Source organism: Neisseria sp. HMSC058F07, from assembly GCF_001810035.1.
Taxonomy (GTDB): Bacteria; Pseudomonadota; Gammaproteobacteria; order Burkholderiales; family Neisseriaceae; genus Neisseria; species Neisseria perflava.
On sequence record NZ_KV799706.1, the window covers coordinates 571,997 to 629,667 of the forward strand.

General features: G+C 49.8%; 49 protein-coding genes (1 of these 49 cut by a window edge). 22 read left to right on the forward strand and 27 right to left on the reverse strand.

The window, feature by feature from the left end:
• Positions 1-36: 36 nt before the first annotated feature.
• The 3 genes from HMPREF2696_RS10750 to pdxH all read right to left on the reverse strand — a co-directional run bounded on the left by HMPREF2696_RS10750 (position 37) and on the right by pdxH (position 3,734).
• On the reverse strand, positions 37-1,629 hold the full coding sequence (locus HMPREF2696_RS10750) for a vWA domain-containing protein (protein ID WP_070588467.1): 1,593 nt from the start codon (positions 1,627-1,629) through the stop codon (positions 37-39).
• Positions 1,630-1,883: 254 nt separating this feature from the next.
• Positions 1,884-2,942: a pseudouridine synthase gene (locus HMPREF2696_RS10755; protein ID WP_070588468.1), complete on the reverse strand. Its 1,059-nt coding sequence runs from the start codon at positions 2,940-2,942 to the stop codon at positions 1,884-1,886.
• A 159-nt stretch (positions 2,943-3,101) separates the two neighbouring features.
• A complete protein-coding gene (pdxH, locus tag HMPREF2696_RS10760) occupies positions 3,102-3,734 on the reverse strand; it encodes a pyridoxamine 5'-phosphate oxidase (RefSeq protein WP_049335246.1) in 633 nt (210 codons plus the stop codon).
• 110 nt (positions 3,735-3,844) lie between these two features.
• On the opposite strand from pdxH, the gene dut reads away from it, so the two are divergent.
• The 3 genes from dut (at position 3,845) to guaA (ending at position 6,524) form a co-directional block, all read left to right on the forward strand.
• The gene (gene dut / locus HMPREF2696_RS10765) at positions 3,845-4,297 is read left to right on the forward strand and encodes a dUTP diphosphatase (protein WP_070588469.1); all 453 of its coding nucleotides are present in this window, start codon (positions 3,845-3,847) and stop codon (positions 4,295-4,297) included.
• A 186-nt stretch (positions 4,298-4,483) separates the two neighbouring features.
• Positions 4,484-4,810, forward strand: a complete 327-nt coding sequence (locus HMPREF2696_RS10770) for a hypothetical protein (protein ID WP_070588471.1) — start codon at positions 4,484-4,486, stop codon at positions 4,808-4,810.
• 148 nt (positions 4,811-4,958) lie between these two features.
• A complete protein-coding gene (gene guaA, locus HMPREF2696_RS10775) occupies positions 4,959-6,524 on the forward strand; it encodes a glutamine-hydrolyzing GMP synthase (RefSeq protein WP_070588472.1) in 1,566 nt (521 codons plus the stop codon).
• Positions 6,525-6,595: 71 nt separating this feature from the next.
• On the opposite strand, the gene gloB is transcribed toward guaA, so the two are convergent.
• The 10 genes from gloB to HMPREF2696_RS11895 form a co-directional block, all read right to left on the reverse strand.
• Positions 6,596-7,345: a hydroxyacylglutathione hydrolase gene (gene gloB, locus HMPREF2696_RS10780; RefSeq protein WP_049335243.1), complete on the reverse strand. Its 750-nt coding sequence runs from the start codon at positions 7,343-7,345 to the stop codon at positions 6,596-6,598.
• A 23-nt stretch (positions 7,346-7,368) separates the two neighbouring features.
• On the reverse strand, positions 7,369-8,454 hold the full coding sequence (locus HMPREF2696_RS10785; RefSeq protein ID WP_049343597.1) for a hypothetical protein: 1,086 nt from the start codon (positions 8,452-8,454) through the stop codon (positions 7,369-7,371).
• Between the two features lie 184 nt (positions 8,455-8,638).
• Positions 8,639-9,442 (reverse strand): HNH endonuclease, encoded by an 804-nt coding sequence (locus tag HMPREF2696_RS10790; protein WP_070588473.1) that lies wholly within the window; start codon positions 9,440-9,442, stop codon positions 8,639-8,641.
• Between the two features lie 225 nt (positions 9,443-9,667).
• On the reverse strand, positions 9,668-13,594 hold the full coding sequence (purL, locus tag HMPREF2696_RS10795) for a phosphoribosylformylglycinamidine synthase (protein WP_070588475.1): 3,927 nt from the start codon (positions 13,592-13,594) through the stop codon (positions 9,668-9,670).
• A gap of 307 nt (positions 13,595-13,901) precedes the next feature.
• On the reverse strand, positions 13,902-15,902 hold the full coding sequence (gene rep, locus HMPREF2696_RS10800) for a DNA helicase Rep (protein ID WP_070588476.1): 2,001 nt from the start codon (positions 15,900-15,902) through the stop codon (positions 13,902-13,904).
• 90 nt (positions 15,903-15,992) lie between these two features.
• Positions 15,993-16,928: a dihydroorotate oxidase gene (locus HMPREF2696_RS10805; RefSeq protein ID WP_070588477.1), complete on the reverse strand. Its 936-nt coding sequence runs from the start codon at positions 16,926-16,928 to the stop codon at positions 15,993-15,995.
• Positions 16,929-17,155: 227 nt separating this feature from the next.
• Entirely contained in the window at positions 17,156-18,337 is a 1,182-nt protein-coding gene (locus tag HMPREF2696_RS10810; RefSeq protein WP_070504572.1) for an aspartate aminotransferase family protein, read from the reverse strand.
• A 112-nt stretch (positions 18,338-18,449) separates the two neighbouring features.
• Positions 18,450-19,394, reverse strand: coding sequence for a class I SAM-dependent methyltransferase (locus HMPREF2696_RS10815; RefSeq protein ID WP_004520340.1), 945 nt, complete (start codon positions 19,392-19,394; stop codon positions 18,450-18,452).
• A 15-nt stretch (positions 19,395-19,409) separates the two neighbouring features.
• Complete coding sequence (locus HMPREF2696_RS10820) at positions 19,410-19,802, reverse strand: hypothetical protein (RefSeq protein ID WP_004520341.1); 393 nt, start codon at positions 19,800-19,802, stop codon at positions 19,410-19,412.
• A 21-nt stretch (positions 19,803-19,823) separates the two neighbouring features.
• Entirely contained in the window at positions 19,824-20,027 is a 204-nt protein-coding gene (locus HMPREF2696_RS11895) for a hypothetical protein (RefSeq protein ID WP_004520342.1), read from the reverse strand.
• 115 nt (positions 20,028-20,142) lie between these two features.
• Between HMPREF2696_RS11895 and HMPREF2696_RS10825 the strand changes: the two genes are divergently transcribed.
• Entirely contained in the window at positions 20,143-21,552 is a 1,410-nt protein-coding gene (locus tag HMPREF2696_RS10825; RefSeq protein WP_004520343.1) for a DEAD/DEAH box helicase, read from the forward strand.
• A gap of 128 nt (positions 21,553-21,680) precedes the next feature.
• Here HMPREF2696_RS10825 and leuB read toward each other — a convergent pair whose 3' ends face one another.
• The 8 genes from leuB to leuC all read right to left on the reverse strand — a co-directional run bounded on the left by leuB (position 21,681) and on the right by leuC (position 27,968).
• On the reverse strand, positions 21,681-22,751 hold the full coding sequence (gene leuB / locus HMPREF2696_RS10830) for a 3-isopropylmalate dehydrogenase (RefSeq protein WP_004520344.1): 1,071 nt from the start codon (positions 22,749-22,751) through the stop codon (positions 21,681-21,683).
• A gap of 66 nt (positions 22,752-22,817) precedes the next feature.
• Positions 22,818-23,681 carry a DUF1444 family protein gene (locus HMPREF2696_RS10835; protein ID WP_070588479.1) on the reverse strand — a complete coding sequence of 288 codons (864 nt, stop codon included), beginning with the start codon at positions 23,679-23,681 and terminating at the stop codon, positions 22,818-22,820.
• A gap of 38 nt (positions 23,682-23,719) precedes the next feature.
• The gene (locus HMPREF2696_RS10840; protein ID WP_049335225.1) at positions 23,720-24,181 is read right to left on the reverse strand and encodes a NanQ anomerase/TabA/YiaL family protein; all 462 of its coding nucleotides are present in this window, start codon (positions 24,179-24,181) and stop codon (positions 23,720-23,722) included.
• 97 nt (positions 24,182-24,278) lie between these two features.
• A complete protein-coding gene (locus HMPREF2696_RS10845) occupies positions 24,279-24,947 on the reverse strand; it encodes a DUF2625 domain-containing protein (RefSeq protein WP_049335224.1) in 669 nt (222 codons plus the stop codon).
• A gap of 68 nt (positions 24,948-25,015) precedes the next feature.
• Positions 25,016-25,657 (reverse strand): 3-isopropylmalate dehydratase small subunit, encoded by a 642-nt coding sequence (gene leuD, locus HMPREF2696_RS10850; RefSeq protein WP_063067850.1) that lies wholly within the window; start codon positions 25,655-25,657, stop codon positions 25,016-25,018.
• Between the two features lie 48 nt (positions 25,658-25,705).
• A complete protein-coding gene (locus HMPREF2696_RS10855; RefSeq protein WP_049335221.1) occupies positions 25,706-26,071 on the reverse strand; it encodes a VOC family protein in 366 nt (121 codons plus the stop codon).
• 103 nt (positions 26,072-26,174) lie between these two features.
• Positions 26,175-26,429, reverse strand: coding sequence for a hypothetical protein (locus HMPREF2696_RS10860; RefSeq protein WP_049335219.1), 255 nt, complete (start codon positions 26,427-26,429; stop codon positions 26,175-26,177).
• Positions 26,430-26,558: 129 nt separating this feature from the next.
• The gene (leuC, locus tag HMPREF2696_RS10865) at positions 26,559-27,968 is read right to left on the reverse strand and encodes a 3-isopropylmalate dehydratase large subunit (RefSeq protein WP_049335217.1); all 1,410 of its coding nucleotides are present in this window, start codon (positions 27,966-27,968) and stop codon (positions 26,559-26,561) included.
• 264 nt (positions 27,969-28,232) lie between these two features.
• On the opposite strand from leuC, the gene gshA reads away from it, so the two are divergent.
• The 7 genes from gshA (at position 28,233) to HMPREF2696_RS10900 (ending at position 37,653) form a co-directional block, all read left to right on the forward strand.
• Positions 28,233-29,591, forward strand: coding sequence for a glutamate--cysteine ligase (gene gshA, locus HMPREF2696_RS10870; protein WP_004520351.1), 1,359 nt, complete (start codon positions 28,233-28,235; stop codon positions 29,589-29,591).
• 108 nt (positions 29,592-29,699) lie between these two features.
• The gene (gene corA, locus HMPREF2696_RS10875; RefSeq protein ID WP_004520352.1) at positions 29,700-30,770 is read left to right on the forward strand and encodes a magnesium/cobalt transporter CorA; all 1,071 of its coding nucleotides are present in this window, start codon (positions 29,700-29,702) and stop codon (positions 30,768-30,770) included.
• A gap of 114 nt (positions 30,771-30,884) precedes the next feature.
• Entirely contained in the window at positions 30,885-31,367 is a 483-nt protein-coding gene (locus tag HMPREF2696_RS10880) for an acyl-CoA thioesterase (RefSeq protein WP_003686444.1), read from the forward strand.
• Positions 31,368-31,494: 127 nt separating this feature from the next.
• The gene (gyrA, locus tag HMPREF2696_RS10885) at positions 31,495-34,266 is read left to right on the forward strand and encodes a DNA gyrase subunit A (protein ID WP_049335215.1); all 2,772 of its coding nucleotides are present in this window, start codon (positions 31,495-31,497) and stop codon (positions 34,264-34,266) included.
• 64 nt (positions 34,267-34,330) lie between these two features.
• Positions 34,331-36,172, forward strand: coding sequence for an excinuclease ABC subunit UvrC (gene uvrC, locus HMPREF2696_RS10890; RefSeq protein WP_070588481.1), 1,842 nt, complete (start codon positions 34,331-34,333; stop codon positions 36,170-36,172).
• 27 nt (positions 36,173-36,199) lie between these two features.
• On the forward strand, positions 36,200-36,949 hold the full coding sequence (aroD, locus tag HMPREF2696_RS10895) for a type I 3-dehydroquinate dehydratase (RefSeq protein WP_004520356.1): 750 nt from the start codon (positions 36,200-36,202) through the stop codon (positions 36,947-36,949).
• A 134-nt stretch (positions 36,950-37,083) separates the two neighbouring features.
• Complete coding sequence (locus HMPREF2696_RS10900) at positions 37,084-37,653, forward strand: acetate uptake transporter (protein ID WP_004520357.1); 570 nt, start codon at positions 37,084-37,086, stop codon at positions 37,651-37,653.
• A 77-nt stretch (positions 37,654-37,730) separates the two neighbouring features.
• Here the strand turns inward: HMPREF2696_RS10900 and yfaE are convergent, their stop codons facing one another.
• From yfaE to nrdA, 3 genes are all read right to left on the reverse strand, one after another.
• Positions 37,731-38,030, reverse strand: coding sequence for a class I ribonucleotide reductase maintenance protein YfaE (gene yfaE / locus HMPREF2696_RS10905; protein ID WP_003686421.1), 300 nt, complete (start codon positions 38,028-38,030; stop codon positions 37,731-37,733).
• 105 nt (positions 38,031-38,135) lie between these two features.
• Positions 38,136-39,269, reverse strand: a complete 1,134-nt coding sequence (nrdB, locus tag HMPREF2696_RS10910; protein WP_070588482.1) for a class Ia ribonucleoside-diphosphate reductase subunit beta — start codon at positions 39,267-39,269, stop codon at positions 38,136-38,138.
• A gap of 526 nt (positions 39,270-39,795) precedes the next feature.
• The gene (gene nrdA, locus HMPREF2696_RS10915) at positions 39,796-42,075 is read right to left on the reverse strand and encodes a class 1a ribonucleoside-diphosphate reductase subunit alpha (RefSeq protein ID WP_070588484.1); all 2,280 of its coding nucleotides are present in this window, start codon (positions 42,073-42,075) and stop codon (positions 39,796-39,798) included.
• Between the two features lie 391 nt (positions 42,076-42,466).
• On the opposite strand from nrdA, the gene HMPREF2696_RS10920 reads away from it, so the two are divergent.
• A complete protein-coding gene (locus HMPREF2696_RS10920; RefSeq protein WP_070588486.1) occupies positions 42,467-42,799 on the forward strand; it encodes a stress response protein in 333 nt (110 codons plus the stop codon).
• Positions 42,800-42,850: 51 nt separating this feature from the next.
• On the opposite strand, the gene HMPREF2696_RS10925 is transcribed toward HMPREF2696_RS10920, so the two are convergent.
• Complete coding sequence (locus HMPREF2696_RS10925) at positions 42,851-43,585, reverse strand: epoxyqueuosine reductase QueH (RefSeq protein ID WP_070588487.1); 735 nt, start codon at positions 43,583-43,585, stop codon at positions 42,851-42,853.
• 99 nt (positions 43,586-43,684) lie between these two features.
• Complete coding sequence (locus tag HMPREF2696_RS10930; protein ID WP_070588489.1) at positions 43,685-45,142, reverse strand: patatin-like phospholipase family protein; 1,458 nt, start codon at positions 45,140-45,142, stop codon at positions 43,685-43,687.
• Positions 45,143-45,281: 139 nt separating this feature from the next.
• Between HMPREF2696_RS10930 and recO the strand changes: the two genes are divergently transcribed.
• From recO to HMPREF2696_RS10980, 10 genes are all read left to right on the forward strand, one after another.
• On the forward strand, positions 45,282-46,025 hold the full coding sequence (gene recO / locus HMPREF2696_RS10935) for a DNA repair protein RecO (protein ID WP_070588490.1): 744 nt from the start codon (positions 45,282-45,284) through the stop codon (positions 46,023-46,025).
• A 69-nt stretch (positions 46,026-46,094) separates the two neighbouring features.
• On the forward strand, positions 46,095-46,823 hold the full coding sequence (gene pdxJ, locus HMPREF2696_RS10940) for a pyridoxine 5'-phosphate synthase (RefSeq protein ID WP_070588492.1): 729 nt from the start codon (positions 46,095-46,097) through the stop codon (positions 46,821-46,823).
• Positions 46,824-46,903: 80 nt separating this feature from the next.
• The gene (gene acpS, locus HMPREF2696_RS10945; protein ID WP_070588493.1) at positions 46,904-47,281 is read left to right on the forward strand and encodes a holo-ACP synthase; all 378 of its coding nucleotides are present in this window, start codon (positions 46,904-46,906) and stop codon (positions 47,279-47,281) included.
• 153 nt (positions 47,282-47,434) lie between these two features.
• Complete coding sequence (locus HMPREF2696_RS10950; protein ID WP_249967846.1) at positions 47,435-48,238, forward strand: NUDIX domain-containing protein; 804 nt, start codon at positions 47,435-47,437, stop codon at positions 48,236-48,238.
• Between the two features lies 1 nt (position 48,239).
• A complete protein-coding gene (locus HMPREF2696_RS10955) occupies positions 48,240-48,662 on the forward strand; it encodes a hypothetical protein (RefSeq protein ID WP_070588496.1) in 423 nt (140 codons plus the stop codon).
• 763 nt (positions 48,663-49,425) lie between these two features.
• The gene (gene prpB, locus HMPREF2696_RS10960) at positions 49,426-50,301 is read left to right on the forward strand and encodes a methylisocitrate lyase (RefSeq protein WP_070588498.1); all 876 of its coding nucleotides are present in this window, start codon (positions 49,426-49,428) and stop codon (positions 50,299-50,301) included.
• A gap of 84 nt (positions 50,302-50,385) precedes the next feature.
• A complete protein-coding gene (gene prpC, locus HMPREF2696_RS10965) occupies positions 50,386-51,540 on the forward strand; it encodes a bifunctional 2-methylcitrate synthase/citrate synthase (protein ID WP_070588500.1) in 1,155 nt (384 codons plus the stop codon).
• Between the two features lie 402 nt (positions 51,541-51,942).
• On the forward strand, positions 51,943-54,549 hold the full coding sequence (gene acnD / locus HMPREF2696_RS10970) for a Fe/S-dependent 2-methylisocitrate dehydratase AcnD (RefSeq protein WP_070588502.1): 2,607 nt from the start codon (positions 51,943-51,945) through the stop codon (positions 54,547-54,549).
• 118 nt (positions 54,550-54,667) lie between these two features.
• Positions 54,668-55,837: a 2-methylaconitate cis-trans isomerase PrpF gene (prpF, locus tag HMPREF2696_RS10975; RefSeq protein WP_070588504.1), complete on the forward strand. Its 1,170-nt coding sequence runs from the start codon at positions 54,668-54,670 to the stop codon at positions 55,835-55,837.
• Between the two features lie 212 nt (positions 55,838-56,049).
• A complete protein-coding gene (locus HMPREF2696_RS10980; RefSeq protein WP_070588506.1) occupies positions 56,050-57,261 on the forward strand; it encodes an acetate kinase in 1,212 nt (403 codons plus the stop codon).
• A 74-nt stretch (positions 57,262-57,335) separates the two neighbouring features.
• Here HMPREF2696_RS10980 and purM read toward each other — a convergent pair whose 3' ends face one another.
• A protein-coding gene (gene purM, locus HMPREF2696_RS10985) for a phosphoribosylformylglycinamidine cyclo-ligase (protein ID WP_070588507.1) crosses the window boundary here: on the reverse strand, positions 57,336-57,671 show its end. It continues 699 nt past the right edge of the window; 336 of the gene's 1,035 nt are visible here — the last part of the coding sequence; its start codon lies off the right edge, out of view — the gene reads right to left on this strand; the stop codon is at positions 57,336-57,338.

Here is a 57,671-nt window from a genome sequence, read left to right on the forward strand (position 1 = left end):
GCCGTCTGAATGTTTTTCAGACGGCCTTTTTCAGGTTTATTCTTTAACCAAAGGACCTGATTGCTTTTCGCTACCGGCGGCAATGCGAACCAATTGGAGAAATTCCGATTTCAGTTCAAACGGATCGTCGCCTTGGACTTGCTGTGCCATGTTTTCGATGTCTCTCCAACTGAGTTTGCCGTTGTATTCGCCGCCGCGCAGGGCTTGGGCATAGGAAGCTGCGGCAAGGGCGAGCAGGGTGTCTTTATCGGCTTGCTCCAGCGGTTTGCTACCAACGGGAATTGCTTGTTCCATCAGCTTGCTGTCTTTTTCCCCAGGCAGTTTGTAGCGTACTTTGACAAAGGCGTATTCGTTTTTACTGCCTTTGGCGGCCGGGGCTTTTTGATAGCGTGATTCGTTCAGCCAACCGTTTTTGCCTGCCGGAATGATTTCATAAATGGCGGTCACGCTGTGGCCTGAGCCGATATCACCCGCATCTACTTTGTCATTATTGAAGTCTTCATTGCGCAGGGTGCGGTTGGTGTAGCCGACCAAGCGGTATTCTTTGACGGTGGCAGGATTGAATTCAACTTGGATTTTGACATCCTGCGCAACGGTGGCGAGTGTGGAGGTCAGCTGCTGTTGCAGGACTTTTTTCGCTTCTTTTTCGTTGTCGATGTAGCTGTAATTGCCGTCGCCTGCATCGGCAATTTGTTCCATCATGTCTTCGTTGTAATTGTCCGTACCGAAGCCTAGCGTACTGAGTGAAACGCCGGTTTTACGTTTTTCGGCAACCATGGATTTGAGCGTTTCGGTATCAGATACGCCAACGTTAAAGTCGCCATCGGTCGCCAGCAGGATACGGTTGATGCCGTTGGGTACAAAGGCTTTTTGCGCTTGCTCGTAGGCCATGCGTAAAGCGGATTCGCCCGAAGTCGAGCCTTCGGCTTTCAGCTTGTCGATGGCCTTCAGGATGGTTTCTTTATCTGAACCTGATGTGGGCGTAAGCACCAGCTCTTCGCCTGATGAATAGGTAATCAGGGTAACTTTGTCCTGCGGGCGTAATTGTTGGGTCAAGATACGCAGCGTTTTTTGAACCAATGGAAGTTTATTTTCTGCATCCATACTGCCGGATACGTCCACGAGAAAAACAAGATTGGCGGGCGGCAGGTCTTTCTTTGCCGTGTCTTGTGCTTGAATGCCGATTTTGATCAGTTTGGCTTCCGGTTGCCATGGAGAATCAATGGTTTCAGTGTGAACGGCAAAGGGACGACCGTCAGTAGGCAGTGGATAGTTATAAGGGAAGTAATTGACGATTTCCTCAATCCGTACAGCATCTTTAGGCGGCTGTTTGCCGCTGTTCAGAAATCGGCGGACGTTGGCGTAGCTGCCGGTATCGACATCGATGCTGAATGTGGAAACAGGTTCTTGAGCAACGGATTTGACCGGTTGGTCGGGTTGGTCTTGGTAGCGTTCGGTGTTTTGAGCATTGACAGCAGGTGTTTTAACCTTCTGTATGGCAACAATTTGGCTTTCCTTGAATCCTAGAGAGGGACCAAAAGAGGGATTCGAGTATTCTTTTGAGTCAGAACATGCTGTCAAGGCTGTCAAAGTGAGTATGGAAACGGTTTTTAGGAAGAAACGGGGCATGATTTAAGCTCCAGGAAAATATCACATGCTGATTATTATAAAGTGTTGATGGCAGTGTATTGGCAGATTCAACGAGAGCGCAGAGTCACTTTTTATTTAGATTTTAATGCGTAAATAGTGGGTTAAGTTTAAATCAGGACAAGGCGGAGCAACGCGGTACTGGTCTAAACTTAACCCACTATTTTTATGACTTGGGCAAGATTTTGTCGGACTGAGACAATTTTGTAAAGGCCTCAGCCCCGATTTATCTTACATTAACTTTTCTTCCGGCGACGTTCGCCCGGCAGCAGCATGTCCGCCCATTTGATGATGTTGGCGACTTCTGCCGGATTGAGTTCGTAGAACTGGCCGCGTTTGAGGCGGTTTGGCAGGCCGATAGGGCCGAAGCCTACGCGCACGAGGCGGCTGACGGTGAGGCCTTGGCTTTCAAAAATGCGGCGTACTTCGCGGTTGCGGCCTTCTTTGATGACGACGTTGTACCATTTGTTTGCGCCTTCGCCGCCTTGTTCGTAGATTCGTTCGACTTTTGCCAAACCGTCTTCGAGCATCACTCCTTCTTCGGTCAGGACGCGCATTTGTTCGGTGGTCAACTCGCCCAATACGCGCACGGCGTATTCGCGTTCGACTTCAAAGCTGGGGTGGGCAAAGCGTTGAACGAGTTCGCCTGAAGTGGTCAGGATCAAAAGGCCACTGGTATTGATGTCCAAGCGTCCGATGGCCACCCAGCGGCTGCTGGCTGCTTGCGGCAGGCGGTCGAAAATGCTGACGCGGCCTTGCGGGTCGTCGCGGGAAACGATTTCGCCTTCTTGTTTGTAGTAGAGGATGATACGCGGCAGGCGATCGGCCCATTTGAGTTTGATGATGCTGCCTTTGACGGTAACGTGGTCATCGGGGGTGACTTTGTCACCCAGTTGGGCGACGTGGCCGTTGACCGTTACCCAGCCGTTGCTGATCCATTCTTCCATTTCGCGGCGTGAGCCGACGCCGGAAGCGGCCAGGACTTTTTGCAGGCGCTCGGGTTCGAAGCGAGAAAGGTCGCTGCGGCGTTCTTTCAAATCGCGGGCGTGCTCCATGATTTTTTGGTTGGGGTTGCGGACAACCAGTTTTTTGGCTTTGGCAGCACGTTGTTTGGGCGCAGTATTTTGAGCTTTAGGGCCGTCTGAAACTTTTGGGCCGTAAGGTTTGCCTGATGTTTTGCGTTCGTTGTCTGGACGTTTTTTATTGGCAAAGGATTTGGCCGGTTTGGAAGGTTTTTTGGCGGTAGATGATACGCCGTCGCGCCATTGGCGTTTGCTGGAAGGCTGTTTGGACATGATTTTTCCTAACTCGCTTGAAAAAGCGGTTCTTCTGCGGCGGTTGCGGCAGGGGTTGGATTGGGGGAAAAGGCCGTCTGAAAATCAGATTCAGACGGCCTGCCGATGAAAGGCTGTATTGTAACTCAACCAGTAATTTTTTGTTTGAAAATCCGAAAATTATGGCGAAAGGCGTTCGCGTATCCAGTTGCCGTCAACCAGGCGGTATTGGATGCGGTCGTGCAGACGGCTGGGGCGGCCTTGCCAGAATTCGATGCGGTCGGGAATAACGAGGTATCCGCCCCAATGCGGCGGGCGGGGAACATGCAGGGGATGTTTGACGCCGACGGCTGCGGCTTTGGCTACCAAAACGGCTTTGCTGGAAATCACTTCGCTTTGTTCGCTTGCCCATGCGCCGATACGGCTGGTGTAGGGGCGGCTTTCAAAATATTCGTCCGAAGCGGCGGCGTCGAGTTTTTCGATGCGCCCTTCAATGCGCACTTGACGCTCGAGTTCCGGCCAGAAAAAGGTCATGGCGGCAAAGGGGTGTGCCGTATAGGAGCGGCCTTTACGGCTGTGGTAATTAGTAAAGAAAACAAAGCCTTTGGGGTTGACTTCTTTTAGCAGCACCATGCGACTGTTGGGTCTGCCGTCTTCGCCCACGGCGGCAACGTTGACTGCGGTCGGCTCGTTGACTTCGGCGTGAATCGCTTCGTTCAGCCATTGCTCGAATTGGACAATCGGGTCGGCGTGGCATTCGGCTTCCGATAGCTCGCGTTTGCTGTAATCTTCGCGGATATTGTGTAAATCCATGATTTTTCTCCTTAGGTCTGACTGAATCATACTCCGTTTTTTCAGACGGCCTCAAGGGCATTGTGTATAATCGTAGCCCTTTCCAATATAGAACAATACGGAGTCCTGTCATGCAAACCGAAGTCGAACTGAAAATCTTAAATCCGAAAATGGCCGATTCCCTGCCTGCTTATGCAACGCCCGGTTCTGCCGGTTTGGACTTGCGTGCCTGCTTGGATGAAGCTGTTGTATTGCAGCCGGGCGATGTGTATCTCGTGCCGACCGGTTTGGCGGTGCATTTGGCCAACCCTACGTATGCAGCCGTTTTGCTGCCGCGTTCCGGTTTGGGTCATAAACACGGTATTGTTTTGGGCAATTTGGTCGGTTTGATTGACTCGGATTATCAAGGCGAATTGAAGGTTTCTCTGTGGAACCGTGGTAAAGAAGCGTTTACCATCGAGCCTATGGAGCGTATCGCGCAAATGGTGATTGTGCCGGTTGTCCAAGCTGCGTTTAAGGTTGTGGACGAGTTTGCCGCCAGCGAGCGCGGTGAAGGCGGATTCGGCAGCACGGGCAAAGCCTGATGATTTGAAAGGCCGTCTGGAACAAGATAAATTGAAATATTTGATTTCGGTTTGCCGTTGTTCAGACGGCCTTTTTGTTGGGTTAACCTTTGCATAATTACACACAAGATTGCATTTTTATATCTTGTCTGTATGACCGACGCACCCAATAATACAGGCCGTCTGAAACCTTTACGGAGCGTTGTTATGTCCCGTCCTTCACTTTTTCTGCCTTTATTTTTGATTATCTTTGGCGCAGTTTGGTTTTTACGCGCCACGGATATTTTGCCTGCAACATCGACCATGATTGCCGGCGCATTAATTATTTTGGGTCTTGCCGTGTTGATTATGGACGGCATCAACAAACAGTCCATCGTTTCCGGCCCGATGTTGGTTTATATCGGTACAGCCATTTATCTGCACATAAGCTACTGGATTTACCTCTCGCCATTATTAGCCATCGGCATGGTTGTGTTGGGTTGTCTGCTGCTGCTCTCGCGCAGCGATATGATTCCTGAGAAACACGCAAAATAGAAAGATGAGAGATTTGGGTTTTGCCCTATAAAGGCCGTCTGAACAATGGTATAATCCGCCGATTCAGACGGCCTTTTTTATTGTGGTTTAAATTTGAAATTTACCCTCCCGGCCGCACCGTTTTCTTACATTTTGCAAAGTTTCCGCCATGACCCAAGACAAAATCCTTATTCTCGACTTCGGCTCGCAAGTTACCCAGCTGATCGCCCGCCGCGTGCGCGAAGCCCACGTTTACTGCGAACTGCATTCTTTCGACATTCCTCTGGACGAAATCAAAGCCTTCAATCCGAAAGGCATCATCCTCTCCGGCGGTCCCAATTCCGTTTACGAATCCGATTATCAAGCCGATACCGGTATTTTTGATTTGGGCATTCCGGTTTTGGGCATCTGCTACGGCATGCAATTTATGGCGCACCACTTGGGCGGCGAAGTGCAGCCCGGCAACCAACGTGAATTCGGTTATGCGCAAGTGAAAACCATCGACAGCGAGCTGACACGCGGCATTCAAGACGATGCGCCAAACACGCTCGACGTTTGGATGAGCCATGGCGATAAAGTTTCCAAACTGCCTACCGGTTTTTCTGTTATTGGCGACACCCCGTCTTGCCCGATTGCCATGATGGAAAACGCTGAGAAACAATTCTACGGCATCCAATTCCACCCTGAAGTGACCCACACCAAACAAGGCCGCACCCTGTTGAACCGCTTTGTCTTGGACATCTGCGGCGCACAACCAAGCTGGACGATGCCGAACTACATCGAAGAAGCCGTTGCCAAAATCCGCGAACAAGTCGGCAGCGACGAAGTGATTTTGGGTTTGTCCGGCGGCGTGGATTCTTCCGTAGCAGCCGCGTTGATTCACCGCGCTATCGGCGACCAACTGACCTGCGTGTTTGTTGACCACGGTTTGTTGCGTTTGAACGAAGGCAAAATGGTAATGGACATGTTTGCCCGCAACTTGGGCGTACGTGTGATTCACGTTGATGCCGAAGAGCAATTTTTGGCGAAACTTGCCGGCGTGACCGATCCGGAGAAAAAACGCAAAATCATCGGTGCGGAATTTATCGAAGTCTTTGACGCTGAAGAGAAAAAACTCACTAACGCCAAATGGTTGGCGCAAGGTACGATTTACCCTGACGTAATCGAATCCGCAGGCGCGAAAACCAAAAAAGCCCACGCCATCAAATCCCACCACAACGTCGGCGGCCTGCCTGAAAACATGAAGCTCAAATTGCTTGAGCCTTTGCGTGATTTGTTCAAAGACGAAGTGCGCGAACTGGGCGTCGCTTTGGGCCTGCCGCGCGAAATGGTGTACCGTCATCCGTTCCCGGGCCCGGGTTTGGGCGTGCGTATCTTGGGCGAAGTGAAAAAAGAATATGCTGACTTGCTCCGTCAAGCAGACGATATTTTTATTCAAGAATTGCGCAATACTACCGATGAAAACGGCACATCTTGGTACGACCTGACCAGCCAAGCATTTGCCGTATTCCTGCCTGTGAAATCCGTCGGCGTGATGGGCGACGGCCGTACTTACGATTACGTCGTAGCCTTGCGTGCCGTGATTACCAGCGACTTTATGACTGCCCACTGGGCTGAGCTGCCTTACTCGCTGCTTGGCCGCGTGTCCAACCGCATCATCAACGAAGTCAAAGGCATCAACCGCGTGGTTTATGATGTCAGCGGCAAACCGCCTGCCACGATTGAGTGGGAATAATCCCTCAATAATAAAGGCCGTCTGAACAGATATTGTTCAGACGGCCTTATTTATTAGGGACCTAAGCCCAATTAAAATTGATTTTTCAATTCACGCAAAGCGGCGAAGACTTCGAGTTCGCTGTTTAATTTTCGTCCGCTCAATTCTTCGGCGCGTGCCTGAACTTGGGGCAGGTGTACGCGGAAAAACGGATTGACTTTGCGCTCGTGCGCCAGGCTGACAGGCAGTGTCGGCGTGTGTTCGGCTGCGGCCAAGGCCGTCTGAATGTCGATGTTGTCCGGCTCGATGTGCTGGGCAAAGCGTAGATTGGAGGCGGTGTATTCGTGCGCTGGATAAAACAGTGTTTCTTCGGGCAGCTGGTTGAATCGGTGGAAGCTGTCGTAAAGCTGCTCGATTGTGCCGGTAAATACGCGGCCGCAACCGGCGGAAAACAAGGTATCGCCGCAGAAAACGTGCAGGCCGTCTGAATTTTCCAACAGATAGCTGATGTGGCGGTCGGTATGGCCGGGGGTTGCCCAAACGGTAACCAAGCCTTCGCCAAACGGGAACTGCGTACCTGCGGTGACGGTATGCGTCGCCACGTCGATGTCGCTTTCGCCATAGATTGGGGATTCTAAAAAGCCATGGAACAAGCTTTTTGCGCCGCCGGTATGGTCGGGGTGCGGATGGGTAATCCATGTTTGCGCCAGCATCAGGCGGTTGTGGACGAGGAATTTCAAAACGGGCGTGGCATCGGATGGATCGACGCAGGCAGCATGGTTGCCTTCTTGAATCATCCAGATGTAGTTGTCGTTTAGGGCTTTAATTGGCGTGATTTTCATATGCTTTCTTCTGGTTTGGGGTTTCAGACGGCCTCTAAATAATCTTTGATATTCGGGCTTTGGCCGAACACGGCTTCATGGGCTTGATGGATGCACAGTCGGTTGAACAGCAATCTTTGGGTTTGGTCGCTGTCGATAATCCGCACTTGGCCTTGCAGTTTGGGCGCGTCGTGATGAAAGGTATTCTTAAACGCGTGCCAACGGTCGGTTTGCAGATGGACGACGGCAAACATATCGTGCGAGATATTAACGCCGACACTGAATAGCTTGGCCGAGGCTTGCAGGCAGAAACTGCTGTCGCCAAACAGGCATAGCCCCGTGTTTTCCGGATAGCGGAACAATTCGATTTTCACGGCTTCGGGTTTGGCAAAGATATTACAAAACAGCCGTTCAAACAACGACGGCTGTGCCACGCCTTCGCTCAACATACCGTAAAGTCCGCCCAGCCAATCGACATAGCCGAGAAAAGTGAAACGGTAGTCCTGTATAATGGCTTCGATGCGCTTGGGGTCGCGTTTGCTGATCAAGCGGACAAATTCAAAACCGACTTCCGGCAGCCGCGCCCGAAGTGTTTGATGTAGGCGGTGGGCAAACAGGTTTTTATGGTTGTGCGGATTGCGCAGGATACCGAGGAATTTCAGCCGTAATATCCGCCACAACGCATCCGGTACTTTGACGGTATCGGTATTTGCCGTAGTTGTTTTCAGACGGTCTGCAGGCAGGGTGCGCAGGTGGTTGCAGGCTTCTTCGTAGCCGCTTTCATGACGGTTGAACCAGCTTTCCAGATTATATTGGTTGGTGGAGTCTTCGACAAAGGTCAGCGTATAGAGGTTTTTCGCCGCCAAGTTGCCGATGATGTTGACGCTTATCGCTTCGCTGCGGTTTTGTTCTTTGCTACGGGTTTTTTCACCAGTATGGAATATTGACAAAGGCAGCTTGTAAACATTCTGATTCTGAGGGCTGACCTGCGGATTATGCGCGTGCTGCCGCTGCTCGGTTTGGGCGATGAAGTGGTGTTCCTTCGTCGGATTCGCGGTCAACAGGGCGTAAGGCTTTTCGCCGCATTCGGAAAATTCGCAATCGCTGAGGATAAAGGCTTGTCGAGTCATAATGTCAGGAAAGGCCGTCTGAATATGTCGATTATAGTTTAAAAGTGGCAATTATACAGAATGACGGCGACGAGTTTGGTCTTTATACGCAAAAGGACGCAAAAAGGTCATCTGAAAACGGATATAGCGAGGTTCGCTAAATCGTTTTCAGACAACCTTAAATCAACGGACTGTTCAACACTATTTATTCTTCTTTTTGGAAAACATGGTTGCGGTGATACTCGAAATATTTTTCGCTTTCAGGTTCGATTTTTAATTTCATATCGGGAGAAATTCCAAGCCGCTTTTGATTTTCCAGATCGATTTTCGGACTGATTTTTATCGTACCGTCGGCATCAAACGTAATCAGTCCGCTATCGAATAATGCGTCAATATTGGGTGCGAGCATCAGTCCATTGAAGGGATCTAACCTCTCTTCATTATTGCATTTGCTCCAAGGTTTGATATGGCTGGCAATAAGTAAAGACCGAACATCTAGACCTGTTAGCGGGCAGTTCGGATACAGTTCGAGTAGTTTTTGCCGGAATCTGCCTTGCCCTTGACGGGCTTTTATCAAAGTTTCAATTTCGGTTCGCTTTTCTGGATTAGTCTCGGAGGCTAAACATTCTTCGAGTTCGTCTATATTAGATTTTAAGGACAGGGTAGAAGCTACCTGAAAATTTGGTATTCCCATGAGCCGTCCTACCGGTAATCCGTTTTTCTTACAGGTTCCGCATGGAGTTAGTTCTCTCCTGTATTCATCCAGGCTCCATTTTTCAAGTTCTTCAATTGAGTTTGAGCAAACTTTGAAATATTTTCCAGTTGTGCGCCCCGGCCTTTTATTTAGTTGGTTACAATTAGCAAAATGTATTTTGGGATAATCTTTCCAAATCTTAGAAGGGTCTTTAGTTTGATCTATATTTAATACAAATCCATTTGGGTTTTCATCAATCCATTTAATATAGTCATCATCATTCGGCATGTTTTTAAAAATTACTATGTTAGACATAAGCTTCTCCAAATCTTTCTATAAATTCAATTAAGTTTATTTGTATATAGGTTCGGGACAAAAAATCTAGGCCGTCATTCCCGCGCAGGCGGGAATGACGGCGGTCGGCTCGGTCTTATACGCAAAAGAACATATAAAGGTCGTCTGAAAACAGATATAGCAGAATCCGCTAAATCGTTTTCAGACGACCTTTCTCTTTAAAGCCGAATCAAATCAGCCTGCCGGTTAACCCAAAGCCTTTCTTGCTCCGGCAAAGAGGCGGTACCAGCCGGACAATTCCGTCCAGTCTTCCGGTTTCCAGCTCATTTGTGCGGCACGGTATACGCGTTCCGGATGCGGCATCATGATGGTAACGCGGCCGTCGGCGTTGGTCACACCGGCGATGCCTTGAGGCGAGCCGTTAGGGTTTAGCGGATAAGTTTGGGTCACTTGGTTTTGGCCGTCCACATATTGCAGCGCAATGCCCAAATCGGCGGAAATATTGCCGCCGTGAAGCGCGAAGTCGGCGCGGCCTTCGCCGTGGCTGACCACGACAGGCAGGCTGGAGCCTTGCATTTCGTTCAGAATCAGGGAGGCTGATTTGGGGACGTGAACCATGCTCAGGCGCGCTTCGAACTGTTCGCTCAGGTTGCGTTTGAACTTCGGCCAGCCTGCCGTGCCGGGGATGATTTCAGCGAGGTTGCTGACCATTTGGCAGCCGTTGCACACGCCCAATGTCAGCGTGTTTGGATCGGCGAAGAAGGCGGCAAATTGGTCGCGCAGAGCAGGGTGGAACAGAATCGATTTCGCCCAGCCTTCGCCTGCACCGAGTACGTCGCCGTAGCTGAAACCGCCGCACGCCGCCAGCATTTTGAAGTCGGCAAGGTGGACGCGGCCTGCCATCAGGTCGGACATATGCACGTCGTAAGCATCGAATCCGGCGCGGGTGAAGGCGGCGGCCATTTCGATTTGTCCGTTCACGCCCTGTTCGCGCAGGATGGCGATTTTGGGTTTCGCGCCGCTGTTGACGAAAGGCGCGGCGATGTCTTCGTTCACGTCGAACTTCACGTCGGCAAACAATGCGCTGCGGTCGTTGTCGTCAATCAGGGCAAACTCACTGTCGGCGCAGGCAGGGTTGTCGCGCAGACGTTGAATGGCGTGGCTGGTTTCCTGCCATGCGCGTTGCAGGTCGGTAAGGGATTGATTGAAAATTTCTTCTCCTGCATTGATGACCATATGGCCGCTGTCGGCAAACTCTCCCAAATAGTGCAGCGTGAGATTCAGTTTCTCGCACAAATTGAAAATATATTCGTGGTCGGCAGCGTGAACAGCAATAACGGCTCCTAATTCTTCGTTAAACAGGGTAGTTAGGACAAATTTTTGCCATTCTTGAGACGAGTAATACTCGTTTTGAACGTTAATATTTTTACTTACCATTGTCAGCAGGTCGAGATTCATGCCACGGCGAGAAGCAAATGCCATTTCTGCCAGAGTCACAAACAAACCGCCGTCGCTGCGGTCGTGGTAGGCCAGCAACTTATCTTCTTGAACGAGTTGCTGAATTAACTGATAAAACGCTTTCAGATGGCCTGCATCAATATCAGGTGCTTCGCCGCCGCTTCGGTTATACACTTGAGCCAGTGCAGACCCACCCATACGGCACTTGTTGTTGCCTAAGTCAATCATCAGCAGAATAGTGAATGAATTGGCATTGTCTTTTAATACGGGCGTAACGGTTTTGCGTACGTCTTGAACTGGCGCGAACGCGGAGATAATCAGGCTCAACGGCGAGACGACAGATTTTTTCTCTTCGCCGTCCTGCCACACGGTTTTCATTGACAGGCTGTCTTTGCCTACGGGGATGCTCAGATCCAATGCCTGACAGGCTTGGGAGACGGCTTCGACGGTGCGGTAAAGTTTTTCGTCTTCGCCTTCGTTGCCGCATGCCGCCATCCAGTTGGCGGAAAGTTTGATGTTGCCGATGTCGCCGATATTGACCGCCGCGATGTTGGTAATGGCTTCGCCGATGCACATTCTGCCCGAAGCAGGCGCGTCAAACAGGGCGACAGTCGGTTTTTCTCCCATAGACATCGCTTCGCCGCGATAGGTATTGAAGCCCATCATGGTAACGGCGCAGTCGGCTACGGGGGTTTGGTATTTGCCGACCATTTGGTCGCGGTGGGTCATGCCGCCGACACTGCGGTCGCCGATGGTAATCAGGAAGTTTTTGGCTGCTACGGTAGGCAGACGCAAAACGCGGTAGGCGGCTTCGGTAATGTCGATATCGCCCGCGTTAAACGGTTTTTCAGACGGCGTAACCGTTTTGTCGGTACGCGTGGTTTTGGGCGGTTTGCCGAGCAAGACGTTCAATGGCAAATCGACGGGATTGTTGGAGAATAAATCGTCGCGTACTTTCAAATGACCATCGTCGGTCGCTGTACCGACTACGGCAAATGGGCAGCGTTCGCGTTCGCAGATGGCGCGGAAGGTCTCCAAATCTTTTTCCAAGATGGACAACACATAACGTTCTTGCGATTCGTTACACCAAATTTGCAATGGGCTGAGGCCGTGTTCTTCCAGCGGCACTTCGCGCAGTTTGAATACCGCGCCACGACCGGCATCGTTAACGAGTTCGGGGAAGGCGTTGGACAAGCCGCCTGCGCCGACGTCGTGGATGGAGATAATCGGGTTTTTGTCGCCAAGCTGCCAGCAACGGTCGATGACTTCTTGCGCGCGGCGCTCGATTTCGGGGTTGCCGCGTTGTACGGAGTTGAAGTCCAAAGATGCGTCGTTTGTGCCGGTGTTCATGGAAGAGGCCGCGCCGCCACCCAAACCGATGAGCATACCCGGGCCGCCCAGTTGGATCAGCAATGCGCCTTCGGGGATTTCGTCTTTATGCGTCTGCTGCGCCTGAATGCTGCCTAAGCCGCCTGCAATCATAATTGGTTTGTGATAGCCGCGAACCTGACCGTCGAACTTCTCTTCAAAAGTGCGGAAGTAGCCCAAGAGGTTCGGACGGCCGAATTCGTTGTTGAACGCTGCGCCGCCGATCGGGCCTTCAATCATGATGTCTAAAGGAGAAGCAATATGGCCGGGTTTACCATAGGCTTGTTCCCAAGGCTGCTCCAAGCCAGGGATATTCAGGTTGGAGACGGTAAAGCCGGTCAAGCCTGCTTTCGGACGTGAGCCTTTGCCTGTCGCGCCTTCATCGCGGATTTCACCGCCTGCACCTGTTGCCGCTCCGGCAAACGGCGCGATGGCGGTCGGGTGGTTGTGTGTTTCCACTTTCATGATGATATGGGTGTCTTCTTCGTGGAAACGGTAGCCTTGGTTTTCCGCCGCATTCGGATAGAAACGCTCGACTTTGGCGCCTTCGATTACGGACGAATTGTCTTTATAGGCAACGACTGTGCCTTCGGGATGCGCATTGTGTGTGTCGCGAATCATGCCGAAAAGGGATTTCGGTTGTTTTTCGCCGTTGAGGATGAAGTCGGCGTTGAAGATTTTGTGGCGGCAGTGTTCGCTGTTTGCCTGAGCGAACATCATCAATTCAACATCGGACGGATTGCGGTTTAAAGCCTGATAGTTTTCAACCAGATAATCGATTTCGTCGGCTGAAAGCGCCAAGCCCATTTCAGTATTGGCTTTAACCAATGCCTCTTTACCGCCGCCCAATACATCTACGCTGGAGAAGGTTTCCGATTGGATGTGGTGGAACAGTTGCGCCGCTGCATCGATGTCAGTCAACACGCTTTCGGTCATGCGGTCGTGCAATAGGGCTGCCCATTGTTGTTTTTGCCCGTCGGTAAGTGCGCCTTCCAACCATACGGCCATGCCGCGTTCGATACGTTCAATGCCTTCCAAACCGCAGTTTTCGGCGATATTGGTTGCTTTGGAAGCCCAAGGCGAAATGGTGCCCAAACGGGGCGTTACCAAAAATAAATGCAAGCCTTCGCGCGCTTTGGGCGTTTGTTCAACGCTTTGCGCCGCCAGTAAGGCTTGCAGTTTTTCGACTGTCGCGGCATCAAGTGCTTTTTCGCTACCGACAAAATACCAAAATTCGCTGCTTAATTTGACTTCGGGCAGGCCGAGTGCGGCTGCTTTTTGAAAGAGTTTTTCAACACGGAAATCGGAAAGGGCGGTTACACCGCGCAAGGGCAGAACAACAGACATGGATTCAGCTCACAAAATGCAGTTGGGGAATCCGTTATTATACCTGAAAAATGCGATTTTGCTTGTGAATTTATACTTGAAATGTTGACAATTTTTACTTGTAAATTGAAGGAGAATGGGAGCAATCGTGTCGCTTGATTTTTTATTTTGTACCTGATTATTCGATTATTTTTGTTTATTTTTGAAGAATCGAGAGAAGTGGGGACGGATAGGCGTAAAGGTATAAAGTAAAAATTATTTAATTGTTGTCTTTGACATTTTGCTGACAATAAGGCCGTCTGAAAGATTGCTTTCAGACGGCCTTGCTTTATCCCTTTCTTTTGTTTCCCAGCATATCCAGCAAACCAGCCAGATTGCTTTTTCCTTCTTCCTTGCTCACAATCGGCTCGCCGCCTTTGCGGCCTAAAATCTTGATGTCTTCCTGCGGCATTTCGTCTATGAAGCGGCTCGGCTCGGGGAATTGCCATGTGCCTTGCTTTTTGCGTTTGAGGCAGTGGGTCAGCGTAAGTTGGCGTTTGGCGCGGGTAATGCCGACGTACATCAGACGGCGTTCTTCCTCGACGTTGTCTTCTTCTATGCTGTCATTGTGCGGCAAGATGCCTTCTTCGCAACCGACAAGGAAAACGTAGGGGTATTCCAAGCCTTTGGAAGCGTGCAGGGTCGAAAGTTTAACGGCATCGACTTCTTCTTCGCTTTTGCCCTCCAAAAGCGTCATCAGGGCGATGGTTTGGGCAAGCTCGATGATGTTTTTGCCGTCTTGCTCGCCTTTGCGTTCCAGCCAGCCGGTCAGGTCGGTAACGTTGCGCCATTTGATTTCGCCTGCTTTGCCTTCTTCGTTGGCCAACAGGTGGTTTTCGTAGTCGATTTCTTTCAGCAGGTTATGGATAAGCTCGCCTGCTTCGCTGGTTTCGGCTTTGGCGCGGTAGCTTTCAATCATATCCATGAAGGCTTGCAGGTGTTGGCGGTTGGTATTGTTCAACAGGGCAAGCGCTTCTTCGGTTTGCGCGGCTTCATACAGGCTGCATTCGTGTTCGTGCGCGTAGGTGTTGAGCTTGCCCAGCGTTACGTCGCCGATGCCGCGTTTGGGCGTGGTGACGGCGCGCAAGAAGGCAGGATCGTCGTTGGGGTTGGCAAGCAGGCGCAAATAGGACAAAACGTCTTTGATTTCGGCTTTGTCGAAAAAACTCTGCCCGCCGGAGAGTTGGTAGGGAACGCGCGCGCTGCGCAAGGCTTCTTCAAAAATCCGCGCCTGATGGTTGCCGCGGTATAACACGGCGAAATCGGCGTATTGGGTTTTGTCGCCGCCGACCAGCTTCTGCTTGACGATTTGGCTGACAACCCAGTCGGCTTCGTGCTGCTCGCTTTGACAGGCAACGACTTTGACGATTTCGCCTTCGCCAAACTGCGACCAAAGTTTTTTGGTAAAGAGTTTGGGGTTGTTTTCGATGACTTTGTTGGCGATTTTGAGAATCCGCGCAGTGGAGCGGTAGTTTTGCTCCAGTTTGATGACCTTCATCTGCGGATAGTCTTCCTGCATTTTGCGCAGGTTTTCCATGTTCGCGCCGCGCCATGCGTAGATGGACTGGTCGTCATCGCCGACGGCGGTAAACATCCCTTCCGCGCCGGTCAAGAGCTTCATCAGGGTGAATTGGCAGGTGTTGGTGTCTTGGCATTCATCAACCAGCAGATAACGCAGCCGCCGCTGCCATTTGTTGCGCACTTCGCTGTTTTGCTGCAACAGCACGGCGGGCAGGCGGATTAAGTCGTCGAAGTCCACCGCCTGATAGCTTTGCAGGGTTTCCTGATAACTGGCATAGACACGCGCTGTTTGCTGTTCCCACACATTAGAGGCCGTCTGAACTACCTCTTCAGGCGTTTTTAAATCGTTTTTCCAAAGGGAAATCTGGTGCTGCGCTTTGAATAAGGCTTCTTTTCCTGTACCGCCCAAAAGTTCGCCGATGATTTTCGCGCTGTCGGTAGAGTCGAGGATGGAAAAGTTTTTTTTGTAACCGATTTGGTTCGCCTCTTCGCGCAAAATCTTCATGCCCAAAGAGTGGAAGGTGCAAATCGTCAGCCCGCGCATTTGCGATTTGGGCAGCATTTTGGCAACGCGTTCCTGCATTTCCGTAGCGGCTTTATTGGTGAAGGTAATCGCGGCAACGGTATGCGGCAGATAGCCGATATTGACAATCAAATGCTTGATTTTTTGCGTAATCACGCCGGTTTTACCGCTGCCTGCGCCGGCAAGGACGAGCAGGGGGCCGCCAAGATATTGGACTGCGGCTTGCTGTTGGGGGTTGAGTTTCATTGAAGGGGAAGACGGGTAATGTGGGGAGCAATTATACAACAAGGCCGTCTGAAATTTTCAGACGGCCTTGGGCGTTTTTTAGAGTAACCCCTATGAAAAATATTTTAATTTGCCTTTGAAGTCTTCCAGTTTTTCGTAGCCTTTTTGCGCCATGATGGCTTTTAATTCAAGGGAAATCCGTTCGAAAATGCCCACGCCTTGCTGGTGTAGCGCCGTGCCGATCTGCACCATGCTTGCGCCGCACAAGATGTGTTCAAACGCATCACGGCCGCTATAAACGCCGCCTGTTCCGATGACTTGGATAGACGGATCCAGTCTTTGATAGAACGCATGGACATTGGCAAGTGCGGTCGGTTTGATGTATTGGCCACCTATGCCGCCGAAGCCGTTTTTCGGGCGGATAACAACGGATTCGTCCTCGATATACATGCCGTTGCCGATGGAGTTGACACAGTTGACAAATTTTAAGGGATGGCGGTTGAACACTTCCGCCGCTTGATCGAAATGGACGATATCGAAATATGGCGGCAGTTTGACGCCTAAAGGTTTATCGAAGTAGCTGAAGGCTTCGCTCAAAATCCGCTCGGTGGTTTCAAAATCATAGGCGATTTGCGGCTTGCCGGGGACGTTTGGGCAGGATAGGTTGAGTTCGGTAATGCCGTTGAATCCGCTGTTTTGCACCTTTTCCAGCAGGATATGTGTTTCGCCGGGCGACAGACCGACCAGTGATAGGAAAAATGTCCGTTCCGGCTGAGACTCTTGAAGGGTAAGCAGGTAATCCAGATAGTAATCAATGCCTTGATTCGGCAAACCCATCGAATTGATGCTGCCGAGAGGCACGTCCCGATAACGCGGTTCGGGGTTGCCTTGACGAGGGGTAAGCGTAGCAGTTTTGGTAATGAAAGTGCCTGCCGAAGACTGTCTGACCGCTTCCAATTCCTCAACAGTCATGCACGACACACCAGCCGCATTCATCAGGCAGTTGTCAAAAGAAAAACCGGCGATTTGTGTTTTCAACGATACCATCTCCTGCTCCTTTTCTTCGTAAAATCAAATTGTTTGACAAGCGTAACACGAAGAAGCGGTACGATTTTTAACAAACATCAAATGACAAAGCATGTAGGCGGATGTTGTTTTCAATATTGAAAAAAGGCCGTCTGAAAAACTCAAACGGTCTTTTAGACGGTCTTCGCTATATGGCATCAATTAGGGAATAAAAGCTGTCGGCTGATTTGGATATTGGGTTTTGAAAATCAGGCCAACCATTCGGCCAAGGCCGCTTCAAAACGTTTCAAGCCTTCGGCCATGTCTTCATCGTTCAGCAGCAGGCTGGGGGCGAAGCGCACGACATTGGCGCCGGCAACCAGTACCATCAGGCCGTGTTTTAAAGCGGCGGCGGTGATTTCAGATGCCTTGCCTGCGTATTTGTCTGCCAACACGCAGCCGAGCAGCAAGCCCATGCCGCGGACTTCTTTAAATACGCCGGTTTTTTCGCCTATTTCACGCAAGGCCGTCTGAAGTTTTTGGCCTTGTTGTTTAACGTGTGCCAATGTTTCGGGCGCATTGATGATGTCAAACGCACGGCTGCCGACCGCACACGCCATCGGATTGCCGCCAAAGGTCGAGCCATGTGTTCCGGGGCCGAAGGTTGGGGCGATTTTATCGGTGGTCAGAATCGCGCCAATCGGGAAGCCGCCACCCAAGGCTTTGGCGGAGCTGATGATGTCGGGTGTGATGCCGTAATACTCGTAGGCAAACAGTTTGCCCGTATGACCCATGCCGGTTTGCACTTCGTCCAAAATCAGCAAGGCGCCGTGTTTGTCGCATAAACGGCGTGCGGCTTGCAGATATTCTTGGGTGGCAGGCAGGATACCGCTTTCACCTTGAATCGGCTCGATAATCACGGCGCAGGTTTTGTCGCTGATGGCTGCTTCCAATGCGGCAACATCATTGAAGGGAACGTGGGTAATGCCGGCCGGAAGCGGCGCGTAGTCTTTGCTGTATTTGGGCTGGCCGCCGACGGATACGGTAAACAGGGTGCGGCCGTGGAAGCTGTTGAGGCAGGAGATGATTTCGGTTTTGTGTTCGCCAAAATGATCGCGGCCGTATTTGCGCGCCAGTTTCAGTGCGGCTTCATTGGCTTCCGCGCCGGAATTGCAGAAAAACACTTTGTCGGCAAAGGTGTTTTCGACCAGTTTTTTGGCCAATTCTTGCGCCGGTTGGGTGGTGTAGATATTAGAAATGTGCCAGAGCTTTTGCGACTGCTCGGCCAAGGCTGCGACCAAATCGGGATGGCAATGGCCTAGCGCGTTCACAGCAATACCGCCTGACAGGTCAATGTATTCTCGTCCTTCGGTATCCCAAACCCGGCTGCCGAGCGCGCGTTCCGGAATCATGGGGGCGAATGAGAAATTGGGCGTCAGGTAGTTTTGCATGTTCTTTTCCTTTTGATATTGTCAACAATTTCTTCAATTATGCGCCTATTGATTGAGAGATTCAATATGGTAATCAGGCCGTCTGAAAACTGGCTTTCAGACGGCCTGATGCTTATTTATGCTTGATTTCCCAGCATTGATGGATTTTTTTGTTGCGGAAATCGTCGGGAACGGACTGCTTGGAAATGTCTTTGACGGTGTATTGTTCCGCGACCGAATCGTCCAACACAAAACTGCGCAGGTTGTTGGAGAAATACAGAATGCCGTCTGAAGCGAGCAGGCTCATTGCGCCGTCAATCAGCTTTTTATGGTCGCGCTGGATGTCGAGGATGTCGAGCATCTTTTTGCTGTTGGAAAAGCTGGGCGGGTCCATGACGATCAGGTCGAACTTTTTGCCTTCGTCTGCGGCATTTTGCAGGTATTGGAACACGTCGGCGCGGACGATTTTGTGTTGCTCAAGGTCGATGCCGTTGAGTTCGAAATTGCGTTTTGCCCACTCCAGATAAGTATTCGATAAATCGACGGTTTCGCTGGATACTGCACCCCCGGTTGCGGCATAGACGGTGAAGCTGCCTGTGTAGGAAAACAGGTTGAGGAAGCGTTTGCCCGCTGCGGTGTCGCCGACCTTTTTGCGCGTATTTCGGTGGTCGAGGAAAAGGCCGGTATCGAGGTATTTGTCGAGGTTGACCCAAAACTTGCGGCCGTTTTCAGTGATGACGAAATCGTCGCCGGTTTTGCCGGTTTTTTCGTATTGCTGCAAGCCTTTTTGACGTTCTCGGCGTTTGAGGTGGATTTGTTCGGGCGCAAAACCGGTCACAAAACCAATAGCTTCCAATACATCGGCAAGCCATGCTTCGTATTCTTCGGGCTGCATCAGCCAGCCGGTATCGTATTCCTGAAGATGGATTTGGTCGCCGTAAACATCGACGGCAAAGGGAAATTGGGGAATATCGCGGTCGTAAATGCGCCAGGCTTCGATATTGTTGCGTTTGGCCCATTTCATAAGATGTTTGATGTTTTTGCCCAAGCGGTTGGCAAAGGGGGTAATGTCGGTCATGGTTTTCAGACGGCCTTATTGGGGAAGTTTCCAGAATTGATCAGTAGGGACGTAGGCGTGGCGGTCAAGCATATAGAGAATTGTATCGTCAGGCGCAACTATGGTGGCACGGTCGGTCTTGCCTTTAAACGGGAACACGATTCGTGCTTCCGAGGCGTTTTTGATGTCGATGCCGTAGCTGGTTCTGCCGCTTTCTAATTTGTATTGGTTTTGAGTGTATTCGTAAACGGTTTCTTTGCCTTTTTCGTCTTTGACAGTAAAGCTTTTTTCGGCAAAGGTGATTTCGGCTTTGCTACCGTCGGACGCAACGGCCTTCCATTCGCCGCGATAACTCTCCGAGCCACTGCACGCGCCAAGCAACAGGGCGGCAGCAAGTGCAGGTAATAAGGCGGTTTTGAAAAACTTCATGTCGGATTCATCCGTGCTGATTCAATAAAACGGCATTATAGCTTGATTTTGCACTCGCAGCCTGTTTTGCTTGACCTGGGCGGTTTTCTCCTTTATTATCCGCCCTTCGCCTTTTGATACGAAGCCATCGTCATCCAACCTAAACCGCCGTTTCGGGCGCGTTTCTTTTATTGCTTGCATATTTGCAAAGCCTTTTCTGTGCAGGTTGTCGTCGATGTTAACCACAAGCAAGATGCTTGCGACAACCCTGTAACTTCACATTTCCCGTATCGTTACTTTCCTTTGCTTCAGGTCGTCTGAAATTGTTCAGGCGTGCGCGTTGTTGTCTCTTAGGATAGATATGTCTATTAAATTTGCCGATTTGAACCTTGATAAAAACATTTTGTCTGCCGTAAGCAGCGAGGGTTATGAAAGCCCGACCCCGATTCAGGCGCAAGCGATTCCGTTTGCTTTGGACGGCCGCGACATTATGGCTTCGGCACAAACCGGTTCAGGCAAAACTGCAGCCTTCCTGCTGCCGACTTTGCAAAAACTGACCAAACGCAGCGAAAAACCGGGCAAAGGTCCGCGCGCTTTGGTATTGACCCCGACCCGCGAACTGGCGGCTCAGGTAGAAAAAAATGCACTGGCGTATGCTAAAAATATGCGTTGGTTCCGTACTGTCAGCATTGTCGGCGGTGCATCTTTCGGCTACCAAACCCGTGCCCTGAGCAAACCGGTTGACCTGATTGTCGCCACTCCGGGCCGTCTGATGGACTTGATGCAGAGCGGTAAAGTTGATTTTGAACGTTTGGAAGTGCTGATTCTGGACGAAGCCGACCGTATGTTGGACATGGGCTTTATCGACGACATCGAAACCATCGTTGAAGCAACGCCGAGCGACCGTCAGACTTTGTTGTTCTCCGCCACTTGGGACGGCGCGGTGGGCAAACTGGCGCGCAAACTGACCAAAGACCCTGAAACCATCGAAGTTGAGCGTGTGGACGATCAAGGCAAAATCGAAGAGCAGCTGTTGTACTGCGACGATATGCGCCATAAAAACCGCCTGCTCGACCACATTTTGCGCGATGCCAATATCGACCAATGCGTGATCTTTACATCCACCAAAGCCATGACCGAAGTCATTGCGGATGAGTTGTACGAAAAAGGTTTTGCCGCCAACTGCCTGCACGGCGATATGCCGCAAGGCTGGCGTAACCGCACGCTGATGGACTTGCGCAAAGGCCGCTGCAAAATTTTGGTTGCCACCGACGTTGCCGCACGCGGTATCGACGTACCAACCATTACCCACGTTATCAACTACGACTTGCCGAAACAGGCTGAAGACTACGTTCACCGTATCGGCCGTACCGGCCGCGCAGGCCGCACCGGTATTGCGATTACTTTTGCCGAAGTGAACGAATACGTCAAAGTACACAAAATTGAAAAATACATCGGCCGTAAATTGCCTGAGCTGACCATCGAAGGCATGGAGCCGACACGCAAACGCAAATCTGCCGGCGCTAAACCGAAAGGCAAAGGCGGCTGGGGCGATCGTAAATCCGGCGGCTGGCGCGGCGATAAGAAACCGGCTAAAGAAGGTTTCGGCGGTAAAGCTCGCGGCGAAGGCCATAAAAAAGACGGTTTCAAGAAAGATGGCTTTAAGAAAGATGGTTTCAAAAAAGCTGATGGTTTCAAAAAAGGCGGCGAAGGCTTTAAAGGCAAGCGTAAGTCTAACGACAGCTTTGGCGGCAAACACAAAAGAGGTTGATTTTTTCAATCTTAAGGCCGTCTGAAAAAGACATAAGGGCGTGTGAAGACACGCCCTTTTTTATGGTTTCAAGTTTTCGCATATAAAAAAGCGCGGGATTGATCCCACTCTTTTTTCAGACGGCCTTCTTACAAAGCAGCCAATACGGCATCGCCCATTTCGGAGCAGGAAACCAGTTTGGTACCTTCTTCGTAAATGTCGCCGGTACGCAAGCCTTGTTGCAGTACTTTTTGTACGGCGTTTTCAACTTGTTGCGCGCGGGCTTCGTCGTTCAGGCTGTAACGCAGCAGCATGGCAAGAGACAATACGGTCGCCAGCGGATTGGCTTTGTTTTGACCGGCAATGTCGGGAGCTGAGCCGTGAGATGGTTCGTACAGGCCTTTGCCGTTTTCGTCCAAAGAAGCAGAAGGCAGCATACCGATGGAACCGGTCAGCATGGAGGCTTCGTCGGAGAGGATGTCGCCGAAGATGTTGCCGGTGGCAATCACGTCAAATTGTTTGGGCGCGCGTACTAACTGCATGGCGGCGTTGTCGACGTACATATGGGAAAGCTCGACATCAGGGTATTCTTTGCCGATTTCTTCAAAGATTTCGCGCCACAGTTCGGTGGTTTCCAAAACGTTGGCTTTGCCTACGGAGCAGACTTTTTTGCTGCGTTTTTGGGCAGATTGGAAGGCAACGTGGGCGATGCGGCGGATTTCGCTTTCGCTGTATTTCATGGTGTTGTAGCCTTCGCGTTCGCCGTTTTCTAAAACACGGATGCCGCGCGGTTCGCCAAAATAAATATCGCCGGTCAGTTCGCGTACGATAAGGATGTCGAGGCCGGCTACGATTTCCGGTTTCAAAGTAGAAGCATTGGCCAGCTCTTTATACAAAATGGCAGGGCGCAAATTAGCAAACAGATTCAAGTCTTTACGAATGGCCAACAAGCCGCGTTCAGGGCGCAGCGGACGGTCGAGATTATCGTATTGAGGAGAACCGACTGCACCAAGCAAGACAGCATCGGCTTTACGGCAAAGGTTTTGCGTGAATTCTGGATAAGGATGGCCGTATTCGTCATAGGCTTCGCCGCCCAAAGGTGCGTATTCGTAGCTGACATCCAAACCTTGTTCGATAAGTTTGTCGAGTACACGGACGGTTTCTGCAACGATTTCAGGGCCGATGCCGTCGCCGCGCAAGATAGCGATATGTTTGGTCATTTCGGGTTTCCTTATGAGAAGGTTTTAGGTAAAGGGCAGGTCGTCTGTTTTTCAGACGGCCTTAAATCAATTTGCTCTGAAAACGCTGATTGTACCATTATGGTACTGGTAAAGCTGGGTAGAAATCGCGTAGGCAGAATCTTCAAATGCCTGCAGGGCAATATTCGCCATCGCCTGCAAAGCCTCTTCATCGGACGGGCTGCAAACGAGCAGGGCGTTGCGTGCCGGGACTGCAAAAACAGGGTTGGCCGGCAGCATAGAATCGTCTTTAAGTACTTCGTCCAAAAGCAAAATCAGGGAAGCATCATAGTCGTTATCCAAATGGATTTGAGCCAATGACCAACCTTCAGCATGATGAATTTGGACATGTCCATTCATCTGTTGGCGCAAATTATCCATGGCGGTACGATACAAGGCGTCTTCATCTTCAATACCGGCCTCTTTCATATGCTCACGATTGAGTGTATGCATGGATTCTTCCGTATCCACCATATAAAGCAACATGATATCGCCGGCAATTGGTTTGTATACCAGGTAATCGGTAGGCTCGTCTTCGTCCGTATTTGTAATCAGTCTGACGTTTTCCAGATAAATTGTATTTTTAATCGTCGGAAGAATTTGTTGTGCTGAAACACTGGCATCAGAGTCCTGAAGCTTATCGATAACCGCTAAATTGGCTGCAACAATAGCTTCCAAGGCCTCGGGATTTTGCAGATAACTTGTGTAATGGTTGCTCAAATATGTGCTGAACGATGCTTCATCGTCTTCGGAAAACTGGACAATGATGGGCGAAGACGCAATATTTTCACCCCAGTCGATTTTCGCCTCAAGATCCAATTCTTCTTGGATGCGACGGGCAAAGTATTCGACAAATTCCTGCCAAGTCATTAATTTAGGTTTGGAGCGGAACAACCTGCTGAAAAAAGACATATTGTGTCCTGAATAAGGGGATAAGGCCGTCTGAAAAATTATAGACGTTCGGTTTCAACACGGATTTTAAAAACGACTTTGCGTATGTTCGGCCTGTCGCCAACCAATGGGGCATGCGCATCATTCGGGAAGAATAGCGTAAATTCACCTGGCTCCAAGGTCAGCCAGGTTTCCGGCTCGCAGTCGAAAAATTCGATATCGCGCTTTTCGTTGTAGCCTAAACCGTTTTTCAGACGGCCTCTGTCTATCCAGCCATATGTTTCGCTGCCATCAATCGGCGTTTGAATATCAATATGTTTTAAGTGCGCTTCAGGCTGGGCTTCTCCCTTAGTCCTCATCGGCTCGCTACCGATAAAAATACGGATATTGGGATTCTCGCATGGTACTTGGCCGTCCGGCAGCTTGGCAAAATTTAGGGTCTGCAACAGATGGAAGGCTTCGGCAAAGTCGGGATGCAAGGCAGCGTAGCGGGTGGCATTGCTTATGGTGTCGGTAATCATGGTGTGGTTAGGTAGAAATTAAACTTCAGGATGTGAAGAATACGTTTTAAGGACGCTTTATTGAGATTATGACAACAAGGCCGTCTGAAAGGGCTTTTTATGGAGTTGTGTTTTGCAGATTCAAAGTGGAAGCATAATGTTCAGCAATAGGAATACGCTTGCGGCTGACTTGGTTTATATCGCTGCCTTCTTCAGCCCATAAAAACGGAAAGAACGTGTAAACGCTGTCGCCATTCAAATCATGGATTTCTTCGCGCCAATTTTCCCAACGCAGGTTTTCGTAAAACAACTGTAAATCGCCGGTCAATGCCCAATTTAAGAAGTCGCCATAACCTTTACCGCAATCTTCCCATTCCAGTGTATCCGGTGGTAGGTAGAAAACATTACCTACTTTGCCATTCAATCCTCCGCCATTAATCGCAAAATAGCCTCCAGCAACATCATCGGCAAACAGATAATAGGGAGCAGGGCCTGCTGGCTCGGATTGTGTACGGTTTAGATTCCAACTTCCCAAACCACGAGGTAGCTTCGCGCTGCTAGAACCAAGTATCCGTAACCAGCCGTCATCGATAAGGATACCGCCGGTTTCATAAACGACAGCACCCATAAACGAACGTATCGTTACTTGGGTTTTGACAAGTTCTTCCTTTGCCTTTTCAAGCGTACGTGGCAGAACTTCAACGCTGTTTACCGCTTCTGTAAGCCACTCTTGAATCAATGGCCACGCAGGGTCTTGGGTTTGGATTAATTCGTCGAATGATCTCATGGTCTATCCCAAAACATTCAGTAAAGGCCGTCTGAAACACTTAAATTTTTCAGACGGCCTTTTGTATGTCAACCGTTAAACAGCCAAGGCTGGCTTTGGCGGCGTTTTTCTTCGAAGGCGTGAATTTCGTCAGCGTGTTGCAGGGTCAGGCCGATTTCGTCCAAGCCGTTTAAGAGGCAGTGTTTGCGGTGTTCGGTAACGTCGAATGTGAATGTTTCGCCGCTAGGGGTGGTCAGGGTTTGCTCGGCAAGGTCGATGGAGAGCTGATAGCCTTCGTTGGCTTCAACTTCTTTGAAAAGCTGGTCAACCTGTTCTTCTGTCAAAACTATAGGCAAAAGGCCGTTTTTGTAGCAGTTGTTGAAGAAGATGTCGGCGAAGCTGGGGGCGATGACGGCGCGGAAGCCGTAGTCGTCCAATGCCCAAGGGGCGTGTTCGCGTGAAGAGCCGCAACCGAAGTTTTTACGCGTCAACAGGATTTGTGCGCCTTGATAGCGTGGCTGGTTCAGGGAGAAATCAGGATTCAACGGGCGTTTGCTGTTGTCCATGCCAGGTTCGCCGTGGTCGAGGTAACGCCATTCATCAAAGGCATTGGGGCCGAAGCCGCTGCGTTTGATGGATTTCAGAAATTGTTTGGGGATGATGGCATCGGTGTCGACGTTGCTGCGGTCGAGCGGGGCAACGATGGCGGTAATTTTGGTAAAGGCTTTCATGTCAGATTCTTATAGTAATAATGGGAAATTATTTTATGGCTATTCGGGTTAGCGTGTGCTGTGCAAACCGATTCGGTTGCCTTCTGTGTCTTCGATAAATGCTGCAAAGCCGTTGGCAATGCGGAATTTCTCTTGTAACAGTTTGCCGCCTGCTTCAACGGCTTTTTCTGCTGTTTCGGCGCAATTCGGGCAATTAAAGAAAATGGTTGTACCGCCGTGGCCGGGCTGGGCATTGCTGTCGTGCCAAATCATGCCGGCCGTACCGTGTTGGGTGTAATCGGCTGGGAAAATGATGAAACGGAATCCGTTGCCGCCAACGTCTTGCAGGGGCTTACCGAATACGGATTCGTAAAAGGCTTTGGCGCGATCCAAATCATGAGCATGAATACCAAACCAGCTTGACGGATTACTCATTGTTTCTTCCTTTGCTTTGAATCGTGAAAATGTCTGAAAAATTAATAATGTATCAGGCCGTCTGAAACGGAGTCAGGAGCTTCAGACGGCCTGATTTACCGAATTATTCGGTAGCGGCTTCGATTTTTTCTCCAACATGGCTCATGCCGCGGCCTACTGCATTGCCGCCTTTTTTAACGGCTTCGCCGGTTTTGTCGGCAACGTGTTCTGCCGTTTCTTTGGTTTTATCGGCTACACGCTCGGCAGTCTCTTTGGTTTTGTCCCAATTGCGGTTGGTATCGTCTTTTGCACCGGACCAAGTGCTGGAACAAGCTGACAGGATGAGGGCTGCGGCAGCTAATGCAAACAGTTTTTTCATACTAGATTCCTTTCAAGTTATCAATGATTAAGAAGGTTTTCGGACGTTTTTCGCAATACAATAGGAAAACTTACTTGAGCAAGGTATTGTTTCAGACGGCCTGATCAATAAAGGCCGTCTGAAAATACTTTAAGCCATAGTGCGGATATCGGTAAAGTAGCCGGTCACTGCGGCTGCGGCTGCCATGGCAGGGCTGACGAGGTGGGTGCGTCCGCCGTTGCCTTGACGGCCTTCAAAGTTACGGTTGGAAGTAGAGGCACAACGTTGTCCCGGGGTCAGGCGGTCGGCATTCATGGCGAGGCACATAGAGCAACCCGGCTCGCGCCATTCAAAACCGGCTTCTATAAACACTTCGTGCAAGCCTTCTTTTTCTGCCTGCTCTTTAACCAAACCGGAGCCGGGGACAATCAATACGCGTTGTACATTGTCCGCTTTTTTGCGGCCTTTGGCGATAGCGGCGGCTTCGCGCAAGTCTTCGATACGGCTGTTGGTGCAAGAACCGATAAAGACGATATCGACAGGGATTTCGTTTAATGGCGTACCGGCTTCCAAACCCATGTATTCAAGGGCGCGTTCCATGCCGCTGCGTTTGACCGGATCGGCTTCTTCGGCAGGATTAGGCACTTTGCCGCTGATGTCTAAAACCATTTCAGGCGAGGTGCCCCAAGTTACTTGAGGCTCGATGTCTTCGGCTTTGAAGTGGTATTCTTTATCAAATACGGCACCTTCGTCAGACACCAGCGTACGCCAGTACTCGACGGCTTTGTCCCACGCTTCGCCTTTAGGTGCGAAAGGTTTGCCTTTTACATAGTCGATGGTGGTTTGGTCGACGGCAACCATGCCTGAGCGCGCACCGGCTTCGATCGCCATATTGCACAAGGTCATGCGGCCTTCCATAGAAAGGCTGCGGATGGCTTCGCCGCCAAACTCGATGGCGTAGCCCGTACCGCCTGCCGTACCGATTTGGCCGATGATGTAAAGTGCCACGTCTTTGGCAGTAACACCGGGTTTCAGACGGCCTTCAACGGAAATCAGCATAGATTTGGATTTTTTTGCGGTAATGCACTGGGTCGCCATGGTGTGTTCGACTTCGGAAGTGCCGATACCGTGCGCCAATGCGCCGAATGCGCCGTGGGTAGAAGTGTGCGAGTCGCCACAAACGACGGTCATGCCGGGCAGGGTAGCGCCTTGCTCCGGGCCCATAACGTGCACGATGCCTTGGCCTTTATCCATAAACGGGAAGTAGGCGAGTGCGCCAAACTCTTTAATGTTTTTGTCCAAAGTATCGACTTGCAGTTTGGAAATCGGATCTTGGATACCTTTGTCCCAGTCGCCGGTCGGGGTGTTGTGGTCGGCTGTGGAGACCACGCTGTCGATACGCCAGAGTTTGCGGCCGGCCATTTTCAAGCCTTCAAATGCTTGCGGGCTGGTTACTTCGTGAACCAGGTGGCGGTCGATGTAAAGCAGGACAGTGCCGTCTTCTTCTTCGCGGACAACGTGGCTGTTCCAAAGTTTATCGTAAAGGGTTTGTGCGCTCATGATGAGTATTCTTTGCTATTGGTAGGTATGAATGATGGTTTGCGTTTATGGGCGGATTTTAGGCTTTTTATAGGGGCTGCGCAATAGAAATTTGTCCAATTTTTAAAATTTGTCGCAAAGTTTCAAAAACGCTTATCAAAAATTGGACAAATTGTAGAATTGTTAACAAAAAGATGCATCTTATCTGAAAGAATGCTTGTCGAAATGCACTAAAAAGTTCTATCATTCTCACTCAACATCCACACTTACCAAGAGGTATAGAGAATGAAATTACCGGTAATGGCTCCTGAGCATCTGACTCAATTACGGGAATTTGAGAAAAAAGTCCTTGCCAATCATGCCAAAATCGAAGCATGGTTCCGTTCGCATTGGAACGAACACCGTCCGCCGTTTTATGGCTCGGTTGACATCCGTAATGCCGGTTACAAAATTTCATCTATCGATATGAACCTGTTTCCGGGCGGCTTCAATAATTTGAATCCCAACTTTATCCCGCTGGCGGCGGTTGCCGCGCAAGATGCGGTACAGCGCGCATGTGAAACGGCAAAATCCGTATTGATTATTCCTGAAAACCACACGCGCAACACATTCTATCTGCAAAACGTTTACGCCCTCAGCGAGATTTTGCGTTCGGCAGGATACGAAGTGCGCTTGGGCAGCTTGAATCCTGAAGTGACTGAGCCAACCGAGTTTGAAACCGCATTAGGCAACAAAATTTTGCTTGAACCTTTATTGCGTACCCGTGAGCGTGTACATCTTGCCGACGGTTTCTCGCCTTGCGTTGTTTTGTTGAACAATGACTTGTCTGCGGGTGTTCCTGAAATCCTTAAAGGTATCAACCAAACCGTTTTGCCTCCATTGCACGGCGGCTGGACGACTCGCCGTAAAACCGAACATTTCGGCGCGTACAACCAAGTTGCTGCCGACTTTGCCAAGTTGATTGATATCGACGAATGGCAAATCAATCCTTATTTTGAAAAAATCAGCGGTTTGGATTTCCAAGAGCGTGAAGGCGAGGATGCGTTGGCAGACGCGGTAGAACGCGTATTGGCGAAAATTCAAGCCAAATACGATGAATTGGGCATTACCGACCAGCCTTTCGTTATTGTGAAAGCCGATGCAGGTACTTATGGCATGGGCGTGATGAGCGTTAAATCTGCGGATGAAGTGCGCGGCTTGAACCGTAAAAACCGCAACAAAATGGCGAAAGTCAAAGAGGGTTTAGAAGTTAGCGAAGTCATTGTCCAAGAAGGTATTTATACCTACGAAACCATGAACGGCGCCGTGTGTGAACCTGTCGTTTATATGATGGACCGTTTCGTTATCGGCGGTTTCTTCCGTGTACACGAAGGCCGTGGTGCAGACGAAAACCTCAACGCCGGCGGCATGGTATTCGTCCCGCTGTCCAACAGCATCCCCACCGGCAGCGGCGACAATTCCCAAGAAGCGCCCGAAGCCTGCAAGCGCGTATTTGAACAATGGGACTCGCTCGGCATGCCACGTTCTGAAAAAGACTGCGACGTCGACAATGAACACAACCGCCTCTACGTTTACGGCGTAATGGCGCGCCTGTCCTTGCTTGCTGCCGCATTGGAATTGGAGAAAACCGCGCCTCAAGCCTAATAAAGCATAAAGCGTTGATCGATATTGTCAGGCCGTCTGAAAATTTGTTTTCAGACGGCCTTTTCTGTCTGTACAATTCATTCTAACTAAAAAACATGATTTATTTTTATGAGCAAACCAGCCAATCCAGTTGAGACAACCGACAATCTGCAAGACCAAACCATGCAGCGCAGCAATACCGACAATGCGCCGCGTTCTGCTATCCATCAAACCTTGTATTCCGCCGATACCTTTGTTCAGCATGATTATCTTGCCGGAAAAAATTTGCCCGATATTGCCCATCCGCAAGAAGGTCAAATCAACTGGCTGCATTTTGTCGGTATTAATGATGTCGTCTTGCTCAAACACGCGCTTGAACCTTATGGTATTCATGAGCTAGTTATTGAAGATATTCTCAGCCGCAAGCAGCGTCCGAAAATCGAAGACTACGGCAACTATGTATTTACTGCCGCACAGGTATACCACTATACCTCTACGGGCAAACTCCATTCTGACCAAGTGTATGTGATTATCGGCAAAGATTTTGTGTTGTCTTTCCAACAAAAACCGTTGGGCTTGTTCAGCCATCTCCGTCGGCAGATGCACGAAAATCCGCACAATATTTTGAACAAAAATACGGCGTTTCTTGCTTATTGCCTGCTTGACCGTATTGTGGACGACTATTTCATTGTTTTGGAGTCATACAACAACCGCGTCGAAGTCATAGACAAGTCCCTGTTTAAAAATGAAAACAGCGATATTCTCAGTAAGATTCACCGCCTCAAGCGAGATGCCGTCCGTCTGCGACGCACGCTTTTACCATTGCGCGATGTGTTCTATCAACTGGCCGTGCGCGGCGATTTTGCCATTTTCAAAGGCGAGTCGACCGTCTATCTGCGCGACGTGTACGACCACAATATGCAACTTATCGAATCGCTTGATGCCTCGCGTGATATGGTGTTGAGCATGATGGACATTTACCTTTCCTTCCAATCCAACCGCATGAACCAGCAAATGCGCGTGTTGACGGTTATCACCATCATCTTTATGCCGCTGACCGTCATCACCGGCATCTACGGCATGAACTTCGACAATATGCCCGAGCTGCATTGGCATTACGGCTACTTCATGGTTTTGGGTATGATGCTGTGCATTATTATCGGACTGCTGATTTTCTTCTCACGTAGAAAATGGCTGTAAACAGGAAGGCAATGGGTTGAAATTCAACGATTAAAAACGGTAGAATGATTTTGCACACGTGCAGTCTGAAGTTTTCAGACAATTTTAAAATAAATATCAAAAGGAGAATAAACGATGAAACCGGAACGCCAACTACCTTCCCATGAACTGATTATGTCCGAACTGATGATGCCTTATACGGCAAACTTCAGCGGAAATGTTCACGGCGGCGATCTTCTGCGCCTGCTCGACCAAGTAGCATATTCCTGCGCCTGCCGTTACAGCGGTACCTATTGCGTTACTCTGTCTGTTGATAAAGTATTGTTTAAAGAGCCTATTCATGTCGGTGAGTTGGTAACCTTTTACGCCAGTATCAACTATACCGGCCGTACTTCTATGGAAGTCGGTATCCGTGTGGAGGCGCAAAACATCCACACAGGCGAAGTGCGTCATACCAACAGCTGCTACTTCACCATGGTTGCCGTTGAAGACGGTAAGCCGGTTCCTGTACCACCTTTGGAAATCAATACACAGCGCCAACGCTGCCGTTATGAAAGGGCTAAAAAGCGTAAAGAGTTGAGTTTGCAGGCTGCGAACGAAGATTCTGGCTGCAACTAAATTAAATTTATTAAATAACGAAGGCCGTCTGAAATCCTGTTTCAGACGGCCTTCACGCAAAAGCCATAAACCGCTTGTTTTGTGGTAGAATCAACAAGATTTTTGCCATACGAAATTACAGATAATCATGACCGACGCAACCATCCGCAACGACCATAAATTTGCACTTGAAACCCTGCCTGTCAGCCTTGAAGACGAAATGCGCAAGAGCTACCTCGATTACGCCATGAGCGTGATTGTGGGACGAGCCCTGCCGGATGTCCGCGACGGTCTCAAGCCGGTACACCGCCGCGTGTTGTACGCGATGCACGAGTTGAAAAACAACTGGAATTCCGCCTATAAAAAATCGGCGCGTATCGTCGGCGACGTTATCGGTAAATATCACCCCCACGGTGATACAGCCGTTTACGACACCATCGTCCGCATGGCGCAAGACTTCTCCATGCGTTATGTACTGATTGACGGTCAGGGCAACTTCGGTTCTGTCGACGGATTGGCCGCAGCAGCCATGCGTTATACCGAAATCCGCATGGAAAAAATTTCCCATGAAATGCTGGCGGATATCGAAGAAGAAACCGTCAATTTCGGTCCCAACTATGACGGCAGCGAACATGAGCCGCTGGTATTGCCGACCCGTTTCCCGGCGTTGTTAGTCAATGGTTCGTCCGGTATTGCCGTCGGTATGGCAACCAATATCCCGCCGCACAATTTGGGCGATACCATCAATGCTTGCCTGCGTTTGTTGGATGAGCCTGAAACTGAAATCGACGAGCTGATCAACATTATCCAAGCACCCGATTTCCCAACCGGCGCAACTATTTATGGCTTGAGCGGTGTGCGCGAAGGCTATAAAACCGGCCGCGGCCGTGTAGTGATGCGCGGTAAAACCCATATTGAGCCTATCGGTAAAAACGGCGAGCGCGAAGCCATCGTTATCGATGAAATCCCATATCAAGTAAACAAAGCCAAGCTGGTTGAGAAAATCGGCGAGTTGGTACGCGAAAAAACGTTGGAAGGCGTATCCGACCTGCGCGACGAGTCCGATAAATCCGGTATGCGTGTCGTGATCGAATTGAAACGCAATGAAAATGCCGAAGTCGTTTTGAACCAACTCTACAAACTGACCCAGCTGCAAGACAGCTTCGGTATCAACATGGTGGCCTTGGTTGACGGCCAGCCGCGCTTGCTGAACCTGAAACAAATCCTGTCCGAATTCCTGCGCCACCGTCGCGAAGTCGTTACCCGTCGTACTTTATTCCGCCTGAAAAAAGCGCGTCATGAAGGCCATATTGCCGAAGGTAAAGCAGTTGCCTTGTCTAATATCGACGAAATTATCCGCCTGATTAAGGAATCTGCCAATGCGCCGGAAGCCAAAGAAAAACTGCTGTCCCGCCCATGGCGCAGCAGCTTGGTTGAAGACATGCTCAGCCGTACGGATTTAGACCTGCACATGATGCGCCCTGAAGGCTTGCCAGAGAATTTGGGCCTGCATAGCCAAGGCTATTACCTGAGCGAATTGCAAGCCGATGCCATTTTGCGCATGAGCTTGCGTAACCTGACCGGTCTCGATCAGGAAGAAATTGTCGGCGAATATAAAAACCTGATGAGCAAAATCATTGATTTCGTGGATATTCTTTCCAAACCTGAGCGCGTTACCCAAATCATCCGCGAAGAATTGGCAGACATCAAAGCCAACTTTGGCGATGAGCGTCGCAGCGAAATCAATCCGTTTGGCGGCGATATCGCCGATGAAGACCTGATTCCGCAACGTGAAATGGTCGTTACCCTGACTCATGGCGGCTACATCAAAACCCAGCCGACTACCGATTATCAGGCGCAGCGTCGCGGCGGCCGCGGCAAACAGGCAGCGGCAACCAAAGACGAAGACTTTATCGAAACCCTGTTTGTTGCCAATACGCATGATTATTTGATGTGCTTTACCAATTTGGGCAAGTGCCATTGGATTAAAGTGTACAAACTGCCGGAAGGCGGCCGCAACAGCCGTGGTCGTCCGATTAACAACGTTATCCAATTGGAAGAGGGCGAAAAAGTCAGCGCGATTTTGGCCGTCCGCGAGTTCCCGGAAGACCAATACGTTTTCTTCGCCACTGCACAAGGCATGGTGAAAAAAGTCCAGTTGTCTGCGTTTAAAAACGTCCGCAGCCAAGGCATTAAAGCCATCGCGCTTAAAGAAGGCGATTACTTGGTCGGCGCAGCGCAAACCGGCGGTGCGGATGACATTATGTTGTTCTCCAACTTGGGCAAAGCCATCCGCTTTAACGAATATTGGGAAAAATCCGGTAACGATGAAGCAGAAGATGCCGATATCGAAACCGAAAACGAAGATTCAGACGGCCTGGATGATGAAAATGCCGAAAACGCATTGCCAAGCGGCAAACACGGTGTCCGTCCGTCCGGTCGCGGCAGTGGCGGTTTGCGCGGTATGCGCCTGCCGGCCGATGGCAAGATTGTCAGCCTGATTACCTTTGCCCCTGAAGCCGAACAAAGCGATTTGCAAGTATTGACCGCTACCGCCAACGGCTATGGCAAACGTACCCCGATTGCCGATTACAGCCGTAAAAACAAAGGCGGCCAAGGCAATATCGCTATCAATACCGGCGAGCGCAACGGCGATTTGGTTGCCGCAACTTTGGTCAGTGAAACCGACGACCTGATGCTGATTACCAGCGGCGGTGTCCTGATTCGTACCAAAGTTGAGCAAATCCGCGAGACCGGCCGCGCTGCCGCAGGCGTGCGTCTGATTAATTTGGATGAAGGCGAAACCTTGGTCAGCTTGGAGCGCGTGGCCGAAGAGGCTGAAGATGAAGCCGCTTTGGAAAGCGATGCAGCTGAAAACCAAGTGGTAGAAGCTGAAGATACTCCGTCTCAAGAATCTTAAACGTCAATGAAAAAGGCCGTCTGAAAAGTTTTCAGACGGCCTGCTTATTCCAAAAGAAAATCCCGTGAGCGCAACCGAACCGTTCGATTTACCTCTTTTTCTGAAAAATCTGCCCAATCTACCGGGCGTGTACCGTTTTTTTGACGAAGACAACAATGTTTTGTATGTCGGCAAAGCGGTCAATCTCAAGCGGCGCGTTTCCAGCTATTTCCAAAAAAACGACCATTCGCCGCGCATCGCATTGATGGTAAAACAGGTTCACCATATCGAAACCACCATCACGCGTTCTGAAGCCGAAGCGCTGATTCTCGAAAACAACTTCATCAAAGCCTTGTCGCCGAAATACAATATTCTTTTCCGCGATGACAAAAGCTATCCTTATTTGATGCTCAGCGGCCATCAATATCCGCAAATGGCGTATTACCGCGGCACGCTGAAGAAACCAAATCAATATTTCGGCCCATATCCTAACAGCAACGCCGTGCGCGACAGCATTCAAGTGTTGCAAAAAGTCTTTATGCTGCGTACCTGCGAAGACAGCGTATTCGAGCATCGCGACCGTCCTTGTCTGCTGTACCAAATCAAACGCTGCACCGCGCCTTGTGTCGGCCACATCAGCGAAGAAGATTACCGCGACAGCGTGCGCGAGGCCGCAACTTTCCTCAATGGCAAAACCGACGAATTGACGCGCACCTTGCAACACAAGATGCAAACTGCCGCCGCGAATCTGCAATTTGAAGAAGCTGCCCGTTACCGCGATCAAATCCAAGCACTCGGCATCATGCAGAGTAATCAGTTTATCGACAGCAAAAATCCGAACAATCCCAACGATATTGATTTGCTCGCGCTGGCGGTTTCAGACGGCCTGGTTTGCGTACACTGGGTCAGCATACGCGGCGGACGGCATGTCGGCGATAAAAGCTTTTTCCCTGACACCAAAAACGATCCCGAGCCAAACGGGCAAGATTACGCCGAAGCCTTCGTCGCTCAACACTATCTGGGCAAAAGCAAACCCGACATCATCATCAGCAACTTTCCCGTTCCCGATGTGCTGAAAGAGGCTTTGGAAGGCGAACACGGCAAGCAGATGCAATTTGTCACCAAAACCATAGGCGAACGAAAAGTCTGGTTGAAAATGGCGGAACAAAACGCACAAATGGCGATTGCACAACGCCGCCTGCAACAAAGCGGTCAGCAACACCGTATTGATGAACTGGCCAAAATCCTCGGCATGGATTCAGACGGCCTCAACCGCCTTGAATGTTTCGATATCAGCCACACGCAAGGCGAGGCCACTATTGCGTCCTGCGTTGTGTACGATGAGCAAAACATCCAGCCTTCACAATACCGCCGCTATAATATCACGACCGCCAAGCCTGGCGATGACTACGCCGCCATGCGCGAAGTGTTGACGCGCCGTTACGGCAAAATGCAGGAGGCCGAAGCCAACGGCGAAAGCGCCAAATGGCCAGATGTCGTGTTGATTGACGGCGGCAAAGGGCAAATCGGCGTAGCCGTATCAGTATGGGAAGAACTTGGGTTGCACATTCCTTTGGTCGGTATCGCCAAAGGCCCTGAGCGCAAAGCCGGTATGGAAGAACTCATACTGCCTTTTACCGGCGAAGTCTTCCGCCTGCCACCCAACAGCCCGGCCTTGCATTTATTGCAAACCGTACGCGATGAATCGCACCGCTTTGCAATTACAGGCCACCGAAAAAAACGCGACAAAGCACGCGTTACTTCATCACTCAGCGAAATCCCCGGTATCGGCAGCAAACGCCGCCAAGCATTGCTTACCCGATTCGGCGGTCTGCGCGGTGTGATTGCAGCCAGCCGCGAGGACTTGGAAAAAGTGGAAGGCATCAGCAAAGCCTTGGCGGAAACCATTTACGAGCATCTGCACTGATTGGCTTGAACAGCAAAAAGGAACAATATGAAACCTGTCATCATCAAAAATATCGAGATCGGCAAAGGCCTGCCTAAAATTGCCGTGCCGCTGGTGGCCGCCAATACGCAGGAATTGGAGCAGGCTTTGCGCGTATTGAAAGAGACGGCTTTTGACATTATTGAATTTCGTGCAGATTTTTTTCAAGAAGCGCTTGATGCCGATTTTATTACCGAACAATTAGGCATTGTCCGACAGGCTTTTCCTGACAAGCCTTTACTGTTTACGTTTAGAAGGGCGCAAGAGGGCGGCAATACACCTTGTTCGGATGACTATTATTTTGAATTATTGGAAAAAATCATCCGTTCCAAACAAGCTGATATGATCGACATTGAGCTTTTTGCCGAGGAAAATGGCGTAAAACAAACCATAGCTTTGGCACATGAACATCAAACTGCCGCCTTGCTTTGCAATCACGATTTTCAAGCCACGCCGTCTTTGGTAGATATTACAGGCCGTCTGAAAACAATGGCCGAGTGGGGCGCGAATATCTGCAAAATTGCCGTGATGCCGCAATCGTCGCAAGATGTATTGACCTTATTACAGGCAACATATGATGTTTCACAAATTATCGACCGCCCGATTATTACTATGTCTATGGGTAAAATCGGAGCTGTCAGTCGCTTGGCCGGCTCGACTTTCGGCTCGGCCGTTACCTTTGGTGCGGCACAAAAAACGTCGGCCCCCGGCCAAATTGATGCCAACGAATTAAGGAAAATCTTGGCAATTTTGGGATAGTTTAATTATTAATATTCAAGGCCGTCTGAAAAATATTTTTCAGATGGCCTGATTTTTTTAAATTTATTTCTTTTAATTTTAAATAAAATAGGTAACAATGGGTTTCCTATTTTAATAACCAGAGGAGAAATAAAATGACTACTACTAAAGAAAACCTGGCGAATCCAGGTCCAGTAGGCCTGTGTGGCTTTGCATTGACAACTTGGTTGCTCAGCCTGATTAACGGCGGCTTTTTTACTGCTCAAGAGGGTGTCGGCTTAGTTTTGGGCATGGCTCTCGCCTTTGGTGGTATCGCCCAAGTTATTGCCGGCATGTTTGAGTTCAAGAAAGGTAATACGTTTGGCTTTACCGCTTTTATCAGCTATGGCGCCTTCTGGTGGACATGGGCTTTGTTTACCATCTTTTTTAAAGGTGAAACAGCCCCGGCATTTATCGGTTGGTATCTCTGCGCATGGGGTATGTTTTCGCTAATGATGTTTGTGGCCACCTTGACCAAGCCTAAAGTATTGAGCGGTATTTTCTTTTGCTTGACACTGACTTTCTTTGCATTGGGTATTGGCGATGGCATGGAAAATCATAGCATCGTCCATATCGGCGGTTGCTTAGGCTTGGTAACTGCACTTGGTGCGTTCTACTTGGCAGCGGCAGAAGTCATCAACGAATCTTTCGGCAAGACGGTTTTGCCGGTTGGCGAACGTAAGTAAGCTTGACCATACAAAATGCCGTCTGAACGGTGGAAATGAAATCAAAGATTTCGGCCACAATGTTCAGACGGCATTTTTTATTTATCTTCAAATAAATCGACATCAAATAAGTCCGGCTCTTTGATGCGCTCCCGACAATCGAGCTTGATATCTTCAGTAACCCGACAGCAACACGGCAAAATTTCTCCGGGCGCGACAAAAGCGAGCGGAAAATTATCATAAGAGACTTTTCCATCCAAGATTTTGACCCGGCATGAACCGCAATAACCGCTGCGACATTGGTATTCAACCTCGTGACCGGTGCGCTCCAAGCCCTCCAATAAGGTTTCGCCTTGTTGGAGTTGGAAGGTTTTGTCGTGTGTGCTGATGAGTGCCATATGATTTGTTTGGATTGGAAAGGCCGTCTGAAACGGTGTAAAGACGAAATCAAAGATTTCTGCCACACCGTTCAGACGGCCTTGATCATAAAACCGAATGTTCGATTACAGCTCGAAATCGCCCAAATCGTCGGCATTGACTTCCGAATCAATCTGACCGATTAAGTAAGAAGAAATTTCCACTTCCTGCGGCGCAACCTGTACATTGTCAGAAGACAGCCATGCGTTGATCCAAGGAATCGGATTTTGGGTCGCACCTTCAAATCCGGCAGGAAGGCCAACCGCCTGCATACGCAGATTGGTAATGTATTCGACGTATTGAGCCAGAATTTCCTTGTTCAGACCGATCATTGAGCCGTCTTTAAACAGATAGGCCGCCCATTCTTTTTCCTGCTCGGCTGCTTTTTTGAAGAGATTGAAACACTCGTCCTGCAATTCATTCGCAATTTCAGCCATTTCAGGATCATCGGCACCGGCACGCATCAGGTTGAGCATATGCTGGGTGCTGGTCAAATGCAGGGCTTCATCGCGGGCTATCAGCTTGATGATTTTGGCGTTGCCTTCCATCAATTCGCGCTCGGCAAAGGCGAACGAGCAGGCGAATGAAACGTAGAAGCGGATGGCTTCCAATACGTTGACGCACATCAGGCAGAGATAGAGCTTTTTCTTTAACTCACGCAAAGATACGGTAACAAGCTTGCCGCCGACATTGTGCGAACCTTCGCCCAACAGATTGTAATACTGAGTGTATTCAATCAAATCATCGTAATAGCAGGCAATGTCCTCAGCACGAGCGATGATGTATTTGTTTTGCACGATATCATCGAACACGACTGACGGATCAGTCACGATATTGCGGATGATATGAGTGTAGCTGCGCGAGTGGATGGTTTCGCTGAAGCTCCACGTTTCAATCCACGTTTCCAGCTCGGGAATAGACACCAAAGGCAAGAACGCAACATTCGGGCTGCGGCCTTGGATCGAATCGAGCAGGGTTTGGTATTTCAGATTGCTGATGAAAATATGTTTTTCGTGTTCGGGCAGATTGGCGTAGTCGATACGGTCGCGCGACACGTCGATTTCTTCCGGCCGCCAGAAAAACGACAGCTGCTTTTCAATCAGTTTTTCAAATACTTCGTATTTCTGCTGGTCATAACGGGCAACATTCACCGGCTGACCAAAAAACATTGGCTCTTTCAGCGCGTCGTTTTTGGTTTTGGAAAAGGTGCTGTAGGACATAGTTAAATGTTCGCATGACATTGTAGAAATCCTTTAAATAAAAAAAGCCCGCAGTAAAAACTGCGAGCTGGTTATTATAACCGATTACCGTAATGGTGGTCGGCGAAAATGCTTGCGAACATGTTCAAAGTTACCATTACGGAAACGATGATAAGCTCTTACAGGAACAGTTTTCCCGCGCATTCAAGCTCCTTTCATAAAGCACAAAGTGTATTTTTTGTGTAGAAAACTAAACTCTACAAAAAATAAACACTTATATTGAGCTCATGAGATTTAGCTTGTACTAACCTTAAAATCGCAGTATCATTCGAATTCTAGCAATAAATCTAATGAAATCATACGATTGAGTTAGGTCTTTAGGTTCTCATGAATGACCTAAAGAAATTTTTAACGTACGCCAATACGTTAAAAATCTTTCAATAGCTTGATACACGCCAATGTATCAAGCTATTTTCATTTTTTAGAGAACTTCTTAATTTCAGACGGCAGTTTAGATATGTAAAAGGCCGTCTGAACTCCTTCCTTATCAAATCTTACAAGCCCCGCCTGCGCAGCCGTCATCTTGAATATCAGCCTGCGTATCGTCCGCTCCGTCGCGGGTGTTATGGTAGTACAGGGTTTTGACGCCGTATTTGTAGGCGGTCAGCAGGTCTTTCAGCATTTGTTTCATGGAAACTTTGCTGCCTTCAAATTTGTTCGGATCGTAGGCGGTATTGGCGGAAATCGATTGATCGACGAATTTTTGCATTACGCCGACAAGTTTCAGGTAGCCTTCGTTGCCGGGAAGCTGCCATAGGGTTTCGTAGGCATCTTTCAGGGTTTCAAATTCTGGTACGACTTGTTTCAAAATACCGTCTTTTGATGCTTTGACCGTTACCAATCCGCGTGGAGGCTCGATGCCGTTGGTGGCATTGGCAATTTGCGAGCTGGTTTCAGACGGCATGAGTGCGGTCAGGGTAGAGTTGCGCAGGCCGTATTTGACGATGTCGGCGCGCAGGCTTTCCCAGTCGTAGTGCAAAGGCTCGTTGCACACGGCGTCCAAGTCTTTTTTGTAGGTGTCGATGGGCAGTTTGCCTTGCGAATAAACGGTTTGGTTGAAGAGCGGACATGCGCCGTATTCTTTGGCAAGGTTTACCGATGCTTTGAGCAGGTAATACTGCATGGCTTCAAAGGTGCGGTGGGTCAGGCCAAGCGCAGAGTCGTCGCTGTAACGTACGCCGTTTTTCGCCAGATAGTAGGCGTAGTTGATGATGCCGATGCCGAGCGTGCGGCGGTTCATGGTTGCGGTGCGTGCTGCTGCAACCGGATAGTCTTGATAATCCAACAGGGCATCAAGTGCGCGTACGGTCAAATCGGCAAGCTCTTCCAGTTCGTCCAAGTTGTTCAATGCGCCCAAGTTGAAGGCGGACAGAGTACACAAGGCAATTTCTCCGTTCGGATCGTTGATGTTGTCCAAAGGTTTGGTCGGCAGGGCGATTTCCATGCATAAGTTGGACTGATGAACAGGCGCAACGCGCGGGTCAAACGGGCTGTGCGTGTTGCAGTGGTCAACGTTTTGGATGTAGATGCGACCGGTACCGGCGCGCTCCTGCATCAGGGTGGAGAACAATTCTGTTGCCGGCAAAGTACGTTTGCGGATGTTTGGATCTTGCTCGTATTGAGTGTAGAGGCGCTCGAATTCGTCTTGATCGGCGAAGAAGGCATCATACAAACCCGGAACTTCATTCGGCGAGAACAGGGTAATGTTGCCGCCTTTAATCAAGCGGGTGTACAGCAGGCGGTTGATTTGCACGCCGTAGTCCAGTTGGCGGATGCGGTTATCTTCCACGCCGCGGTTGTTTTTCAATACCAACAGGCTTTCGGCTTCGATGTGCCACAATGGGTAGAACAAGGTTGCAGCGCCACCGCGTACGCCGCCTTGCGAGCAGGATTTAACTGCCGCTTGGAACATTTTGAAGAATGGGATACAGCCGGTGTGTTGCGCTTCGCCGCCGCGGATTTCACTACCTAAGCCGCGGATACGACCGGCGTTGATGCCGATGCCTGCACGCTGGGAAACGTATTTCACAATCGCGCTGGTGGTGGCGTTGATGGAGTCGAGGCTGTCGTCACACTCAATCAATACGCAGCTTGAGAATTGACGGGTAGGCGTACGCACGCCGCTCATGATAGGCGTAGGCAGCGATACTTTGAACGTGGAAACGGCGTCGTAAAAGCGTTTGACGTAATCCAAACGGGTCTCTTTCGGATATTTGCTGAAGAGACACATGGCCACCAAAATATATAAGAACTGCGGCGTTTCATAAATTTGGCGGGTAACGCGGTTTTGAACCAGATATTTGCCTTCCAGCTGTTTTACGGCAGCATAAGAGAAGGTCATATCGCGGCTGTGGTCGATATAGGCATTCAGCTCGTCGAATTCTTCGCGGCTGTAATCTGCGATGATGTGGCGGTCGTATTTACCTGCTTCGGTCAGTTTTTTAACGTGATCGTAGAGGTGAGGCGGTTCGAATTCGCCATAAGCGATTTTGCGCAGATGGAAAATGGCGAGGCGGGCGGCCAGATATTGATAATCGGGCGTATCTTGTGAGATTAGGTCGGCCGCGGCCTTGATGATGGTTTCATGGATATCGTCGGTACGGATACCGTTGTAAAACTGAATATGAGATTTGAGCTCGACTTGCGATACGGAGACGTTTTGTAAGCCTTCTGCCGCCCAAGTAACAACACGGTGGATTTTGTCTAAATTGATATCTTCCAAGCGTCCGTCGCGTTTGGTTACTTTAATATTCGTTGCTGCATTCATTGTTCAGTCTTCCCATTAAAAAACACAAGATACGGTATGTGATTGCTTTGAACGGCACAATATAATGTATTTTTCTTTGTTTAACTAGACTTGACAATGCGCTTTTTTCGGGGTGTGGATTAGGGGATGGGAGGCTTAAACTAGATTTTATGTGGCTTTGTGGCGATTTGGCATTATTTTGCGTTTGCATCACATTTGGCCAGACATTGGCTAGAGGCTTATGAAATAAAGAAATTTATATTCAGGTTTCGTCTAAATGGAAGGTATGTTAAATTTTGCAAAGCAAGTAGTATGATGTAGTAATTAACCACATTTTTGTCATGTAAAAAATGGGCGTTTTGCCGGTGCCCTGGCGAAACATATAATGGAAAAACTATTTAGGAGGCGAATCATGTTAATGTTGAGAAATTTAGGTTCCGCACTGGCGGCGGTTGCCGTATTGAGCTTGGGTGCTTATTCTGCTGAAGCGGCGGCCAAACCGCATGGCCATCATGTGAGCAAACACCAGCAGGCGAAGAAAAACAAATTGCATCCTGCTTGTAAGAGATACCTTGAGCGTCGTGCTGCTTGGTATCGCTATAAAGGCAACAAGGCCGAGTTGAGGGAAAACCGTAAAGCGGCAAAAGCGTTCCGCGGTTTGCCTTATGCCGAGCAAAAAATCCAATGCCAAGCTGCTTATCAGGCATTTGATGATTTTGATCACGGCAAATTCCGCCGCCGTTAATCGTCTGATTTAAGCAAAGGCCGTCTGAATGTTTCAGACGGCCTTTGATTTTTATTTCTCAACAATGATTTTATTTTCGGCTTGAGGCTCGTATTGGGTGGACTCATCACCGTAATACAATACGCCTAGCTTGATGGGGATGCGGCCTTGCGATTTGCGGTGGGCATTGGAGTCGCGCAGGGAGTAGGCGCAACCGCAGTATTCTTGTTGGTAGAAATGCTCGCGCTTGCTGATTTCGATCATGCGCGCGCTGCCGCCACCTTTGCGCCAGTTGAAATCCCAATAAACCAAGTCATCGTACGGTTCGGCAGCACGATGGCCGCAGCCGTTGATCTGTTTCATGTCTTTCCAGCGTGAAATGCCCAGTGAGCTGGTGAAAACATGGAAGCCGTTTTCATGGGCGTATTGGGCCGCTTTTTCAAAACGCATATCGAAACACATGGTGCAGCGGATACCGCGTTCGGGTTCAAATTCCATGCCTTTGGCTTTGGCGAACCATTCTTTGCGGTCGTTTTCGTAGTCATCGTCTTTATCGACAAAGGGGATGCCAAATTTGTCCGCAAAGCGCATGTTTTCTTCTTTGCGCAACATATATTCTTTGTGCGGATGGATATTGGGGTTGTAAAAATAAATGGTGTAGTCAATGCCGCTGGCAAGCATGGCTTCCATCACTTCGCCGGAACATGGGGCGCAGCAGGAATGCAGCAGGACTTTTTTATGGTCACCGGGTGGAACGAGGATGGGGCGGTCGATATCGGTAACGATAGGCGTGGTTTTTTCGGTCATGGTTGTATTCTGTTTTTGATATTTTTTTCAGACGGCCTTTATCTCTGAGGCCGTCTGAAGGGGTTGAAATCTATTTGTCTATTTTAACAGAGCAATACTTTATGGAACAGATTGTTTCTGTGTTTCTTTTTCGTTTAACGGTTTGAAATCTTTAGCGTCCGGCGGCGGTTCGGCAAAGATGGCATCGGGATTGTGGTGTGCCGCAAATTCTGTCAGCAGGTTGCGGTAGTCCAACGATTGCTTCATCAGTTCGGCAGCGGCGGTACGCAGGTTGTCGACATCTTCCGGCGGCAGATAAAAACTGGTTGGAATGTTCAATACTTTTTCCCTCAGCTCGGAAGGAGGGAGGTCTTTGAGGTTGAGGCTGACGAAGGAGAAGCTGATGCCGTCGGTTTGTTTGTCTTTATTCCACTGATCGACGAAGGCACGGAAACGGCGCAGGGATTCTTGCGAGTTTTGGTCAATGGGGATATTGACGATGGAGGAGACGACGTCGCGGAAACCGGGAACGGCCGCGGTTTTGTCTAAATTGCTGCTGACTTGGTTTTGCGCATTGACGTTGATGACGACGATATGGCGGATGTTGTTTTGCAGGATTTTGTTTGTCAGGATTTTTTCCGGGTACATTTCCGTCATATCCAAAAGGCTGCGCATACCCAGATTGTCGGTCAGGCCGCCGTCTATCAGGTGGATGTAGGGTCGGTTTTTCCCGTCTGCGTATTTTTGGAAGCGCTCGTAAAATTCTTTTATGGTGCGGCTTTGTTGTCTGCCTGTTTCGCTGTCGTCTGCATCTTCGATTTTGATCGGCGGCGTGTAGCTGCAGCGTCCGCCGTTGTTGTTTAGGGTAATCGGTGCAAATACCATAGGCACGGAGCTTGAAGCTGCGACGGCGCGGGCAAGTCGCAAGTCGCCCAAGTCGATACACATCGGGTCGAAATATTCCTGCGTGAAATTGAAACGCTCGCCTATGCCCATATCGGTGGCGGAAATGATGGCAAACGGGCCCTTGGCATTTTTTTCCAAATCGCGGAAAGTGGTTTTGCCGAAAAGGTAGTTTTCAAACTGCTCCTGCAACAGATCGCCGCGTCCGTATTCAGGCGAGGCCAGTCGGGGCAGATTGGACATGGAGAATGCCTGTTTGACGACTTGGCGTTGGAAGTTTTGGTGTAGGAAACGTTTATAAAACAAGGGAATGGTTTCTTCGCCCTTGAGTGCAAAATAAGCCGCCAAAACCGAGCCGCTAGATACGCCGACAACGACATCGACGTTGGCCAGCAAGGATTTTCTTTTGCCGCCGATGGTTACCTGCTGCTGGTTGAGCTGTTCTAAAACGCCGTAACCCAACGCCGCCGCACGTGTTCCTCCGCCTGAAAACATGACGACAATTAAGGTATCGTCATCGTCTTCCCGCTGGAGTTTGCTGGTTTCAAAGCGGTAGCCTTGCTTCAAATCGACTGCATCAATACCGGCAACGGGTTGGTATTTCACCAAGGAGCAGGCGGATAATAGGGCTGCAGAGAGCAGGGAAAGGGCGGATTTAAAAGGGAATTTCGGCATAAACACAGGAAAGTCAGTTATTCATTCAAAACGGATTATAAAGGTTTTCAGACGGCCTTTATAGAAGGTGGACTTTCAGACGGCCTTTTGTGTCGATTTTCCGTTATAATCGACACAATCTTTATCTTTCCAAACCCTTATGGCGCAACCAAACCGCATCAACCACGAACCTATCTTTCTGCTTGCTTCCGCCCCGTGGCGCGAGAGCAGCTTGTGGGTGGAGGCTTTCAGCTGCCGTTATGGGCGGGTGGCTTTATTGGCCAGAAGCGCGCGCAAACGGCAGAGCGAATTGCGCGGCGTGTTGGTGCCGTTTGTGCCGGTGAGCGCGTCTTGGTATGGCTCGCAAGAATTGAAGACCCTGCATCGCGCCGAATGGATAGGAGGTTGGCCTCAGCCGCAGGGCAGAGCTTTGTTCAGCGGATTGTATGTGAACGAGCTGATGCTGAAGTTGACCGTCCGTGAAGACCCATTGCCCGAGCTTTACGATGTTTTGGCGGAAACCATGAAAACCATTTGTTGCGAGGCCAACCACATTGCCGCTTTGCGCCGTTTTGAATGGACGCTACTGACACGCTTGGGCTTTGCCCCCGATTTGTTCCATGACGGCAACGGCAATGAAATCAACGGCGAAGAAACTTATTGGCTCACACCGGAAGAGGCTGTGGTGCCTTTGGCCGAGGCCGACCGTTTCCATCCGCTCAATAAAGGCGTTGCCGTATCGGGTGCGACGTTAATCGATTTGAGGGAAGGCAGTTTCGTTCATCAGGAAAGCCTCGGGCAGGCTTTGAAAGTGACGCGGCTTTTGATTGACAACCTTCTGCCCGAGGGCATTAAGTCTCGGCAGGTTTTGCAGCAGTTACAGCAGTTTGGCTTGGGCAGTTGAATTTTTTTCAGACGGCCTTTGATATGAGAAGGTTCAGGCCGTCTGAAACCTTAAAGAAAGGACATTATTATGTTGTTAGGCGTAAACATCGACCATATTGCCACCGTCCGCAATGCGCGCGGTACGATTTATCCCAGCCCTGTCGAAGCAGCGCTGATTGCGGAAACCCACGGTGCAGATTTGATTACCATGCACTTGCGTGAAGACCGCCGCCATATTAAAGATGCGGACGTGTTCGCCGTTAAAAACGCCATCCGCACGCGCCTGAATTTGGAAATGGCGCTGACGGAAGAAATGCTGGAAAACGCGCTCAACGTCATGCCGGAAGATGTGTGCATCGTGCCTGAAAAACGTCAAGAAGTAACCACCGAAGGCGGTTTGGACGTATTGGCGCAACAGGATAAAGTAGCCGAGTTCACCAAAATCTTGACCGACGCAGGCATCCGCGTGTCCTTGTTTATCGATGCCGACAACGCGCAAATCCAAGCCGCTTATGATGTCGGCGCGCCCGTTATCGAGTTGCACACCGGTGCGTATGCCGATGCGCACAGCCACGCCGAGCGAATGAAACAATTCGAGCGCATTCAAAACGGTGCGCATTACGCCAGCGATTTGGGCTTGATCGTCAACGCCGGACACGGCCTGACCATTCACAACGTAACGCCGATTGCTCAAATTCTCGCCATCCGCGAGTTGAACATCGGTCATTCGCTGATTTCCCAAGCACTCTTCCTTGGCCTGCCTGAAGCGGTCCGCCAAATGAAGGAAGTCATGTTCAGAGCAAGAATGCTGCCTTAACGGCATCAGTCATACCGGCTAAGGCAATTGGCTTTGGCCGGTATCCACACTTTCAGACGGCTTAAATAAGGAGCAGACCCATGATTTACGGAATCGGTACAGACATTGTTTCCCTCAAACGCATTATCCGTTTGAACAAAAAATTCGGACTGGCATTTGCACAACGCATTCTCAGCCCGGAAGAGCTGTTGGAGTTTCCACAGGCAGGCAAACCGGTCAACTATCTTGCCAAACGCTTTGCCGCTAAAGAGGCTTTTGCCAAAGCCGTCGGTACGGGCATACGCGGCGTGGTGTCTTTCCGCAATATCGGTGTCGGGCATGACGCATTGGGCAAGCCTGAATTGTTTTTTGCACCGGTTTTGAGCAAATGGCTGGAAGAGCAGGGCATCCGAAGCTGCCATCTCAGTATGAGCGATGAAGAGGATACCGTTATGGCTTTTGTCATTGCGGAAAAATAAGGCCGGATTTAAGTATTCTGAAATAGAGCATCCTTTTCAGACGGCCTGAAGGATTAGATATTTGTTAAAAGTCGGGCGTATAGGCCCGACATCGTTTTTTTACGCATAAATCGGCAGGTGTCACTGCCTGCCGCATATAAGAATAATCTCATGATGACTGAAGATACACGTCCATTGGTGCAAGTGGTTGCCGGAATTTTGCTCGACAAAAACGGCCGCTACCTGCTCAGTTCCCGCCCTGAGGGTAAACCGTATGCCGGTTATTGGGAATTTGCCGGCGGCAAGGTGGAAGCCGGTGAAAGCGATTTTCAAGCCTTGCAACGCGAGTTTGAAGAAGAACTCGGCATCCGTATTCTTGCCGCTACTCCGTGGTTGACCAAAATCCATTCCTACGAACACGCACATGTACGCCTACATTTTTTATGGGTAGAGGCCGACCAATGGACAGGCGAAATCCAATCGAGGGAAGGGCAGAAATGGGCATGGCAAAAAGCAGGGGATTTTACCGTTGCGCCGATGTTGCCTGCCAATAGCGCATTATTACGCTCCCTATCCATTCCGCGCCAGCTTCAAGGCCGCCTGAAAAGCGGCTTGAGCGGCCAAAACAGCATGGGCGAATATCATGTTGTGCCGTATATGTTGGCTCAGCATCAAACCGCATCTGCCGTATTGTTGGATTTTGCCGATTGGCAACAAGGTAAGCCGATAGAAGCGCCCAGCGTGTGGCCAATCATTGAAAATGTCAAACAATGGCAGCAGGTGCAAAATGCGGATGCCGTTGTTTGGAAAGTGGTTGACGAAGCGGCCGCTGGGCAAGTTGCGGATATTTTGGCGCAAGGCGTGGCTATGCCGCTGATTGTGGCAGCTTCTGAAAGTATGATTTCCATTTATCGTGAACAGTGGCAGAGCATGGGTACGCATGCCGTTTTGACCGATAATGACATTGAGGCCGTCTGAAATGAGTAAAAATCAAAAACTACTGATTGCCGCTGTTTTACTGATTGTGTTTGCGGCGGCCAAACTGCTGCTCTTGGATTGGTGGCAGCGGCAACAGATAAAAGCGAATGTAGTCGAATGTAGTCTAACACAAGGCTGCGTTCTGCCTGACGGTTCAAAAGTGCGTGCGACCTCCATTAATACACACGAACCTTTCGATATTATGGTGGAGAATGTGCCGAAGAATACGGGCGCGGTCAGTATCAGTTTCAGTATGAAAAACATGGATATGGGCTTCAACCGCTACACCCTGACGCAACAATCGCCGCAAAGTTGGCAGGCTGCGCAAATCCGCTTGCCGTTTTGCGTCGAAGGCCGCCATGATTACACTGCCGACATTACCATTGGCAAACAGACTTTTCAGACGGCATTTAGTGCAGAGTAGTCATCATGCAAAGGCCGTCTGAAAATTTAAAGGCTAAAATTTTAAAATTTTTCAGAAGGTATATTTAAAAGTTCCTTATAAATGAATCAATTATAAATTATTTTTGGATAGATTGTTTACAATTATTTTGACTATAAGCCAAAAGCACAAAACGGACAGAAGCTAAGCCACGCAAGGATTTGATGTGGTACAGCCTGTCCGTTTTTTACATTTGTTGCAAAAAAATCGTTTATTAATAACTGAAATTTTTATAATTTTTTTGAAAAAAGTGTTTGACAAGACCGATTTTATTTTTTAAATTTGTTTCCATAAATAAAAACTACATCGCACTACAAAGGAACATCATCATGAATCTGTATCAAACCACTCTCTCTTGTTATAGATTTTCTCCCATCTCTGCCGCTCCCGTCGCCGCCAGCTTATTGGCAGTCCCGACGGTCTGAAGGCTCTCAACCCGAATCCAGTTTCCGCATTCCCACAAGCACTTCGGGTTTTAAAACTTCTTTCCCCTGTTGCATTCATATACTGATTAATAATATTTAAAAAACAAATACCTCCGCTTCAGCCTTATTGTATTTATTAGTTTTGATAACTATTTGTATTTATTGATTTTAAATTTTCAGATAGTTGATGATTGAAATTTTGCAGACCGTCTGAAAACAGTTTTTAGAACGATTGTTTCTTTTTAAACGGTTCATTTCAAGTTGTGAAAAACTGGACCGTCCGATTAATACTGAAAAAAAGTCTATAAAGGAGAAATATGATGAGTCAACACTCTGCCGGAGCACGTTTCCGCCAAGCCGTGAAAGAATCGAATCCTCTTGCCGTAGTCGGTTGCGTCAATGCTTACTTTGCACGATTGGCCACCCAAAGCGGTTTCAAAGCGATTTACCTGTCCGGCGGCGGCGTGGCAGCCTGCTCTTGCGGTATCCCTGATTTGGGCATCACCACAATGGAAGATGTGCTGATTGACGCGCGACGCATTACAGATAACGTGGATACCCCTCTGCTGGTGGACATCGATGTGGGTTGGGGCGGTGCATTCAATATCGCCCGTACCATTCGCAACTTTGAACGCGCTGGTGTTGCAGCGGTTCACATCGAAGATCAGGTAGCGCAAAAACGCTGCGGCCACCGTCCGAACAAAGCCATTGTTTCTAAAAATGAAATGGCTGACCGTATCAAAGCTGCCGTAGATGCCCGCGTTGATGAGAACTTTGTGATTATGGCGCGAACCGATGCGCTGGCGGTAGAAGGTTTGGATGCCGCTATCGAACGCGCTCAGGCTTGTGTCGAAGCCGGTGCAGACATGATTTTCCCTGAGGCCATGACCGATTTGAAAATGTACCGCCAATTTGCAGATGCAGTGAAAGTACCTGTATTGGCCAACATTACCGAGTTTGGTTCCACTCCGCTTTATACCCAAAGCGAGCTGGCTGAAAATGGCGTGTCACTGGTGCTGTATCCGCTGTCATCGTTCCGCGCAGCAAGCAAAGCCGCTTTGAATGTTTATGAAGCGATTATGCGCGATGGCACTCAGGCCGCAGTGGTTGACAGTATGCAAACCCGTGCCGAGCTGTACGAGCATCTGAACTATCATGCCTTTGAGCAAAAACTGGATAAATTGTTTCAAAAATAAGTAACCGCTTTCAGACGGCCTTTCAACAAATCCGCATCGGCCGTCTGAAAAATAAAACCCACAAAAATACAAAGGAGAAATACCATGACTGAAACTACTCAAACCCCGACTTTCAAACCTAAAAAATCCGTTGCGCTTTCTGGCGTTGCGGCCGGTAATACCGAATTGTGTACCGTTGGCCGTACCGGCAACGATTTGAGCTATCGCGGTTACGACATCTTGGATTTGGCACAAAAATGCGAGTTTGAAGAAGTCGCCCACCTGCTGATTCACGGTCATCTGCCCAACAAATTCGAGCTGGCCGCTTATAAAACCAAGCTCAAATCCATGCGCGGCCTGCCTATCCGTGTGATTAAAGTTTTGGAAAGCCTGCCTGCACATACCCATCCGATGGATGTGATGCGTACCGGCGTATCCATGCTGGGCTGCGTTCATCCTGAACGTGAAAGCCATCCGGAAAGTGAAGCGCGCGACATCGCCGACAAACTGATCGCCAGCCTCGGCAGCCTCCTGCTGTACTGGTATCAATATTCACACAACGGCAAACGCATTGAAGTTGAAAGCGACGAAGAGACCATTGGCGGTCATTTCCTGCACTTGTTGCACGGCAAACGCCCAAGCGAATCACACATCAAAGCCATGCACGTTTCACTGATTCTGTATGCCGAACACGAGTTCAACGCTTCTACCTTCACTGCCCGCGTGATTGCCGGTACAGGTTCTGATATGTACTCCTGCATTACCGGTGCAATCGGCGCGTTGAAAGGTCCGAAACACGGCGGTGCGAACGAGGTGGCTTACGATATTCAAAAACGCTACCGCAATGCCGACGAAGCCGAAGCCGACATCCGCGAACGCATCGGCCGCAAAGAAATCGTGATCGGTTTCGGTCATCCGGTGTACACCATTTCCGACCCTCGCAACGTTGTCATTAAAGAAGTGGCACGCGGTTTGAGCAAAGAAACCGGCGATATGCGCCTCTTTGACATTGCTGAACGCTTGGAGAGTGTGATGTGGGAAGAGAAAAAAATGTTCCCGAATCTGGACTGGTTCTCTGCCGTTTCCTACCAAAAATTGGGCGTACCGACCGCTATGTTCACACCGCTGTTCGTAATTTCCCGTACAACCGGTTGGAGCGCACACGTTCTCGAGCAACGCAAAGACGGCAAAATCATCCGTCCGAGCGCAAACTACACAGGCCCTGAAGATTTGGCATTCGTGGAGATTGAAAACCGCTAATACGCGTAACAGCAGGGTGGGCCGCCAGCCCGCCCCATCTCGAAATGCCGTTTGAAAACAATGAATAAATTAAGTTTTCGTTTTTCGACGGCCTAGTGCAGTATGCGAGAGAGAGAGCCGGCCGTTTGAAAAACATGCTGCTCTGCTGTCGTCATTCCCATACAGGCAGAAATTCAAAAGTTGAAATGTTCTACTGTAAAGAGTGCTGAAAGATTTAAGTTTGGATTTCCGTCTATACGGGAATGATGGTAGCGGAGCAGCAATTTTTTTTCATACCGCGAATAGATTTCAGACAACAAGCAATAAAACAGAGTTTATGGTTTCAGACGGCCTTAAGGTCCGAATCAACAGGCCGTCTGAAACCCCAAAACCAAAAAAAAGAATAGATTTAGGAGAACCGACATGACTGCCAACCAACGTTACCGCAAAGCTTTGCCCGGTACGGATTTGGAATATTACGACGCGCGTCAGGCGTGTGAAGACATCAAACCAGGCTCTTACGACAAGCTGCCTTATACAAGCCGTATCTTGGCTGAGAACTTGGTCAACCGCGCAGACAAAGTCGACCTGCCTACGCTGCAAAGCTGGCTGGGTCAGCTGATTGAGGGAAAACAGGAAATCGACTTTCCTTGGTATCCGGCACGCGTGGTGTGTCACGATATTCTGGGTCAGACAGCGTTGGTGGATTTGGCAGGCCTGCGCGATGCGATTGCCGAAAAAGGCGGCGATCCTTCCAAAGTGAATCCTGTGGTGCAAACCCAGCTCATCGTCGACCACTCTTTGGCCGTTGAATGCGGCGGTTACGATCCCGATGCTTTCCGCAAAAACCGCGAAATCGAAGACAGACGTAACGAAGACCGTTTCCACTTCATCAACTGGACAAAAACCGCCTTTGAAAATGTGGACGTGATTCCGGCGGGCAACGGCATTATGCACCAAATCAACTTGGAAAAAATGTCGCCGGTTGTCCAAGTCAAAAACGGTGTGGCATTCCCTGATACCTGCGTCGGTACTGACTCACATACGCCGCACGTCGATTCATTGGGCGTGATTTCCGTAGGCGTGGGCGGTTTGGAAGCCGAAACCGTAATGTTGGGTCGTGCCTCCATGATGCGTCTGCCTGATATCGTCGGCGTTGAGCTGACCGGCAAACGCCAGCCGGGCATTACTGCCACCGATATCGTGTTGGCACTGACTGAATTCTTACGTAAAGAGCGCGTGGTTGGCGCATTTGTCGAATTCTTCGGCGAGGGCGCAAGAAGCCTGTCTATCGGCGACCGTGCCACCATTTCCAACATGACCCCTGAGTTCGGTGCGACTGCCGCGATGTTCGCTATTGATGAGCAAACCATTGATTATTTGAAACTGACTGGTCGCGACGACGCGCAAGTGAAATTGGTGGAAATCTACGCCAAAACCGCCGGCTTGTGGGCAGATGCCTTGAAAACCGCCGTTTATCCTCGCGTATTGAAATTTGATTTGAGCAGCGTAACGCGCAACATGGCAGGCCCAAGTAACCCGCATGCCCGTTTTGCGACCGCCGATTTGGCCAGCAAAGGCTTGGCTAAACCTTACGAAGAGCCTTCAGACGGCCAAATGCCTGACGGTGCAGTGGTTATTGCCGCAATTACTTCATGTACCAATACTTCCAATCCGCGCAACGTTGTCGCCGCCGCGCTGTTGGCACGCAATGCCAACCGTCTTGGCTTGAAACGCAAACCTTGGGTGAAATCTTCGTTTGCCCCGGGTTCAAAAGTAGCCGAAATCTATTTGAAAGAAGCAGGCTTGCTGCCTGAAATGGAAAAACTCGGCTTCGGTATCGTTGCCTTCGCATGTACCACCTGTAACGGCATGAGCGGCGCGCTGGATCCGAAAATCCAGAAAGAAATCATCGACCGCGATTTGTACGCCACCGCCGTATTGTCAGGCAACCGCAACTTCGACGGCCGTATCCATCCGTATGCGAAACAGGCTTTCCTCGCTTCGCCTCCGTTGGTCGTTGCCTACGCGCTGGCAGGCAGCATCCGTTTTGATATTGAAAACGACGTACTCGGCGTTGCAGACGGCAAAGAAATCCGCTTGAAAGATATTTGGCCTACCGACGAAGAAATCGATGCCATCGTTGCCGAATATGTGAAACCGCAACAATTCCGCGATGTTTATATCCCGATGTTCGATACCGGCACAGCACAAAAAGCACCAAGCCCGCTGTACGACTGGCGTCCAATGTCTACCTACATCCGCCGCCCACCTTACTGGGAGGGCGCACTGGCAGGGGAACGCACATTGAGCGGTATGCGTCCGCTGGCGATTTTGCCCGACAACATCACCACCGACCACCTCTCGCCGTCCAATGCGATTTTGGCCAGCAGTGCCGCAGGCGAATATTTGGCGAAAATGGGTTTGCCTGAAGAAGACTTCAACTCTTACGCAACCCACCGCGGCGACCACTTGACCGCCCAACGCGCAACCTTCGCCAATCCAAAACTGTTTAACGAAATGGTGAGAAACGAAGATGGCAGCGTACGCCAAGGTTCGCTGGCACGTGTTGAACCAGAAGGCCAAACCATGCGCATGTGGGAAGCCATCGAAACCTATATGAACCGCAAACAGCCGCTCATCATCATTGCCGGTGCGGACTACGGTCAAGGCTCAAGCCGCGACTGGGCTGCAAAAGGCGTACGCCTCGCCGGTGTGGAAGCGATTGTTGCCGAAGGTTTCGAGCGTATCCACCGCACCAACTTGATCGGTATGGGCGTGTTGCCGCTGCAATTCAAACCGGGTACCAACCGCCACACCCTGCAACTGGACGGTACGGAAACCTACGATGTTGTCGGCGAACGCACACCGCGCTGCGACCTGACCCTCGTGATTCACCGTAAAAACGGCGAAACCGTTGAAGTTCCGGTTACTTGCCGCCTCGATACCGCAGAAGAAGTGTTGGTATATGAAGCCGGTGGCGTGTTGCAACGTTTCGCACAAGACTTTTTAGAAGGAAATGCAGCGTAAGGTAAATCGGGTATCGTCAAAATGCCCGGGCTACGCTAAAAAAGGTTTTCAGACGGCCTCGAATGTTTGAGGGGCCGTCTGAAAAAACCATACTAAAAAATACAAAGGAGAACTCGAAATGCCGCAAATTAAAATTCCAGCCGTTTACTACCGCGGCGGTACATCCAAAGGCATTTTCTTCAAACGTACCGATCTGCCGGCTGCTGCGCAGGAAGCAGGCGAGGCACGCGACAAAATCCTCTTGCGCGTACTCGGCAGTCCCGACCCTTACGGCAAACAGATTGACGGTTTGGGCAATGCCAGTTCGTCCACCAGCAAAGCTGTGATTTTGGACAAATCCGAACGCGCCGATCACGATGTCGATTATTTGTTCGGACAAGTTTCCATCGACAAACCTTTTGTCGATTGGAGCGGCAACTGCGGTAATCTGACCGCCGCCGTGGGCGCATTTGCCATCGAGCAAGGCTTGGTCGATAAATCCAAAATCCCTTCAGACGGCCTGTGTACCGTCAAAATCTGGCAGAAAAACATCGGCAAAACCATTATTGCCCATGTGCCGATGCAAAACGGCGTAGTTTTGGAAACGGGCGATTTTGAGCTTGACGGCGTAACATTCCCAGCCGCTGAAGTACAAATCGAATTTTTAGATCCGGCCGATGGCGAAGGCAGTATGTTCCCAACCGGCAATTTGGTCGATGAAATTGATGTGCCGAATATAGGCCGTCTGAAAGCCACGCTTATCAATGCCGGTATTCCAACCATTTTCCTGAATGCCGCAGATTTGGGCTACACAGGCAAAGAGTTGCAAGACGACATCAACAACGATGCCGCGGCTCTGGAAAAATTTGAAACCATCCGCGCGTATGGCGCGCTGAAAATGGGCTTGATCAGCGACGTATCCGAAGCCGCCACCCGCGCCCATACTCCGAAAGTCGCTTTTGTTGCTCCCGCGGCCGATTACACTGCTTCAAGCGGCAAAACCGTCCAAGCTGCCGACATCGACTTATTGGTACGCGCGCTGAGCATGGGAAAATTGCACCACGCCATGATGGGGACCGCTTCAGTTGCCATCGCTACCGCAGCCGCCGTGCCCGGAACGCTGGTCAACCTTGCAGCCGGAGGCGGAGCGCGTAAAGAAGTCCGCTTCGGTCATCCGTCAGGCACACTGCGTGTAGGTGCCGCCGCTGAATGTCAGGATGGGCAATGGACGGCTACCAAAGCAGTTATGAGCCGTAGCGCACGCGTGATTATGGAAGGACAAGTCCGAGTGCCGGAAGATTGCTTTTAAGTTTTCAGACGGCCGCAGTATTAAACAAGGCCGTCTGAAAACCAAATAAGCAGATTTTAATCAGGTAGCGATACCTGCAATGGAAATTAGGATTGGGCATGAAGCCTGACTAAACACCAAACCAAAGGCAATCTGGAAAGCTTTCAAATGTTTTTGCTCTTTTTAGACGGCCTGAAGCCAAAAAAACAATCAAAATTCAAAGGAGAAACACCATGTCCAACCAACTCATTCTTGTTCTGAACTGCGGCAGCTCTTCACTCAAAGGTGCCGTTATCGACCGTAAAAACGGTAAAGTTCTCTTAAGCTGTCTCGGCGAACGTTTGGGTACGCCCGAAGCAATCATTACATTCAGCAAAGACGGCAAAAAATGCCAAACTGCTTTGACCAGCCGTAACGACCACGCCGGTGCAGTAGGCATGTTGCTGAAAGAACTGGAAAAACACGGCCTGCACGATCAAATTAAAGCCATCGGCCATCGCATCGCACACGGCGGCGAAAAATACAGCGAATCTGTTTTGATCGACCAAGCAGTCATGGATGAACTTGATGCCTGCATTCCGCTCGCTCCGCTGCACAACCCTGCCAATATCAACGGCATTTTGGCTGCGCAAGAGCATTTCCCGGGTCTGCCCAATGTCGGCGTGATGGATACTTCGTTCCACCAAACCATGCCGGAGCGTGCCTACACTTATGCCGTTCCGCGCGAATTGCGTAAAAAATACGCTTTCCGCCGCTACGGTTTCCACGGTACCAGTATGCGTTACGTTGCCCCTGAAGCCGCACGCATCTTGGGCAAACCGTTGGAAGACATCCGCATGATTATTGCCCACTTAGGCAACGGCGCATCCATTACCGCCATCAAAAACGGCAAATCCGTTGACACCAGTATGGGCTTCACGCCGATCGAAGGTTTGGTAATGGGTACGCGCTGCGGTGACATCGACCCGGGCGTATACAGCTATCTGACTTCACATGCCGGTTTGGATGTTGCCCAAGTTGATGAAATGCTGAACAAAAAATCAGGTTTGCTCGGTATTTCCGAACTCTCCAACGACTGCCGTTCTTTGGAAATCGCTGCGGATGAAGGCCATGAAGGCGCACGTTTGGCTCTGGAAGTAATGACTTACCGCCTTGCCAAATACATTGCTTCTATGGCTGTGGCTTGTGGCGGCGTTGACGCACTCGTGTTTACCGGCGGTATCGGCGAAAACTCGCGTAACATCCGTGCCAAAACCGTTTCCTATCTTGATTTCTTGGGTCTGCACATCGACACCAAAGCCAACATGGACAAACGCTACGGCAACTCCGGTATCATCAGCCCGACAGGTTCTATGCCGGCTGTTTTGGTGGTGCCAACCAATGAAGAGCTGATGATTGCACACGATACGGCGCAGTTGGCCGGCTTTTTGGAAGAAGTAGGCTAGGGCGAAGATTTTCCTAGGCCATAAACAATAAAAAGTGCGGACTCATCATCCGCACTTTTTTAATTACAACTCAATCAAGCCACTTGGGTTTGATGTTCGTCGCCGTTGCGCTCACGAACTGCGCCCAAACGGTAAACGGTTTCGCCTTGTTCGCTCAAGAATGCTTGTACTGCATCGGCATCTTCTTTAGCAATGATAACGACCATGCCGATACCGCAGTTGAAGGTACGGTACATTTCTTGGGTTTCCACATTGCCTGCTTTTTGCAGCCATTGGAACAATTTAGGCAATTTCCACGCTTTGGCATCGATTTGTGCAACGGTATTTTCAGGCAAAACGCGAGGTACGTTTTCGGTAATGCCGCCGCCGGTAATATGGGCCATGCCTTTAATGGTGAATTTTTCCAAAGC

Excerpts from the sequence above, each read along its gene's own strand:
- HMPREF2696_RS10750 (WP_070588467.1), bottom strand. The coding sequence starts at position 1,629 with ATGCCCCGTTTCTTCCTAAAAACCGTTTCCATACTCACTTTGACAGCC.
- HMPREF2696_RS10755 (WP_070588468.1), bottom strand. The coding sequence starts at position 2,942 with ATGTCCAAACAGCCTTCCAGCAAACGCCAATGGCGCGACGGCGTATCA.
- pdxH (WP_049335246.1), bottom strand. The coding sequence starts at position 3,734 with ATGGATTTACACAATATCCGCGAAGATTACAGCAAACGCGAGCTATCG.
- dut (WP_070588469.1), top strand. The coding sequence starts at position 3,845 with ATGCAAACCGAAGTCGAACTGAAAATCTTAAATCCGAAAATGGCCGAT.
- HMPREF2696_RS10770 (WP_070588471.1), top strand. The coding sequence starts at position 4,484 with ATGTCCCGTCCTTCACTTTTTCTGCCTTTATTTTTGATTATCTTTGGC.
- guaA (WP_070588472.1), top strand. The coding sequence starts at position 4,959 with ATGACCCAAGACAAAATCCTTATTCTCGACTTCGGCTCGCAAGTTACC.
- gloB (WP_049335243.1), bottom strand. The coding sequence starts at position 7,345 with ATGAAAATCACGCCAATTAAAGCCCTAAACGACAACTACATCTGGATG.
- HMPREF2696_RS10785 (WP_049343597.1), bottom strand. The coding sequence starts at position 8,454 with ATGACTCGACAAGCCTTTATCCTCAGCGATTGCGAATTTTCCGAATGC.
- HMPREF2696_RS10790 (WP_070588473.1), bottom strand. The coding sequence starts at position 9,442 with ATGTCTAACATAGTAATTTTTAAAAACATGCCGAATGATGATGACTAT.
- purL (WP_070588475.1), bottom strand. The coding sequence starts at position 13,594 with ATGTCTGTTGTTCTGCCCTTGCGCGGTGTAACCGCCCTTTCCGATTTC.
- rep (WP_070588476.1), bottom strand. The coding sequence starts at position 15,902 with ATGAAACTCAACCCCCAACAGCAAGCCGCAGTCCAATATCTTGGCGGC.
- HMPREF2696_RS10805 (WP_070588477.1), bottom strand. The coding sequence starts at position 16,928 with ATGGTATCGTTGAAAACACAAATCGCCGGTTTTTCTTTTGACAACTGC.
- HMPREF2696_RS10810 (WP_070504572.1), bottom strand. The coding sequence starts at position 18,337 with ATGCAAAACTACCTGACGCCCAATTTCTCATTCGCCCCCATGATTCCG.
- HMPREF2696_RS10815 (WP_004520340.1), bottom strand. The coding sequence starts at position 19,394 with ATGACCGACATTACCCCCTTTGCCAACCGCTTGGGCAAAAACATCAAA.
- HMPREF2696_RS10820 (WP_004520341.1), bottom strand. The coding sequence starts at position 19,802 with ATGAAGTTTTTCAAAACCGCCTTATTACCTGCACTTGCTGCCGCCCTG.
- HMPREF2696_RS10825 (WP_004520343.1), top strand. The coding sequence starts at position 20,143 with ATGTCTATTAAATTTGCCGATTTGAACCTTGATAAAAACATTTTGTCT.
- leuB (WP_004520344.1), bottom strand. The coding sequence starts at position 22,751 with ATGACCAAACATATCGCTATCTTGCGCGGCGACGGCATCGGCCCTGAA.
- HMPREF2696_RS10835 (WP_070588479.1), bottom strand. The coding sequence starts at position 23,681 with ATGTCTTTTTTCAGCAGGTTGTTCCGCTCCAAACCTAAATTAATGACT.
- HMPREF2696_RS10840 (WP_049335225.1), bottom strand. The coding sequence starts at position 24,181 with ATGATTACCGACACCATAAGCAATGCCACCCGCTACGCTGCCTTGCAT.
- HMPREF2696_RS10845 (WP_049335224.1), bottom strand. The coding sequence starts at position 24,947 with ATGAGATCATTCGACGAATTAATCCAAACCCAAGACCCTGCGTGGCCA.
- leuD (WP_063067850.1), bottom strand. The coding sequence starts at position 25,657 with ATGAAAGCCTTTACCAAAATTACCGCCATCGTTGCCCCGCTCGACCGC.
- HMPREF2696_RS10855 (WP_049335221.1), bottom strand. The coding sequence starts at position 26,071 with ATGAGTAATCCGTCAAGCTGGTTTGGTATTCATGCTCATGATTTGGAT.
- HMPREF2696_RS10860 (WP_049335219.1), bottom strand. The coding sequence starts at position 26,429 with ATGAAAAAACTGTTTGCATTAGCTGCCGCAGCCCTCATCCTGTCAGCT.
- leuC (WP_049335217.1), bottom strand. The coding sequence starts at position 27,968 with ATGAGCGCACAAACCCTTTACGATAAACTTTGGAACAGCCACGTTGTC.
- gshA (WP_004520351.1), top strand. The coding sequence starts at position 28,233 with ATGAAATTACCGGTAATGGCTCCTGAGCATCTGACTCAATTACGGGAA.
- corA (WP_004520352.1), top strand. The coding sequence starts at position 29,700 with ATGAGCAAACCAGCCAATCCAGTTGAGACAACCGACAATCTGCAAGAC.
- HMPREF2696_RS10880 (WP_003686444.1), top strand. The coding sequence starts at position 30,885 with ATGAAACCGGAACGCCAACTACCTTCCCATGAACTGATTATGTCCGAA.
- gyrA (WP_049335215.1), top strand. The coding sequence starts at position 31,495 with ATGACCGACGCAACCATCCGCAACGACCATAAATTTGCACTTGAAACC.
- aroD (WP_004520356.1), top strand. The coding sequence starts at position 36,200 with ATGAAACCTGTCATCATCAAAAATATCGAGATCGGCAAAGGCCTGCCT.
- HMPREF2696_RS10900 (WP_004520357.1), top strand. The coding sequence starts at position 37,084 with ATGACTACTACTAAAGAAAACCTGGCGAATCCAGGTCCAGTAGGCCTG.
- yfaE (WP_003686421.1), bottom strand. The coding sequence starts at position 38,030 with ATGGCACTCATCAGCACACACGACAAAACCTTCCAACTCCAACAAGGC.
- nrdB (WP_070588482.1), bottom strand. The coding sequence starts at position 39,269 with ATGTCCTACAGCACCTTTTCCAAAACCAAAAACGACGCGCTGAAAGAG.
- nrdA (WP_070588484.1), bottom strand. The coding sequence starts at position 42,075 with ATGAATGCAGCAACGAATATTAAAGTAACCAAACGCGACGGACGCTTG.
- HMPREF2696_RS10920 (WP_070588486.1), top strand. The coding sequence starts at position 42,467 with ATGTTAATGTTGAGAAATTTAGGTTCCGCACTGGCGGCGGTTGCCGTA.
- HMPREF2696_RS10925 (WP_070588487.1), bottom strand. The coding sequence starts at position 43,585 with ATGACCGAAAAAACCACGCCTATCGTTACCGATATCGACCGCCCCATC.
- HMPREF2696_RS10930 (WP_070588489.1), bottom strand. The coding sequence starts at position 45,142 with ATGCCGAAATTCCCTTTTAAATCCGCCCTTTCCCTGCTCTCTGCAGCC.
- recO (WP_070588490.1), top strand. The coding sequence starts at position 45,282 with ATGGCGCAACCAAACCGCATCAACCACGAACCTATCTTTCTGCTTGCT.
- pdxJ (WP_070588492.1), top strand. The coding sequence starts at position 46,095 with ATGTTGTTAGGCGTAAACATCGACCATATTGCCACCGTCCGCAATGCG.
- acpS (WP_070588493.1), top strand. The coding sequence starts at position 46,904 with ATGATTTACGGAATCGGTACAGACATTGTTTCCCTCAAACGCATTATC.
- HMPREF2696_RS10950 (WP_249967846.1), top strand. The coding sequence starts at position 47,435 with ATGACTGAAGATACACGTCCATTGGTGCAAGTGGTTGCCGGAATTTTG.
- HMPREF2696_RS10955 (WP_070588496.1), top strand. The coding sequence starts at position 48,240 with ATGAGTAAAAATCAAAAACTACTGATTGCCGCTGTTTTACTGATTGTG.
- prpB (WP_070588498.1), top strand. The coding sequence starts at position 49,426 with ATGAGTCAACACTCTGCCGGAGCACGTTTCCGCCAAGCCGTGAAAGAA.
- prpC (WP_070588500.1), top strand. The coding sequence starts at position 50,386 with ATGACTGAAACTACTCAAACCCCGACTTTCAAACCTAAAAAATCCGTT.
- acnD (WP_070588502.1), top strand. The coding sequence starts at position 51,943 with ATGACTGCCAACCAACGTTACCGCAAAGCTTTGCCCGGTACGGATTTG.
- prpF (WP_070588504.1), top strand. The coding sequence starts at position 54,668 with ATGCCGCAAATTAAAATTCCAGCCGTTTACTACCGCGGCGGTACATCC.
- HMPREF2696_RS10980 (WP_070588506.1), top strand. The coding sequence starts at position 56,050 with ATGTCCAACCAACTCATTCTTGTTCTGAACTGCGGCAGCTCTTCACTC.